Here is a 57,241-nt window from a genome sequence, read left to right on the forward strand (position 1 = left end):
CGCGGGTTTTGTCAATCAATGAGCGCGCTGTAAAGGGTGCCGGTTTCGTTGAGGGATGAAAGGGACTGGCCATAAGCTTCCGTGCAGGTTGCAAAAATTAAACATTATACAAGCTATGGTTTTAAATTGAGAATTGCTGACCGGTCAGAGCATCTTGCCAAGCCGCATCGACAAAGGCTCGATCTGCGGGATGGACAATATCGAGAAACGTCTGGTAAGTTAAGGGCGTACCTGGGGGCAGACCAAAAATTCGATACGTTTCATCAGACCACGACAAACTGTTTTTACAAATATCCATTCGCCAGCTGCCGATATGAGCGACTGCCTGTGCATGATTAAGATCATGACGGCTTCTCAGCAAAGCCTCCTCAGCGTGCTTTCGCTCAGTAATATCAGTTTGTGTACCGCTCATCCGCCTGGCTTTGCCGTTGGCATCGAACTGCATCACCCTGCCGTGATCTAGTACCCATTTGATGCCGCCATCTTTATGGTACATACGGTGTTCAATTTTATGCACCAATGAACGTCCTTCAAGCGTATCCGTTACAGACTGCCATACTTTTTCTTTATCATCAGGATGAATGAGTTCAGCCCATTGATGACTCGTCTGGCTTATGTCCTCATGGCTGTAACCCAGCATTGTTGCCCATATTTCATTTCTTTCCACATTATCGGTTTCAATATCCCAGTCCCAAAACCCCACCTCCGCGCCTTCCAAAACCAATCGAAGCCTTTCCTCACTGGCTTGTAATGCCGTTAATGCGAGATTTTTTGCATGTTCTGCTTTTTCTCTTTCCTGGATTTCATTTCGTAATACGGCCACCGTGTTTGGTAACTGGAGTGCTTGCGGAACGACTCGAAACACAACACATAACGTCATTAATGAAAGAATGGCGGTTAGCGCTTTAAGCCATCCGTCTAACCAATACACGGGCATCCAAATGGTCATGATGGAAATGACATGCGTCATGCCACAAGCAACAATAAAGGCACAAAACATCAAAAACACATTGCTGTAAGGAATGTCTTTGCGTTGCTTTATAAAGGTGAAAATAACCAGCGGAATCATGAAGTAAGAGAAGGCTGTAACCGCGCCGGACATAACATGAAGCAATAGCAGTGTTGAGTCCCAGCTTAAGCAATATCCGTGAGGAGTAAAATTATTTATCCCAAAAAAATCAATGCTAGTTTTCATCATCATGTGTTCGATACCGCCATTGCCAATAAGCGATGAATGTCAGCTTGAATAACTCATCCACCAAGCCATTGTTTTCGGAGTTTTTGCCGGTTCAGTGCCAGCCACTGGATAGCGATAATCGGAATACCTGAATTGATTTCCCCCTGATCCATAAGCGCATAAGCTTCGTCAAAACTTACCGTCCGAACCAGGATATCTTCCTGCTCATGATCCAAGCCGTGTATGCCTTCGATTTCCCGGCTATCAACCCGCCCACAGAACAGACTGATCCACTCAGACGACCCGCCGGGGGTGGTATAAAACTCCTTGATCAGAATCATGTCTTTAATATCGCAGCCAGCTTCCTCACGAGATTCTCGATAAGCCACTTCTTCAGGCGTCTCGCCTTCTTCTATGGCTCCGGCCACGATTTCCAACAACCAGGCCGGCTCGGGCCGCAAAATGGCACCCACGCGGAATTGTTCTATCAACACCACCGCATCACGATCAGGATCGTATAACAACACGGCCACGCAGTTGCCGCGTCTGAACAACTCTCGATCCAGTTCCCCGCTCCAGCCGCCTGCAAATAAAACATGTTTCAACCGGTATTTTTCCAGCCTGAAAAATCCCTGGTAAACCACCTCGGTATTCAGAATTTCAAATGCTTTATCCATTGACGACTAGGGGGTGTAAGTAACTTTGTAGATAACGCCCAGATGATCGTCCGAAATCAGGAGACTTCCATCCTGCATTTCCAGAACATCAACAGGACGGCCTAATACTTTTCCGGATCCAGTCAGCCAACCCGAGATAAAAGCGGCATCGGACACCGGCTTACCTTGCTCGAATTTGACCAGTACCACCCGGTAACCATGAGGTTTCGAGCGGTTCCACGAACCGTGTTGTGCGACGAATAATTGATTTTTAAAGCTGTCAGGAAACTGTTTGCCATGATAAAAATGTAATCCTAACGGAGCCATGTGCGCTTTGAAAGTCCAGGCAGGCGCAACAAAGTCTTTGCAGCTTTTGTTTTTGCCAAATTCAGTTTCGGCAATAATGCCGCCGTGGCAATAGGGATAACCGAAATGCTGGCCTTTGTTCGACCACTGATTGAGTTCTTCGGGCGGCACATCATCACCCAAAAGGTCTCGTCCGTTATCGGTAAAAAACAGTGCTTTTGTTTCGGGCTCCCAAGCTATCCCCACTGAGTTGCGGATGCCTCGCGCAATAATCTCAAAATCACTGCCGTCGGGATTCAACCGAACCAGCGAAGTATAGATGTCCTTGTCAGGCTCGCAGATATTACAAGGGGCTCCGACAGCCGTATACAACTTGTTATCCGGGCCGAACCGAAGGTATTTCCAGCCGTGATGTTGATCAGAGGGTAACTTGTCATACACGACCCGGGGCTTGGGTGGGTTGTCCAAATGCTCGAGAATGTTTTCGAATTTTATAATTCTATTCACTTCGGCAACATACAATGTCCCATTCTTGTAGGCCACACCATTGGGCATGTAAAGTTGCCTGGCAATTACAAAGGTTTTATCGGCTATGCCGTCGCCGTTGGTATCCTGAACCGCATAGACTTCGCCTTTTTGGCGGGTACCGACAAAAACGACGCCATTATCTGCAATAGCCATCGATCGCGCATTAGGCAGATGGTCGGCAAACAATGAAATTGAAAAACCGGGAGGCAGGTGTAATTGTTTAAGAATGTCTTGCTTACTTTCGGCCTGTGCATTTAAGGTAAACCCAAAAAATAACGCAAGATAAGCGATATATTTCATCTTTCATTCCTCTGCAATAAACTTTGAACTATGTTAGCACTGAGCAGATCAATTGAATTAAAATTTTGAGACCCCATATCGTTTTCAACTCAACTAATAAATAGGACACTCACATGATGCGAATTATTCTATTCCTGGCTACTAACGCAGCGATACTGGTTGTCATCAGTGTCATTTTTAATGTCCTGGGACTCAGCGGGACGCTGGATGCTCAAGGCATTGATCTAAATCTTAACGCGCTGCTGATCATGTCGGCTGTCATCGGTATGACGGGCTCGTTTATTTCGCTGGCCATCTCAAAATGGTCGGCAAAGTCCAGCATGGGCGTTCAGGTGATCGAACATCCTTCCAACCAGACCGAGCGCTGGCTGTTGGACGTTGTCGCCCGTCAAGCAAAGGCAGCCGGTATCGGCATGCCTGAAGTCGGTATATTTCAGAGTCCCGATCCTAACGCTTTTGCTACCGGTATGAATAAAAACTCGGCACTGGTCGCAGTCAGTACCGGACTTTTACAGAGCATGAGCACGGATGAAGTGGAAGCTGTACTGGGACACGAAATAAGCCACGTCGCCAATGGTGACATGATTACCATGTCGCTGATGCAAGGTGTGGTCAATACGTTCGTGTATTTCTTTGCAACGGTCATCGGTCATTTTGTCGATCGTGTGGTATTCAAAACCGAGCGGGGTTACGGTCCTGCTTACTATGTTACGCAGATCGTTATGCAAATCGTATTATCGATTCTCGCGTCCATGCTGGTCATGTGGTTCTCGCGTTACCGCGAATTCAGGGCCGATGCCGGTGGTGCTAATTTAGCCGGCCGTCAAAAAATGATCGGTGCGCTGCAAGCTTTGCAACGGTCTCATGAACCCGCAGAATTACCCGGTCAACTGGCCGCATTCGGGATTCACGGCGGCGGCATCAGCCGCTTGTTTATGAGTCATCCGCCGCTGGAAGAGCGTATCGCCGCCTTGAAAAACCAACGTTAACCGTGCTCACCCCTCCCAGTTGATTGGGTCTAGGTGCTTGATTTCAAAGGACGCATCAATACGTCCCTGCAGCTCTCTGCAACATCCGTGCTGCAGAAGCCTTTTCAATCAATCACCTAGATCCTCTATTCCAAAGGGGCGGGTAGTTAAATTTAATCAACTCTATTGAGGCCGGACAGGCAACTGTCCGGCTTTCATTTTCATGGCTCAAAACCAAATCATTCGATTCTCACTCAATCTAGGCTACGACCAGTACCTTATGGTTTACCAGGGCGTTGCCAAGCAAGTTTCTGTCGTGGCCGACGATGGCCGGCGTATCGCGTTTCCCGCCGGAAAGATTCAGAGCTATCTGAATCGTGACGGCGTCTCAGGCTATTTTGAAATGGAGTTAACGCCAACCAATCAGTTTGTTTCGATCAGAAAACTGCGTTAGTGCTCCTCCTTGACATCAAAATCAATATGTTCGGCCCCGTTCAAGACCAGAAAATGCCGGCCTTTGGACCTCGCGATCAGTGTAACGCCGGATTGTCTGGCCATTTCCAATCCCATCTGAGTTGCACCGGATCGTGACAGCAATACCGGTATCTCCATTTGAGTGACCTTGATCACCATCTCGGAAGTTAAACGCCCTGTCGTGTAAAAAGTTTTATCCTGACCGGATATGCCGTTTAACCACATAAATCCTGCAATGGCGTCGACCGCGTTATGCCGTCCGACGTCTTCGACAAAAAAATCAATGTCCGTTCCGCTGCATAGCGCGCAGCCATGCACCGCACCCGCTTTTTTGTAGACTTCGTTATATTCCTTCAATGACGCCAGCATACCGTACAAGGTCGATTGTTTAATCGCCATGTCCTGTACACGTATCATTTTTAATTTTTCCATCAACCGCCCGAAGACAGTACCCTGCCCGCAACCTGTCGTCACGGTTCGTTGCGCCATTTGTCCGGAAAAATCACTGTTATCCCGATAAGTCGCAACAGCTACCGCTTCGGTTTCCCAATCGACTTGAACCGCTTTTATATCGGCAATATTCTCAAAGAACCCCTGATTTTTCAGATAGCCCAGCGTCAGCAATTCGGGGTGTGTCCCCATCGTCATTAATGTCACAATTTCCTGTTTGTCGACATAAATGGTCAACGCCCGTTCTCCGACCAGTTCTATCAGGCGTTCCTCACCTTTTTCGTCAACGGCTATGACTGATTTTGAAAAAGCCAGACCGGCATGACTGATCTCCGGTTTATTATTCATGGACCTCAGCCTCCAATTGCTCCAAATCCGACAAGGTGTTGATATTTTGAAAGACTTCAGGTTGTTCACTGAAATTGACTTTCACCAGCGCATGTTGCTCAAGCCAGCGGTCGATTTTTCGTTCACCGCTGTTAAGATACTGCTCAAGACTGTCTTTAAGACCGGTTTTAAGTGCCAGAAAAACAGGGTGCAAGCGTTCGCCGTCATAGGCGACCGCAATATCGGCATCCGCCTCAGCGCGTTCAGTCAATAATCGCTGCAGATGCTGCGGCTGAATAAGCGGAGAATCGCAAGGCATGATCACCAACACATCACCATCGGTTGAACACAGCGCTGATAAAACACCGGCCAGCGGCCCGTCAAAGGTCTGCGTTTGATCGGCAATGACCGGAAAACCGAAAGCCCGGTATTCAGCTTCATTACGATTGGCATTAATCATCAAGTTTCCGGTAACTGCTCGCATCGCCTCAATCGCATAAGCAACCATTGGCCTGCCTTTGTATTTCACCAAGCCTTTATCTTGTTGATTCATCCGCCTTGCCATTCCTCCGGCAAGAATCACTCCCGTCACTTTTGTTTGATCGTTCATAATGTTAAGCTTTGTCGCAACCCTGTAAATTGTTAGAAATGATGCTGATACGCCTACTCATTTTCGCAACTCTAGTACTAATTGCAAGCTGTGCTTCACAACCTCAGGGAGAGTTTGTACGTTACTACGAAGCAAAAACGGACAAGCCCTATGATGACGTGTTAGCTGAGCTGGAAGTTGCCATCGCCGAACACAATTTCAGAATTACCGGTCACAGCCGGGTCGGCAAAGTGATTCGGGACAGAGGCACACCGGACTTTCCGGACTATGATACGATTCAATTCTGCAATCTGACCCATGCCAAAATCTTGCTGCAAATGTCACCGCATGCGGTCAAATACATGCCGTGCAATGTTGTGGTATACCAATTTGAAGGAAAAACCATCATCAAAACGCATCTGATGCCGACCGATACGGACCATCCGGAATTGAATGCATTTTCTGAAAAAATGAACGAAACGCTGATGAAAATTGTCGATTTCGCTGCTGAACAATAGTAATAATTTTGTGGACTTACCGTGAAAGCCTGGGTGGTAAATGGGTAGGGATAAGTGATAGCACATCCATCTTTAACAGCATTGGCGGATACGGCTGTCGCCTTCCTCCCTACAACTTTTAATTTACAATCGGTCGTGATAAAAAAGCGGCCTAGACCGGCCTGGGATACAAAACCACCGAAAACTCTGCCTATGCAGACTGGCCGGGGATTTTTTAACACTCTAAACTAATGGAACAAGAGAACTTTTAATGAAATATAGACACTTACTTTTTGGTTTAGCCTTGATAGCTGGAACCGTGGGCTGTACTGGCACACATGAAAAATCGGATGAAGAACCGGTCGCGATCAATGATTTTCCGACTCAGGAACGTATTGATTATGCACTGAGCTGCATTGCCAAAAAAGGCGGACTGACGTATATCTCTCAATACGGTTGCGGCTGTAAAGTGGATAAAATCGCTGAAAAAATGAGTTTTGAAGAATTCGATCAGGCGCGGACTTTCGGCTTTTTAAGATCAACGCCCGGCGAGGCAGGAGGCGTATTTCGAGACCCTGAGCATGCCAAAAAACTTAAAGCAAAATTACAAGCGGCCGAAGAGTACGCGGAAAAAAGTTGTTTTGTAAAACAAATTCAAAACCCCAAATTGAGTCCGGCCCCAGCCAAATAAAAGCTGATTAAGGGCGATGCCTGACGGTATCGCCCTTTCGACGGAAGATCAAGGATTGATCTGATAACTCTCCGAATAAGCATTTCCGGAAGTGCAGACTGCCCGACTGGTAGGACTCTCACACGAAGCATCGGTAATTTCCGCTTTCAGCACACCGGATTTTTCGGGCACAAAAAAGAACCTGAAATTGGGATCTGCGCTGACAGCAATATCCGTTTTAGCCGTCAGCACCGGTTTACCGTCGAAAGTCACATTGACCGATCTGACAAAGTGAGACTTTTTAATCGTGCGGCTTACCTGATCCATTTGCATACCGGAAATATTCGGGTGACTGATGAACAGTTGAATCTCATTGGCCTCGCCGGTTTTCACTTGCTCCGGAACACGGAACTTCATTTTACCCAGGCGTTTCATCGCCGCATCCAGATCGGCTCCCATAGGCGCAGAACAGCCGCCACTGGCTTTAATGTATTTTTTTGCCATAAACAGCTGGCCGTCGTTTAATTCGGCAACAACTCTGACAAAACTGTAAGTATTGACTCTCACCCGCATGGCCAGATCAGCTTTGCCGCTTTCTGGACCCATCTCAAATTCGCCGACAAAGGGATAGGGGTTATTGTCGACAAACACGGTAATTTTCTTGATGAATTTGTCTTTCGTTTGCGGCATCTGACTGACAATTTTTAACGGAACCAGTGCCGGATCCTCAGCCCGATAAGGCGCATCCACGGTAATCACCGAGTCGGATTCGACAATGGCCTTACCTTGGTAATACTGATCCTTGAGAACATTCGTCCAGTTTCTTTCATCTTCAGCAGCGCTTACTTGAGCCGCGGCCAATAACAAGCTCCAACCCAACAGCCAACCTAATCGGTTTCTTTTCATTGTTTGCCTCTCTTTAAGACGGATAATTGAAAATTTACTTACATTTGACAGGCCATAGCCTAAGCCTTGATTCACTCTTCCCACTCCAGCTCAGCAAATGCAGCCGTAACATTTTTGCGATGAAACTGATCGAACAACAGCCATTGATCCTTAAACTGATAACCCACCGTTTCAATGGCTTCCTCAATAAATTTCCCTGATTTTATCAGGGCTCGAATTTCTTGCTGCAGCGTTTCCAGATACTGTTTTTCAGGTTGCAGGCTTTTCGGCCAGTCGCTGACAATAGGGCCATGGCCTGGAATAACGATCTTAAATGACCGCTTTTCCAGCGCCTTGATTTCTTTTAGCCATCCCAAAAGACTGCCGTCTATCACCGGCAAATGCCTTATAAATAACAAATCCGACATCCATAGCGTTTCAGTCGCCGGATCATAAACCGTCAGGTCATTGTCCGTGTGCGCGGCCGCATGCGCAGTCAACTCCAGCACACGTCCGCCCAGATCGATTTTCATATGACCATTGACGGCCTTATCGGGCGGAATGAGGTTTTCCGGTTTCAGATCGACCGCGATTTGCTCAGCCGCCCTATCCAGGTAAAACTGAGCTCTGGCAGCCATGGCGCGAGCCAGATTCTTATGCCCGATAAACTGTACTCCCCGCATTTTAAAAGCGATATTGCCGTAGATATGATCCGGATGAACATGCGTATTGATGACATAACACACCGGTTTTGACGTGATTTTTTGAATCGACTGCTTCAAGGCCATCCCTTCATCAGGATTGCCGCCCGTATCGATCACCGCGACACAGCGATCACCGACGATAAAACCGATGTTCGCAATTGCGCCATGATTGGTGGTATCAGGTAGTTCATGCTTGCCCTGATGCACATAAATACCCTGAGCAGCTTCGGTCATACTTAATGCAGACTGAGCATACAGAGGCATGGCAATAACCATACAGAGCAAAATCAAAAAAATTCGCACGTGTTTCTCCGGTTAAACAAAGGGGCAAAAAACTTAAATTATTGTATCTAGTTCTGACCTCAAACCCAGTTATTGCCTAGATGCTATCGGCAAATCCCAGTTTGAACTTTTATATTGCTTTGAGGCTAGGTGTAAGCCTTGCGAGGAACGCCGTAAAACCATCCATGGGGGCTTGACGGCAGCATCCCTGCTACCGACATCCCCACAAAGCTTACGCCTACCCTTTTTTATCATCAAATTGGGAATTGCTGAGACACTATTAAGCCTTGGCTATTTACACAACTGAAGAAATGCACTGGCCGCCCGGGACTGAATGATGGCTTTGGGAGCAATGATGTTTAAATGCCAGATCAAGCCTTCCGGCGGATTGACACGCCGCGCAACCAGACCGCTGCGTTCATTGCGCAATGCCTGGGAGGAAGCAAAGCCGATACCTAAACCCGCTCTGACGGCCTCTTTAACGCCTGATACACCGGTGACTTCGATATTGACCTCAACATCGACTCCGGCGCGGCTTAAAGCACTTTCCACCACCTTTCTGGCACCTGATCCCACCTCTCGCCAAATAACGGGGTACTCGGCAAAAACGCTTAGCGGAACACATTCCGGATAAACACTGGCCAACACATGATCTTCCGGCAGTACCAGAACAATTTCATCTTGTTGCCAGGGAATGACTTCATAGTTGCCGGGCAGTTCCTCGCTTTCAACAGGGCCTTCGATAAACCCCAGATCGAGCTCATGAAGCTGTTTCAGAATTTCATCGGTATCCGCCGTTTTCATGGTCACCCTGACACCGGCATGCAAGGTCTGAAATTCCACTAAAAAATGCGGCAAGTAGTAACTGGCAATGGTTGTTGTAGAGCCCAACCTTAAATGGCCGGCATTGACTTTTTTCAGGCAGCGAACATAGTCAATCGCCTGATTGAGATCGTCCGACATTTTCTGAGCATAACTCAAAAGCCCTGCGCCGGCAGGTGTCAGTTCAATTTGATGGCCTTTGCGCTCATAAAGCGGCTCGCCAACCTGTTGCTGAAGCAACTTTAGCTGACCCGACACGGCGGGTTGTCCGATATGCAGACACTCTGCCGCTTGTGTAATACTTTTTAAACGAGCCACAACCGCAAAGGTGAGCAAATGATTAGGGTTCAAAGTATCCACCTTCTGCCGACCGAATTGAGTTTCAAACACAGGTTTTCGTAGCCGCCTAAACTCTGCAGGCCCTTGAAGTAGCTGCCGATTTAGCCGGTGCAATGATAGTGAGGCGATACTATCATTATTTATGATGTCAATCCGAATAAATAATGAGTTGAAACATAGTCAGTAGCTAAGTTAAAGTGCCAGCAATTTGCGGTAGACGCAACGCAAAAGCGCTGATAAGTTTGTATAGCCCTATAATATAAGAAAGACCCGCTGACAGAGGCGGATTACTTGGAGGAAACACGCGTGGCAGTCATAACAATTACACCTGAACAGATCACTAAAAAGAAACGTAAAGGCCCCAAAGGCCATGCGGTGGACTTAAGCGCATTAGATGAAATCAGAGCCTTGCTGGGAAACGAGCCCCGCCGCCCGGATCTGCTGATAGAGCACTTACATAAAATTCAAGACACGTTTCATCATATATCCTCCAAGCATCTTGTCGCACTCGCCAGTGAGATGAAATTGTCGCCGGCTGAAGTTTTTGAAGTAGCTTCTTTTTATCATCATTTTGACGTTGTCAAGGAAGGCCATACCCCTCCTCCCGCGCTGACGATCAGAGTCTGTGAATCGGTCTCATGCGAAATGGCAGGCGCCCACGAACTGATCAGCGCGCTTGAACAGGGCTTGAGCGATAAAGCCCGCATCCAGAAAGTCCCTTGTGTAGGCCGTTGCCAACATGCGCCTGTCGCCGTCGTCGGTCAAAACCCCATTGATAAGGCCGACGCTGAAAAAGTGTCCGGCGCCGTAGCAAACAACGCCATTCAAGCGCCCGTAGCCAGTTATATCAGTTTTGAAGAATACAAAGCGAATGGCGGCTATCAGACCATGAAAAGTCTGCATGAAGGGGATATTTCCGCAGAAAGCATCATCAAGAAGATGGAAGACTCCGGTCTCAGAGGCCTAGGCGGCGCCGGATTTCCGGCCGGAAGAAAATGGCGCATTGTCAAAGGATTTGCCGGACCACGCATGATGGCCGTGAACATCGATGAAGGCGAACCCGGTACGTTTAAAGACCGTTTTTATCTGGAAAGAGACCCGCACCGCTTTCTGGAAGGTATGCTGATCGCAGCATTAACCGTGGGCTGCGATGAGATTTATGTTTACCTTCGCGATGAATATGCCGGATGCCGGGAAATTCTGACCCGCGAAATTGCCAATCTGCAGAATAACCCGCCTTCGCCAAAATACCGCTTGCCCCCGATTCATTTACGCCGTGGTGCCGGTGCCTATATTTGCGGCGAAGAGTCCGCAATGGTCGAATCCATTGAAGGCAAACGCGGCATGCCGCGTTTAAGACCGCCTTTCCTCGCGGAAGTGGGCTTATTCGGACGTCCCACACTGGAACACAACATGGAGTCGGTGTTCTGGGTACGCGATATCGTCGAAAAAGGGCCTGACTGGTTTTCTTCATTCGGTCGCAACGACAGAAAAGGATTACGCTCATTTTCGGTTTCAGGCCGGGTTAACAAGCCGGGCGTGCATCTGGCACCGGCCGGTATTACCGTTCGTGAATTAATTGATGAATATTGCGGCGGCATGCTGGAAGGACATGAGTTTTACGGATACTTTCCAGGCGGGGCATCGGGGGGCATATTGCCCGCTTCGTTGGGCGATATCCCTCTGGACTTCGACACCTTGAATCCTTACGGGTGTTTTATCGGTTCGGCAGCCGTGGTGATATTTTCCAATCACGACAGCGCGAAAAAACTGGCCTTGAATGCCATGCGGTTTTTCGAAGAAGAATCTTGCGGACAATGCACTCCTTGCCGGGTGGGAACCACCAAGGCGGCCCATCTGATGGCATCGGAGCAATGGGATACCAGCCTGCTGGAGGAATTGTCCTCGGTCATGGTCGATGCATCGATCTGTGGCCTGGGTCAGGCTGCGCCCAATCCCCTTCGCTGCGTCATCAAATATTTCCCGCACGAATTATGAATCACTGTTTAGTTGAAAAGAGGTCAACCCATGGCTGCTAATCCGGAATTTTTGAACAAACCCATCGTCAATTTCACACTGGACGGCAACGAATTTTCAGCTTTCCAGGGAGAAACCATCCTGCAGGCTGCCAAACGGCAAGGCAAAGAGATACCGCATCTTTGTTACAAAGATGGCCTTCGCCCTGACGGGAATTGCCGCGCCTGCGTGGTGGAAATTGAAGGCGAACGGGTGCTCGCGCCTTCGTGCTGCCGCATGCCAAGTGAAGGCATGAAAGTCAAAGCCGAGAGTGAAAGGGCTATCAAGTCCCAGAAAATGGTATTGGAATTGTTGAAATCCGATATGCCTAATCAGGGTAAATCACCTTATACACTAAACTCCGAACTGGATTATTGGGCCGATAAACTGGAAGTCGGCACACCCCGTTTTGAAGGCCGGAAACAACCTCTGGCCGATTTTTCACATCCCGCCATTTCGGTCAACCTGGATGCCTGCATACAGTGCACCCGTTGTTTGAGAGCCTGCCGTGAAGAGCAGATGAACGATGTCATAGGCTATGCGAACCGCGGCGGCCATTCCGAGATTGTGTTCGATATCGCTGACCCTATGGGCGCCAGCAGTTGCGTGGCCTGCGGTGAATGTGTCCAAGCCTGCCCTACCGGCGCGTTGATGCCCGCTAACAATGTGGGACTGGAGGTCGCCGATAAAACCGTCGACTCGACATGCCCCTATTGCGGCGTAGGTTGCTTGATCAAATACCACGTCAAGGACAACAAAATTCTTTATACCGAAGGCCGGGATGGTTTCACCAATCATTTGCGTCTTTGTGTCAAAGGCCGTTACGGTTTCAACTATATCCATAACCCGCTGAGGCTGACCCAACCGCTGATTAGAAGAGAAGGCGTGGCCAAAACCGCCGAACTTTTGGACCCCGACCAATTGTATGACGTTTTCCGTGAAGCCAGCTGGGAAGAGGCGCTGGATTTTGCCGCCAATGGCTTGAAAAAAATTCGCGAGGAAAAAGGCAGTAAAGCGCTGGCCGGTCTCGGCTCGGCCAAAGGCAGTAACGAAGAAGCTTATTTATTCCAGAAACTGGTACGTATCGGTTTCGGCTCAAACAATGTCGACCATTGCACCCGCCTTTGCCATGCCTCTTCGGTCGTTGCCTTGCTGGAATGTCTGGGTTCGGGCGCAGTATCCAATCCGGTCGCCGATGTCAGCAAAGCCGAAGTGATTATTATCATCGGCTCTAATCCGACGGTAAATCATCCGGTCGGGGCCACATTCATGAAGAATGCAGCCAAAAAAGGCGCGAAGATCATTCTGATGGACCCGATCAAAACGTCCATCTCAAAGTATGCGACTCACGTTCTGCAATTCCGTCCGGATACCGATGTTGCCTTACTGAACGGCATTATGCATACGATTCTGGCTGAAAATCTGCAAAACGACGACTACATCAAAAAACACACGGAAGAGTTTTATTTGATGAAAGAGCATTTGAGAAATTACAGCCCGGAACATGTTGCGCCTATCTGCGGCATCGATGCTGAAATGATCAAAGAAGTGGCCAGACTCTATGCAACATCAAAGGGGTCAATGATTTTGTGGGGCATGGGCATTTCCCAGCATATTCACGGCACCGATAACGCCCGTTGCTTGATTTCCCTGGCATTGATGACCGGACAGATCGGCCGGCCCGGTACCGGATTACATCCGTTACGCGGCCAAAACAACGTACAAGGCGCATCCGACGTGGGCTTGATCCCTATGGTCTATCCAGATTATGAATCGGTGGAAAATCCCGCCTATCAAGCCAAGTATGAAAAATTATGGAATGCCAAGCTTGATCCTAAACGCGGTTTGACTACGGTTGAAATGATTCATGCCATTCTCGATGAAGAACTTTACGGTATGTATATCGAAGGCGAAAATCCGGCTATGTCCGATCCCAATCAGAATCACGCGCGGGAAGCATTGGCTGCGCTGGAACATCTGGTCGTTCAGGATATCTTTTTGACTGAAACAGCCGGTTTTGCCGATGTCATTTTACCCGCCTCGGCGTTCTATGAAAAAACCGGCACATTCTCCAACACCGACCGTAGAGTCCAGATGGGACGTCAGGCCGTCAATCCGCCGGGAGATGCGCGCCAGGATCTGTGGATCATCCAGGAAATTGCCAACCGCCTGGGTTGTAACTGGAACTATCAAGGCCCAGAAGATGTGTTCAATGAAATGCGTCAAGCCATGACCAGCATTGCCGGGATGACTTGGGAACGGCTTGAAAAAGAAGACTCGCTGACTTATCCGCTGGAAAAAGAAGGCGACCCGGGCCAGCCTGTGATTTTTACCGACGGTTTTCCAACGCCCTCAGGCAAAGGTAAATTTGTACCCGCACACTTTATTCATGCCGATGAATTACCTGATGATGAGTACCCCTTGATTTTCATCACCGGACGTCAACTTGAACATTGGCATACCGGCAGTATGACCCGTCATTCATCGACCCTGGATGCAATAGAGCCGGATCCGGTTCTCAGTGCCCATCCGAATGATCTGGCCAAAATGAATATCGAACCGGGCGGCTTAATCACCATCGAATCCAGACGCGGAAAAATCACGGCTTATGCCCGGTCAGAACTGGGCATACAGGAAGGCAGTCTGTTCATGGCTTTTTGTTATAACGAAGCCAGTGCCAACCTGATCACCAACGAGGCGCTGGACCCTGCCGCAAAAATTCCGGAATTTAAATTCTGCGCTGTAAAAGCCTATGCCGGAGGCGAAATAGGCACGCGTATTCAATAAGGTTGAAGTTGATTGGGTTGGTGTAAACCAACCCATGCTAAGACGTTAAGAAGCAACTATAAAAAAGCATGTAGGATGTGCTGAGCGATAGCGAAGCGCATCAATCGCGACCGATGCGGCTCCTGTTGTCATTGCATCCTACAGAACTTTCAAAATATTGTTAGGCCAGTTTTTTTTGCATTTCTCGTAAACAAACTCAGGATCAAGATCGGCTCCAGACTCCCATTCAATAGTGTCAAAAGCAACTGAAACCTTTTCAAAAGATTGGCTATCTTTAAGTCGATGAAAAATGCCGAAATCCAGGTAGGGTTTCATATCCAATATTCCACTTTCACCATTACTAAAGGTGATCTCAAGCAAATAATGATCTCTAGTAGTTCGTTTCACAAAAACATTTACAATAAATTTTAACATGTCATGATACTTTTTTTCATAGAGATTAGGCCATGGCACGGAAAACAGAACGCGCACCCTTAGTGCTTACGGAAGAGCAACGGCAGGAGTTATTAATTCAAGCAGGTTCAAGAACAGCTGCAAAGCGGAAGGTTGAGCGCGCCGGAATTTTGCTCCGTTACGCAGAAGGCACGCCCATTTCACAGATCGGGAATTTACTTGGCGTAAGTCGTCCAACGATTTACAAGTGCATCGACAAAGCCTTGGCAGCCGGTATAACCGTGGGGTTAAGTGACGCGTACCATCGCCCGAAAGCACCCGAGATTAGCGACGACGCAAAGAGCTGGGTGGTCAGCATAGCGTGCACCAAGCCAAAAGATCATGGTTTGGCGGCAGAATTGTGGTCCTTGTCACAGCTGGCGAAGTTTATTGGGGCAGCGGCTGAGAATGCGGGATTTCCGCGCCTTGCTCAGGCACACAAGACCACGGTTTGGCGAATTCTTGATGAGCACGAAATCAAGCCGCATCGCATCCGCTATTACCTGGAGCGGCGCGATCCTGATTTTGATGCGAAGATGCGCGAGGTCTTGATGGTTTATCAGGAAGTGTCCCTGCAAAACGCGATGTCAACGAAGACTGTCGGTGGCTCATCAGCATCGGGACGATCGGTTATAACCGTCAGTGTCGATGAAAAGCCCGGGATCCAAGCCATTGCGACCGTGGCACCGGATTTGCCGCCGGTGGCCGGGCATCATGCAGAAACCGGACGGGACTATGAGTACGTGCGACATGGAACTTTAAGTATTCTTGCTGCACTTGATTTACATGATGGTCATCTATTTGCTGAAGTGGAAGAGCGTCATCGCAGCTGTGAATTCATCCAGTTGCTCAAACGCCTGGATGGGCACTATCCGATCGATGCGACTATTCGGGTAATCCTCGATAATCACAGCTCGCATATTTCTAAGGAAACAATGGCCTATTTGGCGACGCGGCCCGGTCGCTTTGAATATGTCCATACGCCAAAGCATGGCTCCTGGCTGAATCTGATTGAAATAGCCTTCTCCAAAATGGCTCGCTCTTTCCTGCGCCATATCAGAGTGACTTCCAAAAAGGAACTCAAAGAACGAATTCTGAAGGGCATTGCCGAATTTAACGAACAACCGGTCGTTTATAAATGGAAACAATTCGATCTTGACCTGGTATAGTATGTAAGTATTTTAATGAAACGAACTACTAGGGAAAACTGCTAATACAGATGGGTACATTTTATTACCTGATTATAAAGATGCTTCATCTCTAACACTTTTCCTCTAGCCGACCGCGTCATTTCGGCAGGGATTGCCGAAATCCAGACTACATGGATAGCTCGAAGCTTACCATCCATAGCACTGGATGCCCGTTTCCCAAAGGGCATGACGGGCGCTTTTATAGTTGGCTGAAACATTACTAATCAGGTTTCTTGGATTCACATTAGAAGTGATTAAGAGAAAAACAATACTAATTCAATAATGCCCAAGTCTCCTGAGCAATCTGCAATTCTTCGTGGGTTCGGATGACCAGGATGCGCGTTTTTTGTCCCGTTTGGGCAATGTCGCAAACGTCAGCGTTTTGGCTTTTATTTGCTGCGTCGTCAATTATTAGGCCTAAATGCGCTAAACCGTCGCAGACCAGGCTTCGCACCATTGCCGCATTTTCGCCCACGCCGCCGGTAAAAATGAGCGCATCGATGCCGCCCATAACAGCCCAGTAAGCGCCGATGTATTTTTTTATCCGATAACAGTACATGTCCAGCGCCAGGGTTGCTGATGCTTCGCCTTGCTGACTGCGGATGATGAGCTCTCTAACGTCGTTAGTTCCGGTCAGCGCAGTTAAGCCAGAAGCATGATTAAGTTGCCAGTCAATCCGTGAGGCTTCCATTTGGTGAAATGTTTGTAAATAAGTGGGTATGGCCGGGTCAATATCGCCGCTGCGCGCCCCCATCATCAAACCTTCCAGTGGCGTGAAGCCCATGGACGTATCGACACATTGACCCTTGGCAATTGCTGCCGCACTGGCGCCATTGCCCAAATGCAGGCTGATCACTGATGTCTCAGCCAGCGATTTTCCTAAAAACGCCGCAGCTTTTTGCGCGACATAATGATGCGAAGTACCGTGAAACCCGTAACGCCGGATACCGAAGGTTTGATACCAGAGCTCAGGAATCGCGTAACGATAAGCCCGAGGCGGTAATGTGTGATGATAAGCCGTATCAAACACGGCCACCTGTGGAATTCCGGGGAACCTCCTGTGACAGATCGCAATGCCGTTCAGATTGATAGGATTATGTAACGGAGCAAAGGCGCTGAGCTCTTCGATCGCCTTGATTACGTCATCAGTCACGCGGGTGGCAGATGCAAATCTTGACCCGCCATGAACAACCCGATGGGCGATAGCGCCAAACTCAATAGCTGAAGCTAATGCCTTGAAAACCAGATCAAACGCGGCCTGATGATCGGGCGCGTTGACCTGACTTATCTTTTCATGCGTCGGATTTGAAGCATTAGTTTCCCAATGCTTCAGTCTTGCGTCACCGGAACCGATGCGTTCGAGAAGACCTTTGACCAGCACCCTGCCCTCAGGCATCTCCAGCAGCTCGTACTTTATCGACGAACTGCCGGAATTGATGACCAAAATGTTTGGAAGCATGACTCGCGCCTTATCTGATCAATCCCGCCTCAATCAAACGGCCAGGTCCAATTGGCGATTTCACTCTTGTCGGTGCCATGTTCATGGGCGTAGCTGAGATTATCGATAATTTCATTTTTCATCTGTTCTTTCAAATGAGCGGCTTTGGCGCTTAACCAAGGCACCCGGTCTATGACATCGATCACCAGATTGAAACGGTCGATTTGATTCAGTATGGCCAGTTCCATAGGCGTATTGATGTTACCGCGCTCTTTATAACCCCGCACATGCAGATTGTCATGATTGGTAAAGCGGTACGCAAGTTTGTGAATCAACCAGGGATAGCCGTGGAAATTAAAAATAACCGGTTTATCCGTGGTAAAAAGACTGTCGAACTCCCGATGAGACAAACCATGCGGATGTTCCGTCGCGGGTTGTAATTTAAACAAATCAACAACATTGACAAAGCGCAGCTTAAGTTCGGGAACATGTGCGCGCAAAATCGCCGTTGCTGCCAAGGCTTCCTGAGTTGCCACATCACCGCACGACGCCATGACCACATCAGGCACTTCACCCTGATCATTACTGGCTTTGGACCAAATCCCGATGCCTTTGGCGCAATGCACGACGGCTTCGTCAATGGTCGTAAATTGCAGATGTTTTTGTTTATCAGCAACGATGACGTTGATTTTGTCGGTGGAACGCAAGCAGTGATCGGCTACGACCAGCAGTGTGTTGGCATCCGGCGGCAGATAAATACGCGTGACCTGCGGACTCTTATTGGTTAACAGATCGATAAAACCAGGATCCTGATGCGAAAAGCCGTTGTGATCCTGACGCCAGACTGTCGATGACAGTAAAATATTCTCGGATGCAACCGAAGCCCGCCAGGCAACCAGATTGGAAATGGCCAGCCATTTCGCATGCTGATTGATCATTGAATCAATGACATGGGCAAACGCTTCGTAGGTATGAAAAAACCCATGGCGCCCGGAGAGTAAATAGCCTTCCATCCAGCCGATCAGGGTATGCTCGGACAGCATTTCCATCACGCGGCCATCCTGGCTTAATTCGCCCCCGTCCGCATCTTCCGGCAGATAATCGGCCATCCAGCATTTTTTAGACGCTTCAAATACCGCCTGCAAACGGTTTGACGCTGTTTCGTCCGGGCCGAAGACTCGAAAATTAGCCGCATTCAGACTTAAGGTATCCCGTAAAAACTCTCCCAGCGGCTTGGTGTTTTCATATTCCGCACCCCCCGCTTTTTTGACTTCGACAGCATACTGACGAAAATCGGGCATTTTAAGTTCTTTTCGCAGCATGCCGCCATTGGCGTGAAGATTGGCGCTCATCCTTCGTGTGCCCTGCGGTGCCAAGGAGCGCAGGTCCTCTACCAAGCGCCCTTGCCCATCAAACAACTTAGCCGGTTCATAGCTCAACAGCCAGTCTTCCAGCAACTTTAACGATTCCGGATTTTCCCGCACATCGGAAAACGGAACCTGATGAGAGCGCCACGAGCCTTCCGCTTTATGACCTTTGACCGTTTTAGGGCCAGACCATCCTTTAGGGGAACGTAATACAATCATGGGCCAAAAGGGGCGCTCCAGTGTCGTCTTTTCTCCGGAACGGGCGCTATGTTGAATGGCTTTGATTTCACCAATCACCGTATTTAAAGTCGCGGCCATCTTCTGATGCATATCCGCAGGATCATCGCCTTCAACAAAATAAGGACGATAGCCGTAACCCATAAAAAGCGCTTCCAGTTCCTGATGACTGATTCGCGCCAAAATTGTCGGATTGGCGATTTTGTAGCCGTTCAAATTCAATATAGGCAGAACGGCCCCGTCCCGTTGTGGATTTAAAAATTTATTGGAATGCCAGGCGGTAGCCAGAGGCCCGGTCTCCGCTTCGCCATCGCCGACGACGCAGGCGACGATCAAGTCAGGATTATCAAATGCGGCACCATAAGCATGCGACAAGCTATAGCCCAGCTCGCCGCCTTCATGAATCGAACCCGGTGTTTCGGGCGTTACATGCGAACCGATGTGTCCGGGAAAAGAAAATTGCTTAAAAAATTTGCGCAATCCTTCTTCATCCAGGCTTTTATCCGGGTAAACTTCGGAATAAGTTTCTTCAAGGTAGCTCGGACCCAATACGCCCGGCGCACCATGACCCGGACCCGCGATAAAAATAACATCAAGGTCCTGTTCTTTAATCAGACGATTGAGATGAGCCCAGGTAAATGAGAGCGCAGGGCTCGCACCCCAATGGCCCAGCAGACGGTGCTTGATATGCTCAACAGTCAACGGCTCTTTAAGAAGGGGGTTGTCCTTCAAATAAATCATGCCCACAGATAAATAGTTACAAGCACACCACCAGGCATGAATTTTTCTTAATGCTTCCTGATCAAGCGGCCCGGAACCCGACTGTGAAAGATGAGCATGTTCCCAAGTAGTCATACGTTTTCTCCACTGATTGATAGTAAATTTAATTAGCCTAAAATTATTTCAAGCATTTGGTTTTAGAATACTTATTTTATGCTTCGCATTAATATAAAGGGGGCAGCACTCTATCTTGCACGACAAACTACATTTTTCTGACGATCGAAGTCTACTTTATCCTTATCTGAATTTCACGTTAAAAAACAGGCGTTGTCCGTCCGCAAACGAACATCGATGAAAGCTTCAACCGCTGATCACGTCGATTGCTGAGCTACGCTCTCCGTGCTAATGCTACTTTCGTGGTTTATATGAAATCAGAACCCGGTAAGGCAGATTCGCCAACAGGCAATCCGCCATGGCTTTAAAGAGTGTTGGGGTTTTGCTAATTGGGTGACCCTAAGATTTTGACTTGACCCTAAGTTTTTTTTAAATGGCCACTCTTGCAAAAGCATTTCGATGGTGCAGTGAATTAAAAGTTCATGTCCGTTGTGGGAGTTGTCGGTGACATTGAAATCGCCGTGGACATTTTATCACCGTCGTTATTAAAATCGCGCAATCAAAATCTCCTGTGTTGTCATATTTTGATGCTGCCATTCTGAAGTGCTAATGTGAAGTTCAGCCGCGTAGCGTTAGCGAAGTCGGCTGGGCGCAAGGCTAAGCATACAGCGCCTCAACGAATTCATCGACGGAAATGCCGGCTTGTTTCAGAACTCCGCTCAGCGTACCAGCTTTTAGTTCAACGTGGTTTGGCACGACGCAACCCGAGGAACCGCGCCGCATCACGATATGGCTACCGCGCTGCCGTGCAACCACGAATCCCAGACGCTGCAAAACCTTTACAGCCTCTGCTCCCGAAACAACCGGCAATTTAGGCACGTTCCGGCACTTGGAATGAGGTCAGCAGAGGCCGCCCGACGATGGTAAGAGGGAATTCTTCGAGATAAAGCTCGGTCGCTTCACGCAAATTACTCAAAGCCTCTTCAACGGTTTCACCTTGTGTAGTTGTGCCGGTTTCTGGATTGAAGGCGATATATCCCCCTTCGGGGCTTGGCGTTAAAACTGCTGAGAGTTCCATGGGTTTGTCCGTTAATGATGCGGGGGTTAAAGACAAGGATAACTTGCCTCAATGATCAAGCTTAATCGATTATAAATAACTGATACGATTTTGCTCAATTTTTATGTGCTTACGCTTTTGAAGCTCATGGATAAAAGTGTCGATATCCGCCTCTGAAATGCCACTCTGGAATTGAAACATCGACTTTATTGAATTGACTAACTTCTTTTTCTTGCTCGGTCTCAATTTCAAAAGCCGTTCAACAGCGTGTCCGATGGTGTCCATTTCGTCAGTTGCTTGGGGTTCGTGATTTTGGAACTTTTTATGGCAACTTCTGGCTCTGATCGATTTTGTGGGTTTGATGACAAACTGCAGAGCAAGGGGCAATTCGATGCGGTAATAATGGAAGCTTGCCGGTCTATTGCAATTTATTACCGAATGACCGGCAGCTTCAATCGCCATCGGCACGGTCCGGCAATTCAATCGCTAAAAATGCAAACAATCCTCCACCATCGACGCCACCAGATATGCCGAGTCCGAACTCTTCCAATCAGATAGGTCTGCCAGCAACAAAACGGGAAATGCCTAAGTCTGAAGTCGCGGATCAAAGAGCAACGGGGGGATAAGTTTTGCAATATAGCAAAACGGCATGAGAATTGACTGTCAAAGCAACCTTTAGAGGAATAACCGGTTAAAGTGATTGATCTTAAAGAAAGTTAATTCGAAAATCGGTTTTATCCGCAGGATCATTCTTGATCAGATAGTCCTGCGATACCTTGTCGCCGTCCACCCAGACGAAGGGGCGCTTTTGTTTGGCAGTATCCGCCTGAATACGCACGATGTGGCCGCGAATCGCATATTCCAGCGTGTAGTCGAAGGAGGCATCGCGGTCCAGATCGATGTCGCGAAATAAGGTAATCAGCGCCTCGATCAAATTGGATTTGCCGGTGCCGTTTTGGCCGATTAAGGCATGGCTACGGATCGGTTTGCCGGTTTGATCGCACGCTTGCGGCAACGGCTCGAACTGGCTTGAAAATTCAATCGCCATATCGCGCAAATTGCGAAAATTGGGGATCGCCAGGTAGCGCAATTGCATCTCAGGCCTCCGCGCGCTCGGCGGTGACTTGCCGCATTTCGGCGACTTCGGGTTCTTGAATCCAGCCATGCGCCACTTCGGTTTTGAGTTGCGCGTAAAACGCATCAATCTCGCCGCCGTAGCGTTGCCACAAATCCTTGGCGCTCATTTCGCCATTGTGTCGGGTTAGCAGGTTTGCCAACGGGGCCTGGGCTTTGATGTCTGGGGTTTGGCTCAGGCGGATTGGGGCGATGAGTTCGGTTGGTGGGGCTTTCATGGGCTCCTCGTTTGGTTCTGTGGCGATGCCTGTAAAAGTTGAAATGGCAGCAATACATAAACGTTCAGATAACTTTTGACTCTCTAGAAGTTGTGATTCCAGAGAATCGCAACAGCGCATGAGCTCTTCTAAACGCTTTACGATCCTAGATTGTTCTTGAAGTGGGGGAAGCGGTATTAATATTGAGCTGATGTGATTTTGATTAACCGTCTTTTGTCCCGCTGTAGTAACGAATTTACCCGCAATCTGTTGGCGAATAAATGGACTTTTAGAGGCGAACCAAATATATGCCACATTAATCATTTTTGGTATCAGGCGTAAACGAATAAAGTGATCGCAATACGCGATGTGCTCAAGATCAACCTTGATAAAACTACCAACTAAATCAGAACTGCCATTTACTCGGGTTATCAGAATGTCACCTTCTCGCAGGAAATATTTTTCTTTCTAAACATCGTTTAATTGAATTGACCTTGGTTCCAACAAAGAAATCTTATTATTAGCGATATCTGCTAGCCTCAGAACCGTGATTGAATCACCTGAGCTTCCTTGTCTCTTTGATATGCCATTTTGAAAGTTTGGAGCTAATTCACCAAGTCGAGTCCATAGCCAATTTTTAGGTATATCAAACGGCAAATCATCTACTTGCAATTTAGGAAACGACTTTGGTCTGTTTGTTCTTTTATTTTGAAGTAACTTTTGCTCAATTGTTTTAATTTCCTCAAATGTTACAAGAGCTGGTGTATCAACGTCTTTCTGTTCCGTAAGAAACCCTCGTATAGCTAAATCAAGAAGTAAATTTCTCAACCCCACTACATCATCCGGCGCACTAAATAACTGTCCAAAGTTGTTGGCGAGGCTTGTCCAGGTGGTTTGGAGTTCGTGGGGACTGGTTGCGGTGGCGACGGCTTGCAGCATGGACTGGCGCAAGGCGTTTTGCAGTTTGCGGCGCTGCTGCTGTTGCTGTTCCAGCCTATCGCACAAGGCCATCAACTCATCGACTTTGGCGACGATGCGGGCTTGTTCGTCAAGTGGTGGTAGCGGGACCGGCAATTCTCGTACCTTATCCGCATTTAAATTTTGTACAACAGCACCAGCGGCTGACTTTAGGAAAAAGTTAGCGACGAATGGTGAAGAAAGTAAGTGATAAAGGTAGTCCTTTTCAAGGCATGAGGGTGGATGAATTCTTAACCAACCGTCATGAATGCATCCTTCTATGTTTGTAATGTATGGGCGACCAAAACTCATTGAATTGGTTAATAAAAAATCGCCTGGATAAACCATCCGAGTTTTAACCAAACCCTCCTTCTTTATTTTTTCTCTCGTCGAAGTGATGAATTTCGAACCCTTGATAGTATCTCCTATTTTTATCCAGCTCAATCCGTCTGGATCGTTGGTTAAAAAATCATCAATTGGTCGAGGAGATCCACCACGTTCTATTTCAGCTATATCACCAAGGCGAACCCACTCCCATCCTTGAGGTTTTTCGAATGGCATATCCGAAGTGCTAATCTTTGATAGCGTATTTGGAAGTTTTGATTTGCTATTATTTGATACATCTCGTTTTCCAGCAGTAATGTTTTTTAGTAACTCACTAGCTGGCGAATCATTTGAATCTTGTGCAATTAATCTGCCCTGTACAGCCAAGGCCAATACCATTTCACGCAATCGCACCAAGCCCCCCGGCGCATTCGCAATATGCCCAAACTCCGCCAAAAACTGTTGCGCATCCATCAGGCTTCCTCGCCGTTTTGGTCGGTCGTGCGGTTGTCCAGCCGTTGCCGGAAGCGGGTGATGGCTTCGTGCAGTTTTTGTTGCAGCAGGGCTTTGGGTGGCAGTTCGGTTAGGTATTCGGCAACGTGAATGCCACTGGCGTCCAGTTCCAGCAGTTCGATTTGTTCCTGTTTTTTACCGCTGCACAAGATAATGCCCAGCGGTGCGGCTTCGCCGGGTTCCTGTTCGTGTTTAGCCAGCCAGCGTAAATACAGTTCCATTTGGCCTTTGTCGGCAGCTTTGAAGTCACCCAGTTTTAAATCGATTGCCACCAAGCGTTTGAGGCGGCGGTTGTAAAACAGCAGGTCGATGTAGAAATCGTCGTTGTCGATTTGCAGCCGCTTTTGGCGGGCAACAAAGGTAAAACCTGCGCCGAGTTCCAGCAGAAAATTTTCCAGTTCACGCAGTATGGCGTCTTCCAGGTCTTTTTCCAGATAGCGGTCTTGCAGGCCGAGAAAGTCCAATACGTAGTGGTCTTTGAGTATCAGCGTTGGACTTATCTGGTCTGTCGCGCGTAAATTGGCTAATTCACTGGCCAGCAGTTCATCGGGCAAGAGGGATAAGGCGGTCCGTTCAAACAGCAAGGAATCCAATCGCTCTTGCAAAGTGCGAGTACTCCAGCGTTCTTGCTGGCACATTTGCAGGTAAAAATCCCGTTTAAGTGGGTCGTCGATATAGATCAGGGTTTTGATATGCGTCCAGCTCAATTGTCTCCGCACTGCGGAGACAATTTCGGGGTCGGCAAAGACTTCAGCAAAACGCAGCATGTGGCGCAGGCTTTTAGCGGAAAAGCCGCGTCCGTAGTCGGTTTCTAATTGTCTCGCCAGTGTCGAGACAATGTGCTCGCCGTATTCCGCACGTTGGTGGTTCAACACTTCGCTGCGGATGCGTTGGCCGATGTGCCAGTAGAGCCGGGTCAAGGCGCTGTTGACGGTAACGGCTAGTGCACTGCGGCTGGATTCGATTAACTGGCGGATGTCGCCGATTAATTGAGGATTGGCTGGTGTGGCTTGTTTCATTCCACCTGCTCCGCAGTGAAGTGATGCGCTAAGGCCGAGGCCAGTTCGCTTTTTAGATTATTTTCGGTTTCTTGAATTTCACCCAACAACGTTTTGTATTTTTCCAGCAGCAAGTCGGGATCATGGCTTTCTTCTTGAGGTTTGTTTGGGTTTGGCACATCCAAATTGTAAATGGGCCAATACAGGCGGTCGCCTGCGGCTTGAGCATCGCGGGCTTGCAGGCGCAAGGGTTCTACCTGTTCGCGCAAGGCGGCAATTTGGGCGTTAATCTGTCCGCGGTAGGCGCTGTCGGTGCTGCCAACCAGACTTTTGGCTAAGTCTCTGGCTTGGTTTTCTAAACCAGAGGCTTGATTATTCAGTTGTTCGGCACGTTGCCAATGCGGCTGGGCGGCGGCTTCGGCTTGTTGGCGTTTGGCGCTAAAGTCGATTTTCCAAGCAAATTCGTTTTCGACGCGGTCGGCAAAGTCGTTGTCGGCATTGCCCCACCAATCTTGTTCGGGTTTGAACTCCTCAAAACGGATCGGTTTGGTTTTGGAATAGCTTTTGTAGCCCGCAGGATAGGGATGTTCGTAAAACCAAATGCTGTCGGTATGAAAATGCTCGCTGCCATCGTCGATGAACGGGCCTTTGGTGAAAAACAACAAATTGGTTTTGATGGTGGTGTACGGCGCAAACACGCCTTTGGGCAGGCGGACGATGGTGTGCAGTTTGCATTGCTGCATGAGGCGTTTTTTGATTTCGGCTTTAATGCCGTCGCCAAATAAAAAGCCATCCGGCAACACCACGGCGGCGCGGCCATTTTCGCGCAGCAATTTGACAATCAGCTGCATGAACAAGTCGGCGGTTTCTTTAGTGGGGTGGTGATAGCCCGCAGCCACGTTATCGTCTTCGTAGCCGCCAAACGGTGGATTGGTGATGACGCAATCGACCCGGTCGTTGGCATTCCAGTCGTTCCAGCCAATCGCCAGGGTGTTTTTGTGCTCGATCTGGCTGGGCACGTCGATACCGTGCAGCAGCATGTTGGTGGTGCAGAGCAAGTGCGGCAGTTGTTTTTTTTCTATGCCGTGGATCAGATTCTCAATGGCCCGCTGGTCTTCGGCACTGGATTTATCCGTGATTTGTTTGCGGAAGTGGTCAATTGCTGCGGTTAAAAAGCCGCCGGTACCGCAAGCCGGATCGATCACTTTTTCGCGTTTATCCAGGCGCGGATTGATGCGGTCCACCATGAATTGGGTGATAGCTCTGGGCGTGTAAAATTCCCCGGCATTTCCAGCACCGCGTAGGTCGTTGAGCATTTGTTCATAAACGTCGCCCAGACTGGCACGGGTAGTAAAGTCGTGGAAGTTGATGGCTTCTTCCAGCTTTTCGATCACTGCCAATAACTGGGTACCGGATTTCATATAGTTGTTGGCATCCTCAAAAACGCTGCGAATGACCTTGTGCTGCGGACTGAGGTTGGCATCCAGCTCTTTGAGGCCGGGGAACAGTTCGTTGTTGACGAAACTGATGATATCGGACGGTGACTTTTGCGGGGCTTTTTTGCCATCCGGGCCTGCAACATAGGCTGCCCAGTTTCGCCAGCGGAAATGCTCGGGCAATGGCGAGCGATAGCTTGCATTATCGTCTTCCCATTCTTCCTCGCGTTGATCGAATACTTTCAGGAACAGCATCCAGGTTAATTGCCCCAAACGTTGGGCGTCGCCATCGACGCCGTCGTCTTTGCGCATGATGTCTTGGATCGATTTGATGGTACTGCTTAGATTCATGAGTTGTTTTTGTTAGGAGGCCGGCAGGCTTAGGCCTGTTTTTGTTCTGGCGTTTCGTAGAGTGCTTGTTCCAACTCGTGCAGGGCTTGGCTGAATTGTTCGGCGCCGCCAAAAATGCCGCGACGGATTTGGGTCTTGCTGCCGAATTGGTCAAAGGGCGGTAATTCTAATATTTTGGCGTCTTCGATGTCTTGTACGCCGTGGTCGGCGAATTTTTCCAGCAAGGCTTCCAACACTTGCCGGGCCTGCTCACCGTACTTACCGAACACATCGCGTTTTTTAACCTGATTGGCGCGTTCGCGACGAGTAAGCGGTTTTTGGTCGAAAGCGACATGGGCGACCAAATCGAAAGCATCGAGTTGAGCGCCATTAGCGACGGCTTGTTGAAGCACATCGAGTGGAATGCCGTGATCAGCCAGTTCATCGATAACGGCTTGTTTGCGATCCGCGCTATTCCAGCGTTTGAGAAAATCGTTGAGATTGCCGAACTCGGCTTGTAGGGTTTTACGAATCTGATCTTTCAGATGAACCCGATATGCCTCGGTAATCAGCCTACCATCAGCATCCAAATATTGTATGAGTTCGACCGCTATATGCACGTCTACATCATCGATGACAATTTTGGTTCGGCTTTCGCGGCCTCCGATATTGTCTTCGCCATCGACACCATTTTCCGTTTCCGGCTGATAAGGCTGTTGCGGTTCGTTGACATTGTTCGGCTCGGTGACTTCGGGCGGAACAACCGGTTCGTCAGGTTTGGGTTCGTAAATGACCACCGGTTCGCCATCGAAATCCGGGTCGGCAAACAGACGGGTTGCCCCCTTGAAATCCATGATGGTGAAATAAAGCTTGTTATAGTCTTCACGCAACCGTGTCCCGCGACCGATGATTTGCTTGAACTCGGTCATTGAGTTGATGGTTTGATCCAGCGCGATCAGTTTGCAGGTCTTAGAATCGACACCGGTGGTTAGCAGTTTGGACGTGGTAGCGATGACTGGGTAAGGTTCGTCGTTGTCAATGAAGTATGACAGTTGGGCTTTACCTTCGTTGTCGTCACCAGTGATGCGCATTACATAGCGGCGATTGTTTTTCGCGGCAGGAATCAGGTTAACCAAGGCCTGGCGCATGCGTTCGGCATGGTCTTGGTCGTCTCAGAACACAATGGTTTTGGCAAATGGGTCGGTCGCCTTGAGATATTCCCAGACCTTGCTGGCGACCAATTGGGTACGCTTTTCCAGCACCAGATTGCGGTCGAAGTCCTTGGTGTTGTATTGCCGCTGCTCCACCGCTTGACCAAGCTTATCGACCTTACCCTTCTCCGGTGTGTAGCCAACCGCATCGACATCGGTGGCGATACGGATGACTTTGTACGGTGCGAGGAATCCGTCTTCAATACCTTGCCTTAGCGAGTAGGTATAAACCGGATCGCCAAAATAGGTAATGTTGCTGACATCCTTGGTTTCTTTGGGGGTAGCTGTGAGGCCCAAATGCGTGGCACTATTGAAGTAGGCGAGCACCTCGCGCCAAGCGGAGTCTTCTGCGGCGCTACCACGGTGGCATTCGTCAATGACAACCAGATCAAAAAAATCGGCTGGAAACTGGCGATAGATTTGCTTCCATTCTTCCTTGCCGGTGACCGCTTGATAGAGGGCTAGATAGATTTCGTAGTTTTTCTTGATTTCGCGGTTGGTGACTTTGTGCATTACCTCGCCGAACGGTGCGAAGTCTTGTTGCATGGTTTGGTCAACCAGGATATTGCGATCAGCCAGGAACAGGATGCGTTTCTTGGACTTAGCTTTCCACAGTCGCCAAATAATCTGGAAAGCGGTGTAAGTTTTGCCGGTGCCAGTGGCCATGACTAACAGTACGCGTTGTTGGCCCTTGGCGACCGCCTCTATCGCGCGATTGATCGCCACGCGTTGGTAATAGCGAGGCTCTTTGCCGCTGCCATCGGTATGGAATGGTTGTTCAACGAGTTTAATAGCTTCGGGAGCTGCCAGCCCTTTCCATTGTTGGTATAGGGGCCATAGATCATCGAGAGATGGGAATTCGCTGAGTTGCAGTTCGCGTTCCACTGGTTGAGTGAGACCGGTGCGGTCGTGCAGCAAAAAGCCGTCGCCATTGCTGCTGATGGCAAACGGTGCATCCAGCATCTCGGCATAGGCCAAGGCCTGTTGCATGCCATGCCCAATTGAAAACTTGGCTTGTTTGGCTTCAACTACTGCTATAGGAACGTTCGGCCTGGCATAAAGCACGAAATCGGCGCGTTTGGGACCGCCTTTGGCTTCCGGATTTTTGATGCGAGCAGCCAGATTACCTCTCACCATCACACGGCCATCAGTAAGTTTTACTTCCTCACGGAACTGGTGTAGTTGCCAACCTGCTTGTTGGATTGCGGGTGTGATGTACTTTGTACAGATGTCGCGCTCACTGAGTTGGAATTTATCCATGGCCGACTGCTCTCCCATTAATCGCGCTCTTACTCTTCATTCGCGCCGCCCGCGCGCACCCATTCATCGACTTCGGATAACTGAAATTTCCACAGTCGCCCAATCTTGTGCGCGGGCAACCCCTTACGCTCACGCCAGCGGTAGACAGTGTCTTTAACCACGCCCAGATGCTCAGCGACTTGCTCGGCGATGACCCACGCTTCGGTGTTCATAACATTGGCGATCAGGTGCTGACCCTAATAGTTGTCTTAAAGCGTTGAAAGTCTAACAGGGTGGCTGCTTAATGGCTATGAAAAACTAGGAGCATAGCTAGCCTGACTTAGTGGTGATAGAGCGTTAATGTCACCGTAAACAAAGACGCGCAGAATCCAGAAGACATCCAAGTCAAGCCGGCGCAACTGCAACAAATCGCCGACGACCATTTTGGTCAGCGCGACGGGGTCACCCATTAGTTTTTCTTTGACTACGACAGGCTAATGGGTGACCCTAAGTTTTTCCCTTTCATAGGCAAAATGAAATCAGCTGAGTTTGCCGGTTTAGTTGAAATAAGACGCCAGCCACAACCTGAATCTTAAACCGAATTCCGTACTGTAACCTATTGATGAAAAAACGATATGACCGTTTTTATTAAGGAAAAATATCGCCGGCACACCTTTGATGCCGTAACGTTTTGCCGCAGCACCATCGGCATCGTTCACGGTGGGCCAGTTCAAATTACGGCTGGCTAGATAGCGATTTACCTGCTCGGTGGGGCCTGAATTAAGCGCCACAGTAATTCCAGGCGTATCTTGTAAAACCTTTGACATTGAACTTTGCATCATGCCGCACAACCCGCACCAATCAGCCCAAAAATAGATAATTCCTCCACCCTTAGGCATAACGGATTCTGTGGGCAGACCCGCAATAGTCTGTTCAGCCAGTTGCGGCGGCACTCCTGAGACCAGCCCCCGATTGAACAGGAATTGGCCTGAAAACAGCACGATAATGACGATACCATACAGAATGGCGTGTTTAAGCCACTTCATTAAAGCCCCATCAGTAAATGGCCGCCATTGATCTTAAGCCACTGCCGCAGAGTCTTGTACTCAGGCATATGTTCAGCAACCAGCTCCCAAAACTGACTCGAATGATTACGGTGTTTAATGTGACACAATTCGTGCACGACGACATATTCCAATACTTCCGGAGGCGCCAGGATCAGCAGCCAATTCAAATTGATATCGTTATAAACTCCGCAGCTACCCCAGCGGCTTTTTTGAGTTTTAATTTTGATACTCCGGGGATAAAGTCCATATCTTGCCGCATGTTTGTCAACACACTGCTCCACCATGCGTTTAGCTTCAAGCTTTAGCCAGCGCGTAAACGCCGAGCGAATAGCTTCGTGCAGGTCAGCTTCCAATAAGGTATGCGGAACCGACGCAATAAAATGACCGGTGAATTCCAAAGTTATTTTTTTGCGCTTAACTGGAACGATAACCAGCGGATAACTTCGATCCCGATATGGCAATAAAGCGCCATGGGTATAAGTGGCAGGTGCCAGGCTGCGGAGATTTTCCCGCCGGTTTTTAAGCCGCTCTTGAGTGCTCAACACCCAGTCCTGTTTTTCCGATACGAAACGATGAATACTTTGTTCCGAAACGCCGTGCGGGGCGATAACCTCAACCTGTTGAGACGTCACGCGCAAGCGCACAAGGCGAGCCCGTTTGCTGCGAAGAATCTGATAGGGAAACGGTAACGTATTGATGACTGGAACTCTATTGAATAGCATCTCTATCAATGCATCGCGCGATGCGAAAGCATACTCAAGTTATTGGAGCCCATGCTTATTCGTCCTTGTTAATCATATGCGTCGCCAATTCCTGCAAAGCCTGACTTAGATTTTCCCGGAATTCCGGATCAAGCGGCAATTCGTTTAGCGCCTTATTCATACAAAACATCCATTGATCGCGTTCACTTGACCCTATTTCGAATGAAAAGTGCCGCATTCTGAGCCGGGGATGGCCGTATTGCTCGACAAACAGATCGGGACCTCCCAGCCATCCGGACAGAAACTTGAACAATTTGTCCCGCGCGCCATTCAAGTTTTTCTGATGGATAGCGCGAATACCGCGCGCTTCAGGCAGGGTATCCATAAAAAAATAAAACCGGTCAACCAGGCTTTGAATACCTTGCTCGCCGCCAACGAGTTGATAAGGGGTTATAGTGGGAGTTGCTGACATATCTCTGATCAAAAGTTGTTAATGAAGTTATTGTACTTTTATAAGCCTTGAACGCGAAACTGACATCGCACAAACCTGCAATTCCCAGTTTAAGGATAAAAAGGGGGACTTAAGCTTTGCGGGGTTGGGTTTACGGCGCTCCTCGCAAGGCTTACGCCACACCTCAAAGCTACATAAAAATTCAAACTGGAAATTTCTGTTACACAGATTCCCTGCCAAATGGAATTTAATTGATTACTCCGTAGATTTCGGGTAAGGACTTACAAATGAAATGAAACTCTTGTACCATTGCATGGTCTAGGAATTGTATTTTTTAACTTTCAACAGGAGTTTATCTCTATGCGTTTAAATACCGCTGTATCACGTCCGGAATCAAGTATTCTGGCGACGAACAAATTACTGAGAAACACCTATATGTTGTTGTCCATGACGTTGCTATTCAGCGCAATGACAGCTGGCGCGTCCATGGCATTTGATTTACCCCATCCGGGCATGATCGTGACCTTAGTTGGCTATTTTGGACTGTTATTCTTAACGACTAAATTTCGTAACAGCGCTCTGGGTCTGGTGTGCGTTTTTGCGTTAACCGGCTTTATGGGTTTGACCCTGGGTCCAATTTTGACCATGTATATAAAAGCCTTTAGCAATGGTCATGAATTGATCATGACCGCGCTGGGTGGCACGGGTGTCATCTTCTTGGGCTTGTCCGGTTATGCTCTGACGACCCGTAAAGATTTCAGCTTTATGGGCGGATTTCTGATGGTTGGCATTCTGGTCGCTTTTCTGGCAGGTATCGGCGCAGTGGTATTTTCCATGCCCGCTTTGTCACTGGCTGTATCGGCGATGTTTATTCTGTTGATGTCAGGCATGATCCTGTTTCAAACCAGCGCGCTGGTTAATGGTGGAGAAGACAATTACATTATGGCAACAGTTTCCCTGTACGTATCCATCTACAACTTGTTCTTGAGCTTGTTGCAGATTCTGGGCGTATTTGGTGGTGATGAATAAAGCGTTATTTATTTTAATAAAAAGCCCGGCCAAAACCGGGCTTTTTATTGTTTGGATGTTGCTGCTTTCGGCGTGCGAAACACCCAAAACGCCGGAGCAAGTCACGGCGGCATTCTGGCAGGCGATGATAGAGAAGGACGTGGAAACAGCGATACAGTTTGTTACCACCGATAGTCAGTCCCTCGTTTCCGCAGATGCCCATGAATTTCCAGACAATGCTTCAGTTGCAACCGGCCGTATTGTTATTGAAGATCAACATGCATCGGTCGAAACATTTATTGTCCCTGAAGATACCAACAGCTTGAGACAATCTTTTTATACCGAGTTACAAAAAGAAGGCGAAACATGGAAAGTCGACTTCAGACAAACCATTAACGCTATTCCCGGCTATGCCTTAGGCCAATTATTTAAAAGCCTGAAAGGTATCGGCGAAAATCTGAACAAACAATTAGAAGAGCAAATGCCCCTATTCGAGAAAGAAATCGAATCGCTTGGCCGTGAACTGGAAAAACAAAAGCAAGAGCTTGAAAAAAGGCTAGAAAAGCTATTCCCACCCAGTCAACCCAAGGGCAAGCCGGATTCAATCTGAATGCGGGATCTTGATTAACCACCCATCCTCGACAACCGTTCCCGTTAATCTGATAACAATGACAGGCATTAAACTTTTTGTTGGGCTAGGCAATCCCGGCTCACAATACGAAAATACCCGGCATAATGCCGGTTTTTGGTGGATAGACCAGATTGTTCAGTCGACCGGAACCCGCATGAACAATGAAGCCAAGTTTTTTGGCATTGCCGGAAAACTTATTGAAAACAACCAGGAGGCTTGGCTTCTCAAACCGACAACTTTCATGAATTTAAGCGGCCGTTCGGTCAGTGCCTTAGCGAAATTCTACAAAATTCCGGCCGAACAAATACTGGTGATTCATGACGAACTGGACTTGCCGCCCGGTACTTGCAAGCTAAAAAAAGGCGGAGGACATGGCGGACACAATGGCTTGAAGGATATCGCGGCTCAACTGGGCACGAATGATTTTTGGCGATTGAGACTGGGAATTGGCCATCCGGGTGACAGAAATGCGGTAGTCAATTTCGTCCTGCATCCTCCGTCCAAAACCGAATGGCAACTCATTACCCAAACGATTGATGAAAGCGCAACGCTTTTAAATCAGTTACTGCAAGGACAAACCGAACAAGCGATGATGAAGTTGCATACTAAAATCGGGCAAAAATAACGAAATAGGCAAGGCTCGCTCTTCCAAAATACACTTTACCGGCTGCGTACTCTGTAATAAATTTGCGCACCATGTCTTTTTAAGTACAATAATACGTACCTAAATAGTTTAAGAGCTTAACAATGGATACCATCAGTTATTCAAATTTTCGCAGTCATCTGGCTAGCACGTTAGACAAGGTCAATGACGACCATGTGCCAATCATGATAACCCGCCAAAATGGCAAACCTGCCGTAATCATTTCTTTGGAAGATTTTAAATCTTACGAAGAAACCGCTTACCTTATGGCAAGCCCGAAAAATGCCGCGCGCCTGAATCAGGCAATCGCTGAAATAGAAGCCGGAAAAACCGTTCAACACCTTATTTTAGACGAATGATTTTGTCGTGGGCAGAGACGGCATGGGAAGATTACCTTTATTGGCAAGCAACCGACAAAAAAGTGTTAAAACGCATCAACCTCCTTATTACGGACATTCAACGGCATCCATTTTCAGGCTTAGGTGATCCCGAACCATTGCGGCATAACTGGACAGGCTATTGGTCGCGCCGTATCGACCGAGAACATCGGATCGTTTACAGAGCCTCCGACGAGGCCATCATGATTGCTCAATGCCGTTATCATTATTAAACTATCTGGCTTGCACAATAGGCAGGCTGTAATTTCATATTATTTCTTCGGACAGATGCACTTATAGCATCAGCCATTCGTCGAAAAAGGCGGCTTGGCCTCGATAAACGCCTGAATCATCCAAAAGATTCCATACCACTGCGTTTTTGATCATAAACCGTCTGCCGTTTTTGGAAATGCGGATGCCCTGATAATCATTGATATAGCCTTGCTTACTGACCAACGCCAAAAGACGGTTGCGTTCATCCTGATTAACCGTCTCAGCGGAAAGCCGGGAAGGTGTTTTGATCAATTCTTCCCAACTCATTTCAAACAGTTCAAGGGCTTTGGCATTTCCATAATTAAACACGGGATCGGCCTGTGTGTCGTGGGAAACCACCGCAAATGGCGCAAAATAAAGCATCTCCCCCATTTCAGTGTTATCGCCGTTTTCAGTCAGCAAGGGCTTGTTAAGCACCTTTTCAAAACTACGACCGATTAATCGGACATGTTCTTGATAAAAGTGATTTTCTCGACAAGGATGCATGAGTTATCCGCTTAAAACTGTTTTATTACGTTCGATTTCTGTGTAGCCGGATCAATAACACCGCTTCGTCACGGCTCATATTAAACTGCTGCATCAGATCTTCTGCACTGGCGCCGTTATGCGCTTGCTGGATAGCGCCATAATAGGGCTGTGAAGCTTGGGAAAGCTGTTCCACCTCGGCCAGTTTTTCAAAGAGTTCTGTCACGGCATCATCGACATCAGTCAATCGTTGATCAACGGTTACGGATGCGGTGCATAAGCCCACCATATCCCGGTTAAGCGTGTTGACGACGTCCTGCAAGGTCAGAAGCTTTTTTTTAAGCTTATGATGGCGGACTAAAAGCCAGGTTAGGAAAATACAATTCAGCACGAACAACCCTATGCCGACCAGAATTACATCATTCATTAAACCACTTCATCAATATGCTGCAAAGGTTCATTATCCCCGCTGGAATCCTCCTCTTTATCCGGATTTTGCGAATGCGGCGGATTTTTTTTGTTACGCTCTTCGTCTTTTTCGACTCTCGCGGGCCTAATGATAGGATAAGCAGGAATTATAGGCTTAATTTCCATCGCATGACCCTCAATCGTCTTTGCATCCGAAACACGGATGCAACAAAGGCTAAAACAGATCCAATTCGGCTTTTTCCTCGTCACTCAAAAACCGGTTAAGATCAACCAAAATCAGAAGCTCATTTTCACGGCTTGTCACGCCTTGAATATAGCGTGACGTATCTTCGTTACCTACGTTAGGAGCCGTCTCAATATCAGAGGCTCTCAATTCAACAACTTCGGCAACACTATCGACAAGAATACCAATGATATGGGCTTCAGTCTCAATGATCACAATTCGGGAATTATCATCCGTTTCTTTCGTATAGAGCCCGAAACGGTTACGCGTGTCAATAACAGTAACCACATTGCCACGTAAATTAATAATTCCCAACACATAAGATGGCGCACCAGGCACGGGAGCAATTTCTGCAACGCGCAATACTTCCTGTACTTGCATGACATTAATGCCGTATTTTTCGTCTCCTAAACGAAAAGTGACCCATTGCATGATTGGATTATTTTGTTTCTCTTCGGACAACTTCATTCCTAATTACTCCCTATCGATAAAATTTTAGTAAATACTGCAATTCCATCCCTGACCTCAGTATCAACGCATAAAAATACGGTGTGCCAATAATTCAGTTAGCTGCTTAACCTTCGAGGTGTCAGCAAATTGACATCGACGACCGCAGCCAATCCGTCGATGACGGTTCCGATTAACCAGGGCCTTTTTTTTCTATAAGTCCGCCAGCGCACCTGCTCAGGCAGCAACTTGCCGATATTCAGTAATTCGTCACACGCCAGCGCCCAATTGCCATCCTTGGTTATCAATAAACTTTTAAAAGGCTGTTCCAGCAGATTTCTTTGCTGGCCAATCACCTTTCCAAATATCAGTTGTCCGGTATCCAGGACCCCTACATTCTTTTCATGTTCCTGCAACAAACCCATAAACCAGGAAGGTTGACCGGGAACCGAACGTGTTTCGCCATCAAATTTTAACGTGCGGGAAAGCTCTGTTAAAGGCGTAGCCAATACCAATTGGTCCACTTTAAAAAACAAGGCCTGAAATTCATACCGAGTCCAGTCGGGCATAACAGCCAATGGTCTGACGACTTTCGACTCAGGCAGTTTGACAGTCACTTTTTTCTTGGCCTGAGGCACGATAACCAACTGATTGACCGGCTTGATGTCCAGCTCAGTCGCTTCCAGTAACCTTGATACATCGCTCAAGGACGCCTGCAAGGCATCTTCTAAATCGACTCGCGCCTTTAAGCCTGGCGATTTCGTTAAGGTATTCGGTTTTTCCTTGATTAAGGTAATGGGATTTTGAATTTCTTTTATCAGAGCATTGTCAGCCTGTGAATCAAGCTCTGACATTGAGATGGTTTTTTCCGGTCCAGGGGGCGCTTTTGTATCCGCATCCGCATCCGTATTGTCTACTTCCACTGAATCGGACGAATCGAAGGGCTCGTCATCCAGTAAGGTCCTCAAGTAAAGATCAAGGGCTAAATCCTGATGAATAATCTCCCCATTACTTTTTTGATCCGTCATCACACAACTGCCGATTTATGCGCGTCAGCATGATTGAACAGCAACAACTGATCCAGCAGTTGTGAATAGGCAGCGACTGATTTAGCCTCCGGCATATAGAGTGAAATAGGCTGACCGGTTTTACTCGCTTCTCTCAGCTTGGTGTCTACCGGTATCACCGAATTCCACAAAAACTGGGGATATTTCTCCTGTAAAACATGCAGACTGTCAATCGCGGCCCGTGTTCGCCTGTCAAACATGGTTGGCACGATGGTGTAATGGGGAGGAGTTGATTTTGCGTGATAAACCATGCCCAAGGTATGCATCATTCTTTCCAAGCCCTTGAGCGCCAGAAACTCGGCCAAGACGGGGATAATCAACTGCTCGCAGGCCGCCAAGGCATTAATCATCAGCACACCCAACATAGGTGGACTATCAATCAACACATAATCGTAATCATCCTGAACCTTATTCAAAGCTCCGCTGATGACCAGGCCCATGCCGCCCATGCCGGCAACCTGTCTATCCAAAGTTGCAATGGCGGTAGCGGCAGGCAGCACACTGAGCCCATCAAAGTCAGTCTTAACTATATAAGGCGCAGGACCAATATTTCTCTTCTTTTGACTGGCGTCTTGAAAAAGATTGTAAACGCTGCCTTTTATGTTATCGGGATTCATCTTGAAGTAACTGGTTAATGCTCCATGCGGATCCAGATCCACTAACAAGGTACGAAACCCCCAAGAGGACAATAAGCCGCCTAACGATATAACCGTGGTTGTTTTACCAACCCCACCTTTTTGATTGGATACTGCCCAAACTTTCATAGCGTATTCACCGGTTTTTTTGAGTTTTCGGAGGCTCTACGCCTTCTGTTGTTTCAGGTTGTGCAATATTTAACAACCTGGCACGTTCCTGATCATTTGCACCGTAACGTGCAAAAGCATGCGACATAAGCACGATAGAAACGCGTCTATTTTGAAATCGTCCATCATCAATTGTGTTATCGGCAATAGGATGGAATTCTCCATAACCAATGGCCGATAACCGGTCTGAATTGATACCTTCACGCTCAAACTCCCTAACAACGCTGGATGCCCTGGCTGAAGACAACTCCCAATTGGATGGAAACTGAAGTGTACTGATAGGGCGGTTATCGGTGTGGCCTTCTACATTGATGGAATTCGGCATCAGCCTGACAATTTCAGACACTTTCTGAAGTATGGGGATGGCCTTAGGCGATAAAGCCGCTTCGCCGCTAGCGAATAACAACTCGCTGTTCATCTCCAGCTCGATCCAGAAATCGTTTTTCTTGACATTAACGAGTTCCTCTTCAATAAAAGGCGCCAGCACTTCTTTAAACTGCTCGGCTGCCTCTATCAAATTACGCCTTTCCTTCAAGATCTCTTCACTCAATTCATGTTTTTTCTCGACTTCTTCCAATGTGGGCTGATCCAGCTCAATCGGTTGAATGGTCATAGGCGTATCGCCCACCTGAATCGGCTGGATGATTTTATAAGGCATACCTTCATATTTCGCTATGTTTCGATCAGAACTCTTACTTGAAAAAGCCCCTTCCAACGAATCTGAAAGCGTTTTGTATTTGCCTTCATTCACGGATGAAATCGAATACATGACGACAAAAAAAGCAAACAACAAAGTAATAAAATCGGCGTACGAAACGAGCCACCGATCATGGTTATCACTTTCTAACAGCTCCTTTCTTTTTCGTCGCATTATCGGCCTCTTTTTTTAGCCTTCAATTTTTCATCCAGATAACCGGATAGTTTTAACTCAATATTTCTTGGATTTTCTCCTTCGGCAATCGCCACGATGCCCTCCATCAGCATCTCCCGATACTGAGACAAAGCAAAAACCTGCATCTTTAACTTGTTAGCAATAGGTAAAAAAAACAGGTTGGCAAACCCAACGCCATAGATAGTGGCAACAAATGCCGTGGCGATACCGGAACCCAGTAATGCAGGATCGGTCAGATTTTTCATAACATGAATCAAACCGATCACAGCCCCGATTATCCCAAGCGTCGGCGAGTATCCCCCCATAGCCTCAAACAACCGCGCGGCCTGTAAATCTTTAAACTCCCTGGCACCGATATCAAGTTCAAGGCAATCCCGGATAACATCCGGTTCACTGCCATCCACCAAAAGCTGTAGGCCCTTGACTGCAAAATCGTCTTTTTCCAGGTCAATCAAGGTTTCCAGACCTAACAAGCCTTCTTTTCTCGCCATCGCACTCCAATCGACAATTTTTTCAATTTGCTTTCTGAGCATCAACGTCTGCGGTTTAAAAATCCACAAACTGATTTTAAGGCTACGCATAAAGATGGCGGTTGGAAATTGCAGCAGAGTAGCCCCGAGTGTGCCTCCTAAAACAATCAGAAACGCAGGACCATTGACGAGAGCAGTGACCTGCCCACCTTCAAGCAAGTTTCCACCGACAATAGCGGAAAACCCAATAATAATGCCGACGACACTTAAAAAGTCCATTAGCTTAAACGGGCAAATGCCTCGCTTAACTCTTCCAAATTAAAAACAGCATCAGCCAGACCCGCGTCTATGATTGCTTTTGGCATCCCATAAATCGTACAACTGGCTTGATCTTGTGCCCACACCTGAGCACCTGTCTTTTTTAATTTGTCAGCACCCTCTTTGCCATCTGAGCCCATACCCGTCATGATCACTGCCAGGGAGTTACCCGGATAATGAGCCGCCATCGAAGTCAAAGTAATATCTGCACAGGGACTGAATAATTCATGTTGTAGTTTTTCTCTTAATCTGATCATTTTTCCCCGTCCCCTGCTTTCTATTTCCAACTGCATTCCGCCGGGAGCCACTAAAATCATAGCCTCTTCCAGACTGTCTCCGTTGACGGCTTCCCTTACCCGGACCTGGCTCAGTTGATCCAACCTTTCCGCATAACTATGCGTAAAATTTTGGGGCATGTGCTGAACGATAATCAATGGAATCGCAAACGATTTAGGCAGTGTCTTGATGATTTGCTGAACCGCCAAAGGACCGCCGGTAGAGGCTGCCAACACGATCAAGCGAGGCATAAACACTTTTTTTTGCGAACCGCCGCTGAATTGCGGAGGGCTCTGCTTCTGGCTGTAGGGTTGGCATGCGTGAGAAGCCATTTTTTTTGCTTGCGAAGCGACGATTCTGACCCTGCGCCTTAACACTTGCCGCGCTACTTCCGGATCAGCGTCAATGTCCGTCAATTGTTTGGGCAGAAAATCAATGGCCCCCGCTTGCAGGGCATCAAATGTTGCCTGAGCACCGACACGCGTCATTGCCGAAAACATTAATATCGGCACAGGATATTCTTCCATGATGCGCTTGACAGCAGTGATGCCATCCATAACCGGCATCTGAATATCCATGGTAATGACATCCGGCTTCAGCTGAACGGTTTTTTGAATGGCTTCTACTCCGTTAGCAGCAAATCCTATGACTTCAAGATCGCTGGGGCCTTCCGATTCAACTGAAAACTCAAGTATTTCCTTGATCCGTTTACGAATGAAACTTGAATCGTCCACCACCAACACTTTAATGGTCATAATTTATCCAGTTTTAACTGGCATATTTTTTCATCAGACCAGGAACATCGAGAATCAATGCGATACGGCCATCACCGGTGATCGTTGCCCCTGAAAGACCATCGAGTCCCTGCAATTTGGCACCCAGAGCTTTGATAACCACTTCTTCCTGTCCGATTAATTGATCTACGACAAAACCCACTTGCCGTCCTCCCGCATTGACGACTACAACATGAGCCGCTACACGTTTTTGAACTTCATAATGGGGATTTCTTATCAGCCATTCGCCCAAGTAAAATAAAGGCAAGGCCTTATTTCTGACCATGATCACCAGTTGGCCATCGACAACGTTGGTATTGCGTAAATCCAGATCAAGTATTTCAATCACGCTGGCCAACGGCAAGGCGAAAGCCTGATCAAAAAGTCTGACCATCAACGTGGGCATTATGGCCAAGGTTAAGGGGACCTTGATGGTAATCGTGCTGCCATAGCCCTCTGTTGAATCAACCTCTACGGTACCATTCATTTGAGATATGCGCGTTTTGACGACATCCATGCCGACACCTCGACCTGAAACATCAGAAATCTCTGTTTTAGTCGAGAAGCCGGGCATGAATATCAGATTAAAACATTCTCTGTTATCAAGCCGGGCGGCTGTATCAGGGTCCATCAAGCCTTTTTCGACGACTTTTGCCCGTAAAACGTCAGCATTCATGCCCTTGCCGTCGTCTCTTATCGATAATTGGATATGGTCACCTTGTTGAGAAGCCGTAAGCACCACAATGCCTTCTTTAGGCTTACCTGCTTTTTCCCGCTCGTCAGGCAGCTCAATACCATGATCCACCGCATTTCTAACTAAATGGACCAGAGGATCAGCCAGCGCTTCAACCAGATTTTTATCCAGATCGGTCTCTTCTCCGATCAGCTCCAGTCTTATTTCTTTTTTTAGGCTGCGGGCCAGATCTCTTACAACGCGGGGAAAACGGCCAAAGACCTTTTTGATAGGCTGCATTCTCGTTTTCATCACAGCCAGTTGTAAATCAGAGGTAACAATGGCCAGATTTGCTATAGCCTGAGCCATTTGATCATCTCGTTCGCTAGCCAGTTTCAGCGTCTGTAATCGATTTCTGACCAAAACCAATTCACCCACCATATTCATAATCTCATCAAGCACCTGAGTATCGACTCTTACCGACGTTTCCACTTGGGGTGTTCCGGCTTTTTGTGCCTTGTTATCTGAACCGGATGGGGAACTTGACGGCGCAGCCACACTGACGGCTGGCTTGGCCTCGACAGTTGGCCTGGATGCCGCTTGTGGGACAGCAGCTGAAGCTGCCATTGCTTTATTGTTTGGAATGGACTCTTTTTTGGATTGCGGTTCAACAATGCTCAGTTTGGAGGCATCAAATTTCCCTTTGCCATGAATTTCATCCATGACTTTTTCAAATTCGTCATCACTGATTTCATCCGGGGCTACAGACTTCGATACCGTAGCGGATGTTTGAGCAATTTCCGCACCCTTAAATTTGCCTTTACCGTGTAATTCATCCATTAACCGGTCAAACTCTTCTTCGGTCATGTCATCGGATTCAACAGATGAACCTTGACTGACAGTTTCTTTTACCTGGTTTTTAGGTGCGGCGGAAACATTCCCTTTTCCTTGCAAAGCATCCAGCAACGCCTCAAATTCTTCTTCGGTGATCTCATCTGAAGATGAAGCAGAGCTCCCACCAGCCTTTGATTCTCCGGCCCTATCCAGCATAGCTTCAAACTGTGCTTCTACGGCTTCGCTGTCATCGACCGGCTCTTCCGACATAGTTTCTTCACCGGATACGTCGACATCATCTGAAGCCGGTACAGCAAAAGTTTGCAGATTAGCCAATAATTCAGGATCGGCAGATTCGGGTAAAATCCCGCCTCTGACTTGATTGAACATGTTGTTTACAACATCCAGAACTTGTAATACAACATCCATCAGTTCGGCAGAGACGCGCCTGTCTCCCTGCCGCAGAATATTAAAAACATCCTCTGCTTTATGACAAATTTCCACTAAGGCATCAATCGCCAAAAAACCGGCACCGCCTTTAACGGTATGGAATCCGCGAAATATGGCATTGAGCAAATCATAATCTTCGGGCATTTGCTCAAGCTGAACCAACTGCTCTCCCAACAGATCTAAAATTTCACCTGCCTCGACCAGAAAGTCCTGAAGTATTTCGTCGTCCAGGTCAATTGCCATATGGTTTCCTCAAAATCCCAAACTTGATAACAGGTCATCCACATCATCCTGACTGCTGGCGACAACTGTACCTTCACTATCATCCAAACCCGGAACAACAGGTCCCGGCAACTCAGGCTCGCTGCTGCCTATGTTTTTATCAGTCGACCTGCCGTGCCCGGACAGCTTAATTAAAGCCAGCATGCCCGATTCCAGTTCCTCGACCATGGTAATGACACGCCGAATAATCTGGCCGGTGATATCCTGGAAACTCTGAGCCATCAAGATCTCATTAAAGCCATTTTGAATATTCTCAAGCGATTGAACGGATACTTTAAAATACTCCGTTATTTCTTGACTCATGTCCTTAAACTCCTGAAAAGGCATTTGCCTGATCAAAAAGCGGTCCCAGTTAGCAGACAGCTTTTGCACTTGCTGATTCAGCTCGAAAGCCACAGGATATAAATCTTCTACCGCATTCAAGGTCTTATTCGCAGCTTGTTCGGTCATTGAAATGACATAGTGCAAACGCTCTTTTGCATCCGGAATATCATTTTGCGCAAAAGCGGTAATTTTTGATTCCAGCGCAAAAGAAGTCATCGAATCATGAAGTTGCCGCGTTAATTTTCCAACTTCCTGATAAAGCTGAGTCTCTCGTATACCGGCAATTTCATCCATAAATTTATTGGCTGAAGCTTCGTCTCCATTCTCCAACGCTTCCAGTAAATTTTTAGCTAGGCTAAGGCGATCAATTTCGGTCATGGCAATCCTTCTTCAGCTAGCCGTCTATACGTTCAAAAATCTTCTCAATCTTTTCTTTAAGTGTAGCCGCCGTAAAAGGTTTGATGATGTAGCCATTGACCCCGGCCTGCGCTGCCATAATAATTTGCTCGCGCTTGGCTTCAGCAGTCACCATTAATACCGGCAACTTGGCCAAATCCGGATCCGCACGAACGGCCTTTAATAAATCCAAGCCGGTCATACCGGGCATATTCCAATCCGTAATCAGAAAATCGATTCCGCCTGCCTTCAGTTTAGGCAATGCGGTCTTCCCATCATCCGCTTCCAAAGTATTGGTAAATCCCAGATCCCGGAGCAAATTTTTCACTATTCGTCTCATTGTTGAAAAATCATCAACAACCAGAATTTTCATGTTCTTATCCAAGGATAGTCTCCAATCTGTTGTATTTTGTCATTCTCAGTGAATCCTTATTAACTCAACCCAATTATTAATCATGAAATACGTTCGACTCACTTCATTAAATAGCGGGAATTTGACAACCTTCGCAACTTAAGCTGGACTTTATTCGTATTCGAAGTGCATAGCAGGCTATGTCTGTGTTTACGCAACAAAGTGGTGAACAAACAGACCTGTTGTTGAGTCTGTAAATGTCAAGCACCTAAGCATTTTCACTTTCCGTCTCTTGCCAATCAGCCAGTCTGGCACGTAACCGCAGCATTGCTTTGCTTAAAATCTGACTGACCCGCGACTCACTGACCTCAAGCACCTTGCCAATCTCTCTCAAGTTCAGCTCATCATTATAATACAGTGAAATGACCAGTCTTTCGCGTTCCGGCAATAGCATAATGGCGTCTTTCAGTGCCGTATTGAACGATTCATGGCTAATTTGCCCGAATGGATCGCTTTCTACTTCAACACACTCATCAAAAGCATGATCACCTTCTTCCGCCAGTTTCTCTACACTCAACTCTCTACAGCAAAGCGTATCCTGAAGAATTTGCCCATATTCATCCATGCTGATGCCTAGGAATTTGGCAACATCCGCATCTCTGGCATCACAGCCGGTAGTGTTTTCGATCTGCCGGATAGCATCGGCAACCATCCGTGCTTTTCTATGCACAGAACGGGGCGTCCAATCGGAACGCCTGACATCGTCCAGCATCGATCCGCGAATGCGAATACCTGCATAGGTTTCAAAACTTGCGCCTTGTGACGCATCAAAATTTTTTACGGCTTCCAATAAGCCCAACATGCCCGACTGAATCAAATCATCGACCAGAATGGTGTCAGGTAATTTACAAATCAAATGATAGGCGATGCGTTTAACCAAAGGGGCATACTGCGCCACAAGGTCCTCTTTGGACCCAGTCTGCACAGAGGCATACATCGCCGCTCCTTTCATGCAACATGCTCCTGAGTACCGTATTGAATCATGCGTTCAACAAAAAACTCCAGGTATCCGCCCGCTTGATTCTTGATCGGCCAACGGTTGATTTGCTGGGCGGCCGCTTTAATCGCCAGTGATGCCTTACTCCTGGGATAGGAAGCAATCACAGGATTTTGCTTTTGCACCGCTTTACGCAAATATTCGTCGAACGGAATTGCCCCTACAAAATCCAGTGAAACATCCAGATAGCGATCTGTCACCCGGGTTAATTTTTGAAACAGCAACTGGCCGTGCTGAACCGTCTGGACCATATTAGTCAGGACATGAAAACGGTTAAGACCGTAATCTCTATTCAGTAATTTTATAAACGCATAAGCATCCGTCAGTGAAGTCGGTTCGTCACAGACCACGATAATAATCTCCTGACAAGCTCTGGCAAAATTAACCACGCTGGGCGAAATACCCGCCGCAGTATCAACGATCATGACATCGAGATCATGGTTGATTTCGCTAAAAGCATGCACAATGGCCGCCTGCTCGATATTGGAAAGGTCAGACATGCGCTGCAGGCCTGATGAGGCAGGGATCACCAATAGACCTGATGGGCCATGAAGAATAATTTCATCCAGGGTTTTTTCGCCGTTGAGCACATGCGACAAATTAAACTGAGGATACATCCCCAGCAACACGTCGACATTAGCCAAACCCATATCGGCATCCAGCAAAGCCACTCGTTTACCCATTTCGCATAGGGCCATGCCTAAATTAACCGACAAGTTCGTTTTACCCACGCCACCTTTGCCGCTGGTAACAGCAATGACACGAACAGGGTTTACTTTTTTCATTTTTCTAATTCCGGCAGCTTGATCCAGTTGATTATGCATAGCTTTGTGAAACCCAGTCATCATAATTCATGCTGACCTTACTTTCGCCGGTCAGCTTAAGTTCTGCGACGCATTGCTCAACAAGATCTCTACCAACTGCATTATGCAAATCTTCGGGAACTTGTTGACCATTGGTGACAAAAGCCAGTGGTAAACGTTGTTCAGTCACAGCAGACAAGGCCGCGCCTTGGGATGTGGTCTCATCAAGTTTAGTCAAAATACCTGCTTCCGGCTGAAATATTTTAAAAGCCTCAATGATTTCCTTCGTGGTTTTATATTGAGTTGCTGCAGACATGACCAGATAACATTTGATAAACAGGTCATCGTGCTGCAAAGTTTTGATCTGTTCGGCAAGACGCTGATCTCTGTGCCCCATGCCTGCGGTATCAATCAGAATCAAGCGTTTATCGGCAAAACCGTTGATCAAGGATCTCAATTGCTCGGCATTTGAAGCGATCCGAACCGGCACATCCAATATGCGGCCATACGTATTGAGCTGATCATGCGCAGCAATCCGAAAATTATCGGTGGAAATCAAAGCCACCTGTTTTGGACCGTGTTTCAGTATGAACTGAGCCGCCAATTTTGCGATGGTAGTGGTTTTTCCCACTCCGGTGGGACCTACCAGCGCAACGATACCGCCATATTCAAGCAGATTGTCTTCGGCAATCGGCAATACGTTGATCAGCATTTCCTGCGCTTTTTTAAACGCCACATCCACATCGCGGAGTGAGCCCAGACGATTAGCCACTTTGATACTGAGGTTCTTGGCAATGCCCATATCCGCCAGACGGCTCAGCAATTCGAGCCGGGCCGGATTATTCTGATTATTTTGCTGCCAACCCATTTCAGACAAGCGGCTGTTCATCGTCACACGCAATGACTTAAGCTCCTGAAACATGTCCATAATGAGTTTATCGTGAGCAATTTCGTGCTTTTCCTGAACGATAGTGTGTTGTTGATTTTTTTCTGCGTAATCGATTGATTTATTAACCTGGGCGGCAGAGGGTGCCCCAGATTTAGGGGATTCAGCAGGAATTTCCCAGCCCTGCTTAACCGCTTTTTTAGGGGCTGATAGTGGCTCCGAGTAGCTGACTGGTTTCGCCGGCCGGGTGAAATTGGCTTTTTCGGCATACCCCAGATACTCATCCATTTTGCGGCGTGAAGGCCGTGGTGGTATCTCGCCATCGGCACCTTTTTTTCTGGGGCTGCTGATAACGTGTAAAGGTTTTTCTTCCGCTTCAAACGTTTGCAAAACGGGTTTTCTTATTTCCTTGGATCTCGCAAGTTTCTGTTCTTCAGCCTGTTTTTGCAGACTACTGTGAATCAGCTCCTCGTCAAAATCGCGGGCCGCGACAATTTCCACGCCGCCGTCAACGGAACGATTCGACATTATCACCGCGTCGGCTCCGAGTTCCTCCTTGACCATACGCATGGCTTGGCGGATATCCTCCGCAAAATATCGTTTAATTTTCATTTACTACCCCGTCAAATTAGGTTCGCTGCCCTCCTCCTACCGTCGAAATCACTTTAATTTGTCTATCTTCAGGGATTTCGTTGTAAGCAAGAACGTGCAAGCCGGAAATTGAATAACGTACAAAGCGAGCCACCCAGGGACGGATAAATGAGGACACCAATAAAACAGCGGTTTGTCCTTCCAATTCCATTTTTTGCGTGCTTTCTTCCAATGCCCTGTGCATTTGCTCAGCCAGCCCAGGCTCAATGCCAACGCCACCCTCTCCTGCAGTCTGTAATGACTTATGCAACAAGCGTTCCAAGTCCGGATCCAACGTAATCACCGGCAATTCTTGTTGTATACCACTGATTTCATGAACAATTGCCCTGCCTAACGAGACCCTTACCGCCGATGTCAGCACATCGGGATCTTGACTCTTCATACCGAACTCCGCCAAAGTTTCGGCGATGGTCCGCATATCTCTTATCGGTACCCGTTCTTGAAGCAGATTTTGCAGGACTTTAACCACGACACCCAAAGGCATGGTTTTGGGTACCAGATCTTCAACCAGCTTAGGCGCCGCCTTGGAAAGGTTTTCCAATATCCGTTGCGTTTCTTCGTATCCCAGCAACTGATAAGCATTACTCTGCAAGACATGGCTTAAATGAGTAGCCACCACCGTACCGGGATCGACTACCGTGTAACCGAGTGTTTGGGCATGGTCTTTTTGATTTGGCTCAATCCATACCGCCTCCAGGCCAAATGCCGGATCTCTGCATTCCTTTCCCTTAAGTGCGCCAAAAACCCTGCCGGGATTGATAGCCAGCTCCATGTCCGGTATAACATCCGCTTCACCCACGGTAACGCCCATCAATGAGATGCGGTAAGTTGTCGGGGTTAAATCCAGATTGTCTCTGATATGAACGGATGGAATCAAAAAACCCAACTCTTGTGACAGTTTTTTACGTACGCCTTTTATGCGGGTCATCAACTGTCCGCCTTGATTTTTGTCAACCAGCGGAATCAAGCGGTAACCGACCTCCAAACCAATCACATCGACCGGCATCACATCATCCCAACCCAATTCTTTAATTTCAGCTGAAGGCGCCGGCTGCCGTAGCGCTAAATCCTTTTTAACCTCAACGCTCTGAACCAGCTCCTGCCGTTTTCCGGCCATATAACCGACACCGGCCAACACGGCCGATAAAAAAATGAATACCAAATTAGGCATCCCAGGAATTATGCCTAACAGACCGATGACCGCCGCGGTAATGTATAGCGATTTGGGATTGTCGAAAAGTTGAGAGCTGACTTGCTGCCCCAGATTCTCATCACCCACTTTGACGCGAGTCACCACGATAGCCGAAGCGGTAGACAACAAAAGCGACGGTATTTGCGCAACCAAGCCATCACCGATGGTCAACAACACATAAACTTCACCGGCATTACTAAAGCTCATGCCATGTTGCCCTACACCAATCGCCAAACCGCCGATAATGTTGACAAATAAAATGATGATACCAGCCACGGCATCGCCTCTGACGAACTTACTCGCACCGTCCATTGAACCGTAAAAATCCGCTTCGGCAGCCACTTCAGCCCGCCTCTGTTTGGCTTGATCCTGATTGATCAGACCGGAGTTCAAATCAGCATCGATCGCCATTTGTTTGCCCGGCATCGCATCCAAAGTAAACCGCGCCCCGACTTCCGCGACCCGTCCGGCACCTTTGGTCACGACAACGAAGTTGATAATCACCAGAATGGCAAAAACGACCAGACCCACTGCAAAATTGCCGCCGATAACGAAATTTCCAAACGCTTCGATGACTTTACCTGCGGCCGCACCGCCATTATGACCATCGAGTAACACGATACGGGTTGACGCGACATTGAGTGCCAGCCGAAGCAAGGTTGCGATCAGAATGACTGTTGGAAAAGCGGAGAATTCAAGCGGATTTAAAGTGTAAACAACAACCAGCAGAATGATCAGCGAAAAAGCGATGTTAAAGGTGAAAAACAAATCCAATATAAAAGCCGGCAACGGCATCATGACCATTGCCAAGACCATCATAATAAAAATCGGCGCGCCCAATCCTGAGCGACTGATTAACTTGAGACTTTGGGTAAGTTTACTAAGATCCATGATGTTATTTCCGGTATTCTTCGGGAATGGGCAGGTCGCCTGGCGCTAATGGCTCGGCCCAGCCTTGTGATCGTGCGGTTTTAAGCTGAAACACATAAGCTAAAACCTGAGCCACTGCCAAAAACAGACCTTGAGGTATTTCCTCTTTTAATTCGGTTGAGTAATACAGCGCTCGGGCCAATGGCGGCGCTGTCACCAAAGGGACTTTTGCCCCGGTCGCCAGATTGCGTATTTGTGCAGCAATCAAATCGGTGCCTTTAGCCACCACACGGGGCGCAGCATTTGAGTTTTGATCATACTTAAGAGCGACAGCGAAATGCGTAGGGTTAGTGACGACCACATCGGCCAAAGGGACTTCTTCCATCATCCGCCTTTGCGCCATTTCCATCTGGATTCTGCGTTGACGCCCCTTTATTTCAGGACTTCCCTCCGACTCTTTCATCTCATCCCTGACTTCCTGTTTGGTCATCTTCAACTTTTGACTATGGTCCCATAATTGATAAGGCACATCGAACATGGCAATGATCAATAACGAAGCGCTCAATATCAAATTGCAGAAACCGATGGCTTCCAGCGCATGCCTGATCGCTTGTTTAGGCGACTCGGCACTCAACCCGAGCAATTCATACATGACGCTTTTGAACAAAATGACTGCGACGAAGAACACCAGCATAAACTTTAACAGCGCTTTCACCAGCTCTATCAAGCCACGAACTGAAAACAACCGCGCCATGCCTTTAATCGGATCAAGCTTTTCAAATTTAGGGGTCAAGGCATCCCAGCTAAACACCCATCCCCCCATAGCAATAGGCCCAAAAAGCGCGGCAATCAGCATCACTATAAAAAAAGGAGCCAACAGTAAAACCCCGTCAATCAGCGACTGCTTTAAATTGAGGTACATACTTTCCGGTGAAAAAATGGTTTCCCGGCTTAATTGAAAAGCTGACGTCATCATTTTCAGCATACCTTGTCCGATATGATCACCCATCACCAGCAACATCGTCGCTCCGGTTATCAGCATCACGCAGGTATTCAGTTCTTTTGAGCGAGCGACCTGACCTTTTTTTCTTGAGTCATCAAGCCGCTTACCCGTAGGTTCTTCTGATTTATCTTGCCCGGAATCTTCTGCCATAGCGCCTCTTAAATACGAAGAATCTGCCCAATCAACTCATAGGCGTCCATAAGCAGGCCGGTAAAGTTTTCAAGAACCGATGGCAAAGTCAGCCAGATTAAAAGCAGACCCAGCATCAGGGTGACGGGGAAGCCGATTGAGAAAATATTTAACTGGGGTGCTGCCCGTGAAGCCACGCCAAAACTGACATTCACCAATAACAGGCTCGCAATCACCGGCAAAGCGAGCAATAACCCGCCGGCAAATAACCGGCTGCCCCACGCAATGATTGACCAGATATCGGCCTTGTCCAGACTGTCCACGGCAATGGGTAATGTAGCAAAACTGTCCAGGATCAATTTTATCAACAGTAAATGTCCATCCATGGCCAAAAAAATCAATGTACTCATGATGACGTAAAACTGGGCGACAACCGGGACCTGCTGGCCGTTTTGCGGATCGACCATTGACGCGAAGCCTAGGCCCATCCCGTAAGCGATACCCTGTCCGCCAAAAACGATTGCCCCAAACACCATCTGAAGAATAAAGCCCGTCGCCAGTCCAATGAAAACCTGATGCGCAGCAATCAATAGACCTTGGTAGCTGAACAATTCAATGGGAGGCAACGGCGGCAAGACAGGCATGACCACCAAGGTGAGCACAACCGCCAGGATCAGTCTGACCCTAGCCGGCACGCCATGTAGACTGAATAGCGGAGCCGCTATGAACAAGGCTCCTATGCGGATCAACGGCCAGACAAATGCCGTCACTTTGGCCATCAGCTCCGCCTCAGTAAAATGCATCAGTAAACCTTCAGCATCAACCAATCAAATGAGGAATATCCCTAATCGCTTCCTGGAAATAATCCACATACATTTGCAGCATCCACGGCCCCAATATCATTAACACAGCGCCGATAACAATCAGTTTGGGCACAAAAGTCAGCGTCATTTCATTGATTTGTGTGGCGGCCTGAAACATCGCAATCAACAAACCAACAACCAGAGAAGGAATCAAAACCGGGGCTGTCAATTTAACTGCCACCAGCATCGCCTCCTGACCTACGTTGTAAATAGTTTCGGGCGTCATAACAACCCTCTTGAATTAAGTGACATAAAAGCTTGCTGCCAGCATTTCCATGATCAAAGACCATCCGTCAGCCAAGACAAAAAGCATCAGTTTAAAAGGCAAAGAAATAATCATCGGCGACAGCATCATCATGCCCATGGACATCAGAACACTCGCAACCACTAAGTCAATAATCAAAAAGGGCAAAAATATCAGAAAGCCAATCTGAAATGCGGTTTTCAATTCGCTGGTCACATAAGCCGGTAATAACAGTGAAAATGGCACATCTTCGTCGGACTGCAATTCTTCATGTCCGGAAATACGGACAAACATTTCCAGATCCGACTCCCGCGTCTGCTTGAGCATGAACAAGCGAAACGGGCCCGACGCCCTTTCGATAGCGGTTGTGACATCAATTTTTTCCTCGAGATAGGGCTGCACAGCGTCAACGTAGACTTTGTCGAAAACCGGCATCATGATGAAAATAGTCAGAAACAAAGACAGCCCCAACAGAATTTGATTACTGGGCGCCTGCGCGGTGCCTAATGCTTGCCGGAGTAAACTGAGCACAATCATGATTCTTGTAAAAGACGTCATGGTTAACAACAAAGCCGGCAACACGGTCAACGCAGTCATCAGCGCCAGAATTTGTATCGTCACCGAATAAGTCTGTCCGCCCTGCGAGTTTGTTGACACACTAAAAGCATCAATGCCCACCGCATAGGCGCCGGTAACCGGCCATAAAACGCTGATTAGCAAAACGATAACTTTAAACTTGTGTAGATTACGCATCCGAACGCCCCGCCCCTTTCATGGCTTGCATCAACTTTTGAGCAAAAGCGCTACTGCCATCCGAATCACGACTTTGTTGCTGCGCTAAGCAGTCATCGCCTTCCAGCACCAAAAGCGTTTCAATACGTCCCGGTGCCACACCGACCACCAGCTGCTTTTTTCCGACTTCAACCAGAACAATACGTTCTCGCATCCCAACTGAAATACCTCCCAGCACGCGCATTTTTGCTGCCGGTCCCGGTGTTAATGCCGTTAATTTGCGCATTGCCCACACACAGGCAAAGAACATAGCCAGCACTACCAGCATGCCAACTCCCCATTGCAGCAAATCGGCCGGTTCAACAATACGGGCTTTCAAGTGGCTGGCGGCTTGTGAATTTTCCGCCGCCAAACCCGGTATACTGAAAACCATGAGAACGACGCCTATTAGGGATTGAATTTTCATTAACTCAATCGTTTGACTCGTTCAGAGGGGCTTACGACGTCGGTCAAACGAATACCGAACTTATCATTGACTACCACAACCTCTCCGTGGGCAATTAAGGTGCCATTGACCAATACATCCATGGGTTCTCCAGCCAGCCTGTCCAGTTCCACAACAGAGCCTTCATTGAGCTGCAGCAAATTCCTGATATTGATTTGTGAGCGGCCAATTTCCATCGAAATGACTACCGGAATATCGAGAATAACATCCAGCTCAATGTCCTCCTTGGACATTTTCCGCTCACCCTGTGTTGGCATGTTTTCAAGCTCATCAAATTGGGCTGTCTCAAAATCTCCAGTATTGCGCCGCCCCTGAGTCTCGGCCGAGGCTTGCTCGTTCATTGCCGCCGCCCAGTCGTCGCCCATATCTTCGTCTTCTTCTATTTCACTCATACCTATCCGGTCTCACTTGATTGGCTGTGCCCGCTATAACAAATCGGGATTCACTTTTCTAACTATTTGCACGGCATAATTGCCGTCCGACAATCCCACTTTTCCTTCAAAAACAGGGACAGTCTGAGAGTTAAGACGCACCAGTTCGGGCATATCAATCGGAATCACATCCCCCTTTTTGAAATGCATCACATCTCTGACCGTTACCGTTTTTTCTACCAGGATACTCTCCAGTGTCAGGTTGACACCCATGACCGTTTTGCGTAGCGACTCCTGCCAGCGGCCGTCAGTTTCGCCCCGGTCACTGGTGACTTGATCCAACAACTCTCTGATCGGCTCAACCATCGAGTAAGGTAAAACAATATTGATATCACCTCCGCCACCGTCAAGTTCGACGTGAACCGTCGAAATCACAACAATTTCGGAAGGACTGACAATGTTGGCAAATTGGGGATTGACCTCAGAAGTCATGTATTCAAATTCCAATGCCATAACCGGCTTCCATGCTTCAAAAAGATCTTTGAAAATCATATCCAGGAACAATCGGATGACGCGCATTTCGGTTGGCGTAAACTCGCGACCTTCAACCTTATTATAAAATTGTCCGGTTCCTCCGAAAAAATTATCGACCGCAGTAAAAACCAACCGGGGTTCCATAACAATCAGAGCCCTTCCCCGCAGAGGCATGAAGCGAACCACATTCAAGTTTGTTGGAACATATAGCCCTTGTATGTACTCTGAAAATTTCTGAACCTGAATACCTGAAATGGAAATTTCCGCTGCTCGCCTTAAAAAATTGAACAAGGTAACCCGAAAGTAACGGGCAAATCGCTCATTGATCATTTCCAGGGTCGGCATCCGCCCCCGAACTATTCGCTCCTGACTGGTAAAATCGTAAGCCCGGGTCCCTCCCCTGTTCGCCGAATCATCCGTTTCGGTTTCAATAGCACCATCATCGACACCATGCAGCAGTGCATCGATTTCTTCTTGTGAGAGCAGGTCAGCAGTTGACATGGCTATTGCATAACAAAAGCAGTAAAAAACACTTCTTTAAGGCGATCACTTCCTGACATTTTTTTCAACACATTACCCACTTCGAGTTTCATCGCTTCTTTGAGTTTTTCCTTGCCCTCACGCGAGGCCAAGTCTTCGCCGCTCTGGGAACTTATTAACATCAGTAAATTGTTTCTAATCATGGGATCATGTTTTTTCAGAGCATCTAAGGTTTCCTGACCTTTGACCATCAGCGACACTGAAATCTGGATCAACCGAATGGAAGAACCTCGGGGAAAGTCCACAATGAGAGGTTTACTCATATCGTAGTAAAGACTTTCTAATTTCACTCCCGCACTATCAACTTCATCATCAGCTTTACCCTCTTTTTCTGCTTTTTTATCTGAGTTTTCAATTGACTCCTCGGTTTCAGCTCCGGAATCCCCCATCAAAAAGAAATAAGCGCCCGCACCACCGCCAATCAAAAGGACCAGAATTACAATGATGATAATTAATTTTTTTGAGGACTTTTTTTCTTCACCCTCAATAGGTTGAGCTTTTTCAGCCATATCGAAAATCCTAAATTTTTACTAACATAGTATGCAAAAAACAAACCAGAACAACATAATGATATTGATACTCAGAACCGGACACCGCTTCTCGTTTCGTAACTCATTAATAAAAATATATTTTTATATACTATGACAATGAAACAAGATCATTCTTCACATCTCGCGGCACCGTGCAGACGTCATTTTTTTGACACAACACCGGCTCAATCGCCAACAAACATCAAAGTATAGAAGATAGTGGGACTTACTGCTTAAACGGTTTTCTTCGGCAGCAAGTCCCAATTTGATGATAAAAAAAGGGGGCGTAAGCTTTGCGGGGACGTCGGCAGCAGTGACGCTGCCGGATTCAGATACCATGAACCAATGGAAGCTTAGCATCCCGGTTCGTATGACGTAGATTCAGGGTAGCTGAAAGCGTTTGCTAGGTTGGATGAAGTTTTGGGTATTTCTTGCTTTTTGTCGAAAATGCGCTTGTCTGTTAAAAAAGTCCCGACTGATGAATCCGGATAGTTATTTTTTTATTTTCCCCCGCATCGCATCCTAAATAAACACCAGCAGTAAGGCCAGTAGCGCGATTGAGGCAAACTGCCATCGCCTGTCGACCCAGATATCTTTGTTAACCGCTAAAGTTGCTGATTGAAGCGCCTGATTAAACGCTGCTGTATCGGTCAAGCGTTGATACCCCAACCCGGTCTCTGCCGCCAATTGTTTCAAATAAGGCTCATGCAAGCGGCTCAAATGTTCCGAACCCACCGCAGCCTCGCTGCCGAAAGGCGCATTGCGGGCATCGTAGCCTTGAATCGATTCCGGATTCAGATCCGATTCGCCAAATGTTGAACGCTGCGGTACATCATCGGCGCTATAAAACCCGACACGTTTGCCTTGCTGATCAAATTTCGGGATGGGTTTCGCTTCCAGCCCACCAACCCCCACGATCAAACCTCCAATCTTGTCTTTGACGATTGAAAAATCAGGTCGATAACGCGTATTGAGCGGTGGTGCCTCATGTCCGTCCGAGATAAATATCAAACGGGTTTCCTTGTCGTCTTTCAACATTTCCAGGGTATTCAATAAACCCTGTGCAATCCGGCTATCAGCCGCCCAGGCCGATTGCCAATCCAATGCAGCAATGGCGGCATCCAGTTCATTAAAACCGGAGCACACTTCAATCGGCTGAAATAACAGTGACGATCGCCGCTCGGTAAAAACACCCAAACCCACTTTTGACTGGCACGGCAAGCTCGTCAAAAGCTCACGCAATGTCATTTTGACATACTCGAGACGACTGATGATTTCACCGTTATAACGGTAATCTTCGGTGTTCATGCTCCGGGTAATATCAACAATGAATGTCATCTGATAAACCGGACCCGATTGCTTGACCCTGGGAAACAGAAACAGCAGAACCAAAGCCAATAGCGCCAAGGCTATACACCAAAAACGAAAGTCTTTCAGACTATTGCGGTTAACAATCATGGCCACTCTCAGCGATACCAACCATTACGGCAAACCTCGTGGAAAACCCGGCACTGTCGTCCATAACCGGGTTTTCCTGTTTTCCTTGGCATCGGCTTTGATGGTGATTCTGTCCATTTCCGGCGCTATCCGCATCGCCACCTCAAGATTGTATTTCGCATCCCAAAACTGACTGTCCAACGCAAGCGCTTGCCGGTAAGCCTGCTTTGCCAATGCGGCCAGGGGAAGTGCATCGTTGATCGCCATTTGTTCAGCCCGTTCAACTGTTTGCGTTAAATAAAGATTACCCAGGTTATACCGGGTTTTAGCCTGAAAGCTTGGGCTGCCCTGATCCAGAATTAAATTGAGCGTCGCCAAGGCTTCATCATAGCGGCCTTTTTCCCTTAAATAGACGGCTCGTGCCAAGCGCACTTCCGGCGAGGCCTTCACGACTTTTTCAATGGCAATATCGTGACCGGACAAAAGTCGGTTGATCCAGGTGTTTTCATTGTGAATTTGCAGCAATGTCCAGGCTTGGATCATAAAAACCAGCATACTGACGCTGAATATTCCCCACAACACGGTATTTTTTATTATT

Annotated in this window: 61 protein-coding genes and 2 pseudogenes (1 of these 63 cut by a window edge); 12 read left to right on the forward strand and 51 right to left on the reverse strand. The window is 47.7% G+C overall.

Annotated features, from left to right (window positions below; translation table 11 throughout):
- Positions 1–121: 121 nt before the first annotated feature.
- Genes Q7V32_RS04130 through Q7V32_RS04140 form a run of 3 tightly spaced genes read right to left on the reverse strand, consistent with a single transcriptional unit; the run spans position 122 to position 2,967 of the window.
- Entirely contained in the window at positions 122–1,201 is a 1,080-nt protein-coding gene (locus tag Q7V32_RS04130) for a PAS domain-containing protein (RefSeq protein WP_304895715.1), read from the reverse strand.
- Between the two features lie 50 nt (positions 1,202–1,251).
- The gene (locus Q7V32_RS04135) at positions 1,252–1,854 is read right to left on the reverse strand and encodes an NUDIX domain-containing protein (protein WP_304895716.1); all 603 of its coding nucleotides are present in this window, start codon (positions 1,852–1,854) and stop codon (positions 1,252–1,254) included.
- Positions 1,855–1,860: 6 nt separating this feature from the next.
- The gene (locus tag Q7V32_RS04140) at positions 1,861–2,967 is read right to left on the reverse strand and encodes a sorbosone dehydrogenase family protein (RefSeq protein ID WP_304895717.1); all 1,107 of its coding nucleotides are present in this window, start codon (positions 2,965–2,967) and stop codon (positions 1,861–1,863) included.
- Between the two features lie 113 nt (positions 2,968–3,080).
- On the opposite strand from Q7V32_RS04140, the gene htpX reads away from it, so the two are divergent.
- Positions 3,081–3,956: a protease HtpX gene (gene htpX, locus Q7V32_RS04145; RefSeq protein ID WP_304895718.1), complete on the forward strand. Its 876-nt coding sequence runs from the start codon at positions 3,081–3,083 to the stop codon at positions 3,954–3,956.
- Positions 3,957–4,158: 202 nt separating this feature from the next.
- Positions 4,159–4,389, forward strand: coding sequence for a DUF2835 domain-containing protein (locus Q7V32_RS04150; RefSeq protein WP_159657322.1), 231 nt, complete (start codon positions 4,159–4,161; stop codon positions 4,387–4,389).
- On the opposite strand, the gene Q7V32_RS04155 is transcribed toward Q7V32_RS04150, so the two are convergent.
- Both Q7V32_RS04155 and mobA read right to left on the reverse strand, forming a co-directional pair.
- A complete protein-coding gene (locus tag Q7V32_RS04155) occupies positions 4,386–5,207 on the reverse strand; it encodes a formate dehydrogenase accessory sulfurtransferase FdhD (protein WP_304895719.1) in 822 nt (273 codons plus the stop codon). The genes Q7V32_RS04150 and Q7V32_RS04155 overlap by 4 nt on opposite strands.
- On the reverse strand, positions 5,200–5,796 hold the full coding sequence (gene mobA / locus Q7V32_RS04160; protein WP_304895720.1) for a molybdenum cofactor guanylyltransferase MobA: 597 nt from the start codon (positions 5,794–5,796) through the stop codon (positions 5,200–5,202). The genes Q7V32_RS04155 and mobA overlap by 8 nt, the downstream gene beginning before the upstream one ends.
- A 41-nt stretch (positions 5,797–5,837) precedes the next feature.
- Between mobA and Q7V32_RS04165 the strand changes: the two genes are divergently transcribed.
- Entirely contained in the window at positions 5,838–6,293 is a 456-nt protein-coding gene (locus Q7V32_RS04165; RefSeq protein WP_304895792.1) for a DUF302 domain-containing protein, read from the forward strand.
- Positions 6,294–6,543: 250 nt separating this feature from the next.
- Positions 6,544–6,963, forward strand: a complete 420-nt coding sequence (locus Q7V32_RS04170; RefSeq protein ID WP_304895721.1) for a hypothetical protein — start codon at positions 6,544–6,546, stop codon at positions 6,961–6,963.
- 48 nt (positions 6,964–7,011) lie between these two features.
- Here Q7V32_RS04170 and Q7V32_RS04175 read toward each other — a convergent pair whose 3' ends face one another.
- From Q7V32_RS04175 to Q7V32_RS04185, 3 genes are all read right to left on the reverse strand, one after another.
- On the reverse strand, positions 7,012–7,848 hold the full coding sequence (locus Q7V32_RS04175; RefSeq protein ID WP_304895722.1) for a quinoprotein dehydrogenase-associated SoxYZ-like carrier: 837 nt from the start codon (positions 7,846–7,848) through the stop codon (positions 7,012–7,014).
- Positions 7,849–7,919: 71 nt separating this feature from the next.
- Positions 7,920–8,834: a quinoprotein relay system zinc metallohydrolase 2 gene (locus Q7V32_RS04180; protein ID WP_370690840.1), complete on the reverse strand. Its 915-nt coding sequence runs from the start codon at positions 8,832–8,834 to the stop codon at positions 7,920–7,922.
- A 270-nt stretch (positions 8,835–9,104) separates the two neighbouring features.
- Positions 9,105–9,986 carry a LysR substrate-binding domain-containing protein gene (locus Q7V32_RS04185; RefSeq protein ID WP_370690722.1) on the reverse strand — a complete coding sequence of 294 codons (882 nt, stop codon included), beginning with the start codon at positions 9,984–9,986 and terminating at the stop codon, positions 9,105–9,107.
- A gap of 294 nt (positions 9,987–10,280) precedes the next feature.
- Here Q7V32_RS04185 and Q7V32_RS04190 point away from each other — a divergent pair, with 294 nt between their 5' ends.
- Entirely contained in the window at positions 10,281–11,972 is a 1,692-nt protein-coding gene (locus Q7V32_RS04190) for an NAD(P)H-dependent oxidoreductase subunit E (protein WP_304895724.1), read from the forward strand.
- Positions 11,973–12,002: 30 nt separating this feature from the next.
- Positions 12,003–14,777, forward strand: a complete 2,775-nt coding sequence (gene fdhF / locus Q7V32_RS04195) for a formate dehydrogenase subunit alpha (protein WP_304895725.1) — start codon at positions 12,003–12,005, stop codon at positions 14,775–14,777.
- A gap of 138 nt (positions 14,778–14,915) precedes the next feature.
- Here the strand turns inward: fdhF and Q7V32_RS04200 are convergent, their stop codons facing one another.
- Entirely contained in the window at positions 14,916–15,191 is a 276-nt protein-coding gene (locus tag Q7V32_RS04200; protein ID WP_304895726.1) for a DUF2442 domain-containing protein, read from the reverse strand.
- A gap of 32 nt (positions 15,192–15,223) precedes the next feature.
- Between Q7V32_RS04200 and Q7V32_RS04205 the strand changes: the two genes are divergently transcribed.
- Positions 15,224–16,378 (forward strand): IS630 family transposase, encoded by a 1,155-nt coding sequence (locus Q7V32_RS04205; RefSeq protein ID WP_304895727.1) that lies wholly within the window; start codon positions 15,224–15,226, stop codon positions 16,376–16,378.
- 292 nt (positions 16,379–16,670) lie between these two features.
- On the opposite strand, the gene Q7V32_RS04210 is transcribed toward Q7V32_RS04205, so the two are convergent.
- From Q7V32_RS04210 to Q7V32_RS04285, 16 genes and pseudogenes are all read right to left on the reverse strand, one after another.
- Positions 16,671–17,858 (reverse strand): acetate/propionate family kinase, encoded by a 1,188-nt coding sequence (locus Q7V32_RS04210; protein WP_304895728.1) that lies wholly within the window; start codon positions 17,856–17,858, stop codon positions 16,671–16,673.
- Between the two features lie 29 nt (positions 17,859–17,887).
- A complete protein-coding gene (locus tag Q7V32_RS04215) occupies positions 17,888–20,296 on the reverse strand; it encodes a phosphoketolase (RefSeq protein ID WP_304895729.1) in 2,409 nt (802 codons plus the stop codon).
- A 636-nt stretch (positions 20,297–20,932) separates the two neighbouring features.
- Entirely contained in the window at positions 20,933–21,154 is a 222-nt protein-coding gene (locus tag Q7V32_RS04220) for a type II toxin-antitoxin system HicA family toxin (protein WP_304895730.1), read from the reverse strand.
- Positions 21,147–21,389, reverse strand: a complete 243-nt coding sequence (locus Q7V32_RS04225) for a type II toxin-antitoxin system HicB family antitoxin (RefSeq protein ID WP_304895731.1) — start codon at positions 21,387–21,389, stop codon at positions 21,147–21,149. Before Q7V32_RS04225 ends, Q7V32_RS04220 begins: the two co-directional genes overlap by 8 nt.
- Positions 21,390–21,422: 33 nt before the next feature.
- Complete coding sequence (locus tag Q7V32_RS04230; RefSeq protein ID WP_304895732.1) at positions 21,423–21,794, reverse strand: hypothetical protein; 372 nt, start codon at positions 21,792–21,794, stop codon at positions 21,423–21,425.
- Between the two features lie 244 nt (positions 21,795–22,038).
- Positions 22,039–22,428: an AAA family ATPase gene (locus tag Q7V32_RS04235; RefSeq protein WP_304895733.1), complete on the reverse strand. Its 390-nt coding sequence runs from the start codon at positions 22,426–22,428 to the stop codon at positions 22,039–22,041.
- Between the two features lies 1 nt (position 22,429).
- Complete coding sequence (locus Q7V32_RS04240) at positions 22,430–22,684, reverse strand: hypothetical protein (protein WP_304895734.1); 255 nt, start codon at positions 22,682–22,684, stop codon at positions 22,430–22,432.
- Between the two features lie 93 nt (positions 22,685–22,777).
- Positions 22,778–23,116 (reverse strand): annotated as a pseudogene (locus Q7V32_RS20785) (restriction endonuclease subunit S); the annotation flags it as partial.
- 15 nt (positions 23,117–23,131) lie between these two features.
- Entirely contained in the window at positions 23,132–24,418 is a 1,287-nt protein-coding gene (locus tag Q7V32_RS04245; RefSeq protein ID WP_304895735.1) for a restriction endonuclease subunit S, read from the reverse strand.
- Positions 24,418–25,476 (reverse strand): YhcG family protein, encoded by a 1,059-nt coding sequence (locus Q7V32_RS04250; RefSeq protein WP_304895736.1) that lies wholly within the window; start codon positions 25,474–25,476, stop codon positions 24,418–24,420. The genes Q7V32_RS04245 and Q7V32_RS04250 overlap by 1 nt, the downstream gene beginning before the upstream one ends.
- On the reverse strand, positions 25,473–27,242 hold the full coding sequence (locus tag Q7V32_RS04255; protein ID WP_304895737.1) for a class I SAM-dependent DNA methyltransferase: 1,770 nt from the start codon (positions 27,240–27,242) through the stop codon (positions 25,473–25,475). Before Q7V32_RS04255 ends, Q7V32_RS04250 begins: the two co-directional genes overlap by 4 nt.
- A gap of 29 nt (positions 27,243–27,271) precedes the next feature.
- Positions 27,272–29,692: pseudogene (gene hsdR / locus Q7V32_RS20790) on the reverse strand (EcoAI/FtnUII family type I restriction enzme subunit R).
- A 29-nt stretch (positions 29,693–29,721) separates the two neighbouring features.
- Positions 29,722–29,904 (reverse strand): helix-turn-helix domain-containing protein, encoded by a 183-nt coding sequence (locus Q7V32_RS04270; RefSeq protein WP_304895740.1) that lies wholly within the window; start codon positions 29,902–29,904, stop codon positions 29,722–29,724.
- A gap of 324 nt (positions 29,905–30,228) precedes the next feature.
- Entirely contained in the window at positions 30,229–30,717 is a 489-nt protein-coding gene (locus Q7V32_RS04275; RefSeq protein WP_304895741.1) for a redoxin domain-containing protein, read from the reverse strand.
- Positions 30,717–31,460, reverse strand: coding sequence for a M48 family metallopeptidase (locus Q7V32_RS04280; protein WP_304895742.1), 744 nt, complete (start codon positions 31,458–31,460; stop codon positions 30,717–30,719). Before Q7V32_RS04280 ends, Q7V32_RS04275 begins: the two co-directional genes overlap by 1 nt.
- 55 nt (positions 31,461–31,515) lie before the next feature.
- Positions 31,516–31,911, reverse strand: coding sequence for a group II truncated hemoglobin (locus tag Q7V32_RS04285; protein ID WP_304895743.1), 396 nt, complete (start codon positions 31,909–31,911; stop codon positions 31,516–31,518).
- A 339-nt stretch (positions 31,912–32,250) separates the two neighbouring features.
- On the opposite strand from Q7V32_RS04285, the gene Q7V32_RS04290 reads away from it, so the two are divergent.
- From Q7V32_RS04290 to Q7V32_RS04310, 5 genes are all read left to right on the forward strand, one after another.
- Positions 32,251–32,919, forward strand: coding sequence for a Bax inhibitor-1/YccA family protein (locus Q7V32_RS04290; protein ID WP_304895744.1), 669 nt, complete (start codon positions 32,251–32,253; stop codon positions 32,917–32,919).
- Positions 32,912–33,508, forward strand: coding sequence for a hypothetical protein (locus Q7V32_RS04295; protein ID WP_304895745.1), 597 nt, complete (start codon positions 32,912–32,914; stop codon positions 33,506–33,508). The genes Q7V32_RS04290 and Q7V32_RS04295 overlap by 8 nt, the downstream gene beginning before the upstream one ends.
- A gap of 58 nt (positions 33,509–33,566) precedes the next feature.
- Positions 33,567–34,154: an aminoacyl-tRNA hydrolase gene (gene pth / locus Q7V32_RS04300; RefSeq protein WP_304895746.1), complete on the forward strand. Its 588-nt coding sequence runs from the start codon at positions 33,567–33,569 to the stop codon at positions 34,152–34,154.
- Between the two features lie 122 nt (positions 34,155–34,276).
- Positions 34,277–34,531 carry a type II toxin-antitoxin system Phd/YefM family antitoxin gene (locus Q7V32_RS04305; protein WP_304895747.1) on the forward strand — a complete coding sequence of 85 codons (255 nt, stop codon included), beginning with the start codon at positions 34,277–34,279 and terminating at the stop codon, positions 34,529–34,531.
- The gene (locus Q7V32_RS04310) at positions 34,528–34,782 is read left to right on the forward strand and encodes a Txe/YoeB family addiction module toxin (RefSeq protein ID WP_304895748.1); all 255 of its coding nucleotides are present in this window, start codon (positions 34,528–34,530) and stop codon (positions 34,780–34,782) included. Before Q7V32_RS04305 ends, Q7V32_RS04310 begins: the two co-directional genes overlap by 4 nt.
- 61 nt (positions 34,783–34,843) lie before the next feature.
- Here Q7V32_RS04310 and Q7V32_RS04315 read toward each other — a convergent pair whose 3' ends face one another.
- From Q7V32_RS04315 to Q7V32_RS04440, 26 genes are all read right to left on the reverse strand, one after another.
- Complete coding sequence (locus Q7V32_RS04315) at positions 34,844–35,308, reverse strand: MEKHLA domain-containing protein (RefSeq protein ID WP_304895749.1); 465 nt, start codon at positions 35,306–35,308, stop codon at positions 34,844–34,846.
- Positions 35,309–35,333: 25 nt separating this feature from the next.
- Positions 35,334–35,714 (reverse strand): DUF2802 domain-containing protein, encoded by a 381-nt coding sequence (locus Q7V32_RS04320; RefSeq protein ID WP_304895750.1) that lies wholly within the window; start codon positions 35,712–35,714, stop codon positions 35,334–35,336.
- Entirely contained in the window at positions 35,714–35,881 is a 168-nt protein-coding gene (locus tag Q7V32_RS04325) for a hypothetical protein (protein WP_304895751.1), read from the reverse strand. Before Q7V32_RS04325 ends, Q7V32_RS04320 begins: the two co-directional genes overlap by 1 nt.
- A 49-nt stretch (positions 35,882–35,930) precedes the next feature.
- Entirely contained in the window at positions 35,931–36,407 is a 477-nt protein-coding gene (locus tag Q7V32_RS04330) for a chemotaxis protein CheW (RefSeq protein WP_159658071.1), read from the reverse strand.
- Between the two features lie 98 nt (positions 36,408–36,505).
- Positions 36,506–37,414, reverse strand: coding sequence for a chemotaxis protein CheW (locus tag Q7V32_RS04335; RefSeq protein ID WP_304895752.1), 909 nt, complete (start codon positions 37,412–37,414; stop codon positions 36,506–36,508).
- Entirely contained in the window at positions 37,414–38,217 is an 804-nt protein-coding gene (locus Q7V32_RS04340) for a ParA family protein (protein ID WP_304895753.1), read from the reverse strand. Before Q7V32_RS04340 ends, Q7V32_RS04335 begins: the two co-directional genes overlap by 1 nt.
- Before the next feature lie 7 nt (positions 38,218–38,224).
- Entirely contained in the window at positions 38,225–39,127 is a 903-nt protein-coding gene (gene motD / locus Q7V32_RS04345) for a flagellar motor protein MotD (RefSeq protein ID WP_370691416.1), read from the reverse strand.
- A complete protein-coding gene (locus Q7V32_RS04350; RefSeq protein ID WP_304895754.1) occupies positions 39,127–39,897 on the reverse strand; it encodes a flagellar motor protein in 771 nt (256 codons plus the stop codon). Before Q7V32_RS04350 ends, motD begins: the two co-directional genes overlap by 1 nt.
- Positions 39,897–40,967, reverse strand: a complete 1,071-nt coding sequence (locus Q7V32_RS04355; RefSeq protein WP_304895755.1) for a chemotaxis response regulator protein-glutamate methylesterase — start codon at positions 40,965–40,967, stop codon at positions 39,897–39,899. The genes Q7V32_RS04350 and Q7V32_RS04355 overlap by 1 nt, the downstream gene beginning before the upstream one ends.
- 13 nt (positions 40,968–40,980) lie before the next feature.
- Positions 40,981–43,185, reverse strand: coding sequence for a chemotaxis protein CheA (locus tag Q7V32_RS04360; protein WP_304895756.1), 2,205 nt, complete (start codon positions 43,183–43,185; stop codon positions 40,981–40,983).
- Between the two features lie 9 nt (positions 43,186–43,194).
- A complete protein-coding gene (locus tag Q7V32_RS04365) occupies positions 43,195–43,926 on the reverse strand; it encodes a protein phosphatase CheZ (protein WP_304895757.1) in 732 nt (243 codons plus the stop codon).
- 16 nt (positions 43,927–43,942) lie between these two features.
- The gene (gene cheY, locus Q7V32_RS04370) at positions 43,943–44,329 is read right to left on the reverse strand and encodes a chemotaxis response regulator CheY (protein WP_304895758.1); all 387 of its coding nucleotides are present in this window, start codon (positions 44,327–44,329) and stop codon (positions 43,943–43,945) included.
- 235 nt (positions 44,330–44,564) lie between these two features.
- The gene (locus tag Q7V32_RS04375; RefSeq protein ID WP_304895759.1) at positions 44,565–45,308 is read right to left on the reverse strand and encodes an RNA polymerase sigma factor FliA; all 744 of its coding nucleotides are present in this window, start codon (positions 45,306–45,308) and stop codon (positions 44,565–44,567) included.
- The gene (locus tag Q7V32_RS04380; RefSeq protein WP_304895760.1) at positions 45,305–46,138 is read right to left on the reverse strand and encodes a MinD/ParA family protein; all 834 of its coding nucleotides are present in this window, start codon (positions 46,136–46,138) and stop codon (positions 45,305–45,307) included. The genes Q7V32_RS04375 and Q7V32_RS04380 overlap by 4 nt, the downstream gene beginning before the upstream one ends.
- A 31-nt stretch (positions 46,139–46,169) precedes the next feature.
- Entirely contained in the window at positions 46,170–47,654 is a 1,485-nt protein-coding gene (gene flhF, locus Q7V32_RS04385; protein WP_304895761.1) for a flagellar biosynthesis protein FlhF, read from the reverse strand.
- 16 nt (positions 47,655–47,670) lie between these two features.
- Entirely contained in the window at positions 47,671–49,776 is a 2,106-nt protein-coding gene (gene flhA / locus Q7V32_RS04390; protein ID WP_304895762.1) for a flagellar biosynthesis protein FlhA, read from the reverse strand.
- Between the two features lie 4 nt (positions 49,777–49,780).
- Complete coding sequence (gene flhB, locus Q7V32_RS04395) at positions 49,781–50,908, reverse strand: flagellar biosynthesis protein FlhB (RefSeq protein WP_304895763.1); 1,128 nt, start codon at positions 50,906–50,908, stop codon at positions 49,781–49,783.
- A gap of 8 nt (positions 50,909–50,916) precedes the next feature.
- The gene (fliR, locus tag Q7V32_RS04400; protein ID WP_304895764.1) at positions 50,917–51,690 is read right to left on the reverse strand and encodes a flagellar biosynthetic protein FliR; all 774 of its coding nucleotides are present in this window, start codon (positions 51,688–51,690) and stop codon (positions 50,917–50,919) included.
- A gap of 16 nt (positions 51,691–51,706) precedes the next feature.
- Positions 51,707–51,976: a flagellar biosynthesis protein FliQ gene (gene fliQ, locus Q7V32_RS04405; protein ID WP_304895765.1), complete on the reverse strand. Its 270-nt coding sequence runs from the start codon at positions 51,974–51,976 to the stop codon at positions 51,707–51,709.
- Positions 51,977–51,991: 15 nt separating this feature from the next.
- Positions 51,992–52,747 carry a flagellar type III secretion system pore protein FliP gene (fliP, locus tag Q7V32_RS04410; protein ID WP_304895766.1) on the reverse strand — a complete coding sequence of 252 codons (756 nt, stop codon included), beginning with the start codon at positions 52,745–52,747 and terminating at the stop codon, positions 51,992–51,994.
- Positions 52,740–53,192, reverse strand: coding sequence for a flagellar biosynthetic protein FliO (fliO, locus tag Q7V32_RS04415; protein WP_304895767.1), 453 nt, complete (start codon positions 53,190–53,192; stop codon positions 52,740–52,742). Before fliO ends, fliP begins: the two co-directional genes overlap by 8 nt.
- Positions 53,192–53,623 (reverse strand): flagellar motor switch protein FliN, encoded by a 432-nt coding sequence (gene fliN, locus Q7V32_RS04420; RefSeq protein ID WP_304895768.1) that lies wholly within the window; start codon positions 53,621–53,623, stop codon positions 53,192–53,194. Before fliN ends, fliO begins: the two co-directional genes overlap by 1 nt.
- A 33-nt stretch (positions 53,624–53,656) precedes the next feature.
- Complete coding sequence (fliM, locus tag Q7V32_RS04425) at positions 53,657–54,637, reverse strand: flagellar motor switch protein FliM (protein WP_304895769.1); 981 nt, start codon at positions 54,635–54,637, stop codon at positions 53,657–53,659.
- A gap of 2 nt (positions 54,638–54,639) precedes the next feature.
- On the reverse strand, positions 54,640–55,185 hold the full coding sequence (locus Q7V32_RS04430) for a flagellar basal body-associated FliL family protein (protein WP_304895770.1): 546 nt from the start codon (positions 55,183–55,185) through the stop codon (positions 54,640–54,642).
- Positions 55,186–55,728: 543 nt separating this feature from the next.
- Positions 55,729–56,664: a VWA domain-containing protein gene (locus tag Q7V32_RS04435; RefSeq protein ID WP_304895771.1), complete on the reverse strand. Its 936-nt coding sequence runs from the start codon at positions 56,662–56,664 to the stop codon at positions 55,729–55,731.
- 24 nt (positions 56,665–56,688) lie between these two features.
- Positions 56,689–57,241: the 3' portion of an MxaK protein gene (locus Q7V32_RS04440; RefSeq protein WP_304895772.1), read on the reverse strand. Its footprint extends 5 nt past the window's final position; 553 of the gene's 558 nt are visible here — the last part of the coding sequence; the start codon falls outside the window, past its right edge; it ends in the stop codon at positions 56,689–56,691.

It is taken from the genome of Methylicorpusculum sp., from assembly GCF_030651835.1.
Classification (GTDB): Bacteria; Pseudomonadota; Gammaproteobacteria; order Methylococcales; family Methylomonadaceae; genus Methylicorpusculum.

Bases quoted from the DNA above. Each gene is read 5' to 3' on its own strand.
- Q7V32_RS04130 (WP_304895715.1), bottom strand. From the start codon at position 1,201: ATGATGATGAAAACTAGCATTGATTTTTTTGGGATAAATAATTTTACT.
- Q7V32_RS04135 (WP_304895716.1), bottom strand. From the start codon at position 1,854: ATGGATAAAGCATTTGAAATTCTGAATACCGAGGTGGTTTACCAGGGA.
- Q7V32_RS04140 (WP_304895717.1), bottom strand. From the start codon at position 2,967: ATGAAATATATCGCTTATCTTGCGTTATTTTTTGGGTTTACCTTAAAT.
- htpX (WP_304895718.1), top strand. From the start codon at position 3,081: ATGATGCGAATTATTCTATTCCTGGCTACTAACGCAGCGATACTGGTT.
- Q7V32_RS04150 (WP_159657322.1), top strand. From the start codon at position 4,159: ATGGCTCAAAACCAAATCATTCGATTCTCACTCAATCTAGGCTACGAC.
- Q7V32_RS04155 (WP_304895719.1), bottom strand. From the start codon at position 5,207: ATGAATAATAAACCGGAGATCAGTCATGCCGGTCTGGCTTTTTCAAAA.
- mobA (WP_304895720.1), bottom strand. From the start codon at position 5,796: ATGAACGATCAAACAAAAGTGACGGGAGTGATTCTTGCCGGAGGAATG.
- Q7V32_RS04165 (WP_304895792.1), top strand. From the start codon at position 5,838: ATGCTGATACGCCTACTCATTTTCGCAACTCTAGTACTAATTGCAAGC.
- Q7V32_RS04170 (WP_304895721.1), top strand. From the start codon at position 6,544: ATGAAATATAGACACTTACTTTTTGGTTTAGCCTTGATAGCTGGAACC.
- Q7V32_RS04175 (WP_304895722.1), bottom strand. From the start codon at position 7,848: ATGAAAAGAAACCGATTAGGTTGGCTGTTGGGTTGGAGCTTGTTATTG.
- fdhF (WP_304895725.1), top strand. From the start codon at position 12,003: ATGGCTGCTAATCCGGAATTTTTGAACAAACCCATCGTCAATTTCACA.
- Q7V32_RS04200 (WP_304895726.1), bottom strand. From the start codon at position 15,191: ATGTTAAAATTTATTGTAAATGTTTTTGTGAAACGAACTACTAGAGAT.
- Q7V32_RS04205 (WP_304895727.1), top strand. From the start codon at position 15,224: ATGGCACGGAAAACAGAACGCGCACCCTTAGTGCTTACGGAAGAGCAA.
- Q7V32_RS04210 (WP_304895728.1), bottom strand. From the start codon at position 17,858: ATGCTTCCAAACATTTTGGTCATCAATTCCGGCAGTTCGTCGATAAAG.
- Q7V32_RS04215 (WP_304895729.1), bottom strand. From the start codon at position 20,296: ATGACTACTTGGGAACATGCTCATCTTTCACAGTCGGGTTCCGGGCCG.
- Q7V32_RS04230 (WP_304895732.1), bottom strand. From the start codon at position 21,794: ATGGCGATTGAAGCTGCCGGTCATTCGGTAATAAATTGCAATAGACCG.
- Q7V32_RS04235 (WP_304895733.1), bottom strand. From the start codon at position 22,428: ATGCAATTGCGCTACCTGGCGATCCCCAATTTTCGCAATTTGCGCGAT.
- Q7V32_RS04240 (WP_304895734.1), bottom strand. From the start codon at position 22,684: ATGAAAGCCCCACCAACCGAACTCATCGCCCCAATCCGCCTGAGCCAA.
- Q7V32_RS04245 (WP_304895735.1), bottom strand. From the start codon at position 24,418: ATGGATGCGCAACAGTTTTTGGCGGAGTTTGGGCATATTGCGAATGCG.
- Q7V32_RS04250 (WP_304895736.1), bottom strand. From the start codon at position 25,476: ATGAAACAAGCCACACCAGCCAATCCTCAATTAATCGGCGACATCCGC.
- Q7V32_RS04255 (WP_304895737.1), bottom strand. From the start codon at position 27,242: ATGAATCTAAGCAGTACCATCAAATCGATCCAAGACATCATGCGCAAA.
- Q7V32_RS04270 (WP_304895740.1), bottom strand. From the start codon at position 29,904: ATGAACACCGAAGCGTGGGTCATCGCCGAGCAAGTCGCTGAGCATCTG.
- Q7V32_RS04275 (WP_304895741.1), bottom strand. From the start codon at position 30,717: ATGAAGTGGCTTAAACACGCCATTCTGTATGGTATCGTCATTATCGTG.
- Q7V32_RS04280 (WP_304895742.1), bottom strand. From the start codon at position 31,460: ATGCTATTCAATAGAGTTCCAGTCATCAATACGTTACCGTTTCCCTAT.
- Q7V32_RS04285 (WP_304895743.1), bottom strand. From the start codon at position 31,911: ATGTCAGCAACTCCCACTATAACCCCTTATCAACTCGTTGGCGGCGAG.
- Q7V32_RS04290 (WP_304895744.1), top strand. From the start codon at position 32,251: ATGCGTTTAAATACCGCTGTATCACGTCCGGAATCAAGTATTCTGGCG.
- Q7V32_RS04295 (WP_304895745.1), top strand. From the start codon at position 32,912: ATGAATAAAGCGTTATTTATTTTAATAAAAAGCCCGGCCAAAACCGGG.
- pth (WP_304895746.1), top strand. From the start codon at position 33,567: ATGACAGGCATTAAACTTTTTGTTGGGCTAGGCAATCCCGGCTCACAA.
- Q7V32_RS04305 (WP_304895747.1), top strand. From the start codon at position 34,277: ATGGATACCATCAGTTATTCAAATTTTCGCAGTCATCTGGCTAGCACG.
- Q7V32_RS04310 (WP_304895748.1), top strand. From the start codon at position 34,528: ATGATTTTGTCGTGGGCAGAGACGGCATGGGAAGATTACCTTTATTGG.
- Q7V32_RS04315 (WP_304895749.1), bottom strand. From the start codon at position 35,308: ATGCATCCTTGTCGAGAAAATCACTTTTATCAAGAACATGTCCGATTA.
- Q7V32_RS04320 (WP_304895750.1), bottom strand. From the start codon at position 35,714: ATGAATGATGTAATTCTGGTCGGCATAGGGTTGTTCGTGCTGAATTGT.
- Q7V32_RS04325 (WP_304895751.1), bottom strand. From the start codon at position 35,881: ATGGAAATTAAGCCTATAATTCCTGCTTATCCTATCATTAGGCCCGCG.
- Q7V32_RS04330 (WP_159658071.1), bottom strand. From the start codon at position 36,407: ATGAAGTTGTCCGAAGAGAAACAAAATAATCCAATCATGCAATGGGTC.
- Q7V32_RS04335 (WP_304895752.1), bottom strand. From the start codon at position 37,414: ATGACGGATCAAAAAAGTAATGGGGAGATTATTCATCAGGATTTAGCC.
- Q7V32_RS04340 (WP_304895753.1), bottom strand. From the start codon at position 38,217: ATGAAAGTTTGGGCAGTATCCAATCAAAAAGGTGGGGTTGGTAAAACA.
- motD (WP_370691416.1), bottom strand. From the start codon at position 39,127: ATGCGACGAAAAAGAAAGGAGCTGTTAGAAAGTGATAACCATGATCGG.
- Q7V32_RS04350 (WP_304895754.1), bottom strand. From the start codon at position 39,897: ATGGACTTTTTAAGTGTCGTCGGCATTATTATTGGGTTTTCCGCTATT.
- Q7V32_RS04355 (WP_304895755.1), bottom strand. From the start codon at position 40,967: ATGACCATTAAAGTGTTGGTGGTGGACGATTCAAGTTTCATTCGTAAA.
- Q7V32_RS04360 (WP_304895756.1), bottom strand. From the start codon at position 43,185: ATGGCAATTGACCTGGACGACGAAATACTTCAGGACTTTCTGGTCGAG.
- Q7V32_RS04365 (WP_304895757.1), bottom strand. From the start codon at position 43,926: ATGACCGAAATTGATCGCCTTAGCCTAGCTAAAAATTTACTGGAAGCG.
- Q7V32_RS04375 (WP_304895759.1), bottom strand. From the start codon at position 45,308: ATGAAAGGAGCGGCGATGTATGCCTCTGTGCAGACTGGGTCCAAAGAG.
- Q7V32_RS04380 (WP_304895760.1), bottom strand. From the start codon at position 46,138: ATGAAAAAAGTAAACCCTGTTCGTGTCATTGCTGTTACCAGCGGCAAA.
- flhF (WP_304895761.1), bottom strand. From the start codon at position 47,654: ATGAAAATTAAACGATATTTTGCGGAGGATATCCGCCAAGCCATGCGT.
- flhA (WP_304895762.1), bottom strand. From the start codon at position 49,776: ATGGATCTTAGTAAACTTACCCAAAGTCTCAAGTTAATCAGTCGCTCA.
- flhB (WP_304895763.1), bottom strand. From the start codon at position 50,908: ATGGCAGAAGATTCCGGGCAAGATAAATCAGAAGAACCTACGGGTAAG.
- fliR (WP_304895764.1), bottom strand. From the start codon at position 51,690: ATGCATTTTACTGAGGCGGAGCTGATGGCCAAAGTGACGGCATTTGTC.
- fliQ (WP_304895765.1), bottom strand. From the start codon at position 51,976: ATGACGCCCGAAACTATTTACAACGTAGGTCAGGAGGCGATGCTGGTG.
- fliP (WP_304895766.1), bottom strand. From the start codon at position 52,747: ATGCGTAATCTACACAAGTTTAAAGTTATCGTTTTGCTAATCAGCGTT.
- fliO (WP_304895767.1), bottom strand. From the start codon at position 53,192: ATGAAAATTCAATCCCTAATAGGCGTCGTTCTCATGGTTTTCAGTATA.
- fliN (WP_304895768.1), bottom strand. From the start codon at position 53,623: ATGAGTGAAATAGAAGAAGACGAAGATATGGGCGACGACTGGGCGGCG.
- fliM (WP_304895769.1), bottom strand. From the start codon at position 54,637: ATGTCAACTGCTGACCTGCTCTCACAAGAAGAAATCGATGCACTGCTG.
- Q7V32_RS04430 (WP_304895770.1), bottom strand. From the start codon at position 55,185: ATGGCTGAAAAAGCTCAACCTATTGAGGGTGAAGAAAAAAAGTCCTCA.
- Q7V32_RS04435 (WP_304895771.1), bottom strand. From the start codon at position 56,664: ATGATTGTTAACCGCAATAGTCTGAAAGACTTTCGTTTTTGGTGTATA.